Annotated in this window: 59 protein-coding genes and 3 riboswitches (2 of these 62 cut by a window edge); of the genes, 12 read left to right on the forward strand and 47 right to left on the reverse strand. The window is 46.2% G+C overall.

Translation table 11 applies throughout. The annotated features are described in order from the left end of the window. Together D1B31_RS03345 and D1B31_RS03350 are read right to left on the reverse strand one after the other, a co-directional pair. Window positions 1-297: the beginning of a carbohydrate ABC transporter permease gene (locus D1B31_RS03345; protein ID WP_118919336.1), read on the reverse strand. Its footprint begins 585 nt before the window's first position; the window shows 297 of its 882 coding nt (coding positions 1-297); it begins with the start codon at window positions 295-297; its stop codon lies off the left edge, out of view. 155 nt (window positions 298-452) lie between these two features. Further along, on the reverse strand, window positions 453-1,763 hold the full coding sequence (locus D1B31_RS03350) for an ABC transporter substrate-binding protein (protein WP_118919337.1): 1,311 nt from the start codon (window positions 1,761-1,763) through the stop codon (window positions 453-455). Between the two features lie 389 nt (window positions 1,764-2,152). On the opposite strand from D1B31_RS03350, the gene D1B31_RS03355 reads away from it, so the two are divergent. Continuing rightward, window positions 2,153-3,169, forward strand: coding sequence for a LacI family DNA-binding transcriptional regulator (locus D1B31_RS03355; protein WP_118919338.1), 1,017 nt, complete (start codon window positions 2,153-2,155; stop codon window positions 3,167-3,169). Window positions 3,170-3,267: 98 nt separating this feature from the next. Here D1B31_RS03355 and D1B31_RS03360 read toward each other — a convergent pair whose 3' ends face one another. After that, entirely contained in the window at window positions 3,268-3,594 is a 327-nt protein-coding gene (locus tag D1B31_RS03360) for a YuzD family protein (RefSeq protein WP_118919339.1), read from the reverse strand. A gap of 142 nt (window positions 3,595-3,736) precedes the next feature. On the opposite strand from D1B31_RS03360, the gene D1B31_RS03365 reads away from it, so the two are divergent. Beyond that, complete coding sequence (locus D1B31_RS03365) at window positions 3,737-3,973, forward strand: NifU family protein (RefSeq protein WP_118919340.1); 237 nt, start codon at window positions 3,737-3,739, stop codon at window positions 3,971-3,973. 73 nt (window positions 3,974-4,046) lie between these two features. Here D1B31_RS03365 and D1B31_RS03370 read toward each other — a convergent pair whose 3' ends face one another. Together D1B31_RS03370 and yutH are read right to left on the reverse strand one after the other, a co-directional pair. Continuing rightward, a complete protein-coding gene (locus D1B31_RS03370; RefSeq protein ID WP_118919341.1) occupies window positions 4,047-5,027 on the reverse strand; it encodes a 2-hydroxyacid dehydrogenase in 981 nt (326 codons plus the stop codon). 121 nt (window positions 5,028-5,148) lie between these two features. Next, window positions 5,149-6,153, reverse strand: a complete 1,005-nt coding sequence (gene yutH / locus D1B31_RS03375; RefSeq protein WP_118919342.1) for a spore coat putative kinase YutH — start codon at window positions 6,151-6,153, stop codon at window positions 5,149-5,151. A 28-nt stretch (window positions 6,154-6,181) separates the two neighbouring features. Here yutH and D1B31_RS24035 point away from each other — a divergent pair, with 28 nt between their 5' ends. Both D1B31_RS24035 and D1B31_RS03380 read left to right on the forward strand, forming a co-directional pair. Then, the gene (locus tag D1B31_RS24035; protein WP_158587426.1) at window positions 6,182-6,337 is read left to right on the forward strand and encodes a hypothetical protein; all 156 of its coding nucleotides are present in this window, start codon (window positions 6,182-6,184) and stop codon (window positions 6,335-6,337) included. Between the two features lie 118 nt (window positions 6,338-6,455). Then, the gene (locus D1B31_RS03380; RefSeq protein WP_118919343.1) at window positions 6,456-6,953 is read left to right on the forward strand and encodes a phosphatidylglycerophosphatase A family protein; all 498 of its coding nucleotides are present in this window, start codon (window positions 6,456-6,458) and stop codon (window positions 6,951-6,953) included. 145 nt (window positions 6,954-7,098) lie between these two features. On the opposite strand, the gene D1B31_RS03385 is transcribed toward D1B31_RS03380, so the two are convergent. The 3 genes from D1B31_RS03385 to D1B31_RS03395 form a co-directional block, all read right to left on the reverse strand. After that, window positions 7,099-7,863: a TIGR01457 family HAD-type hydrolase gene (locus tag D1B31_RS03385; protein WP_118919569.1), complete on the reverse strand. Its 765-nt coding sequence runs from the start codon at window positions 7,861-7,863 to the stop codon at window positions 7,099-7,101. A gap of 115 nt (window positions 7,864-7,978) precedes the next feature. After that, the gene (locus D1B31_RS03390) at window positions 7,979-8,419 is read right to left on the reverse strand and encodes a DUF86 domain-containing protein (protein WP_118919344.1); all 441 of its coding nucleotides are present in this window, start codon (window positions 8,417-8,419) and stop codon (window positions 7,979-7,981) included. Between the two features lie 64 nt (window positions 8,420-8,483). Continuing rightward, window positions 8,484-9,785, reverse strand: coding sequence for an EAL domain-containing protein (locus tag D1B31_RS03395; protein ID WP_118919345.1), 1,302 nt, complete (start codon window positions 9,783-9,785; stop codon window positions 8,484-8,486). A gap of 211 nt (window positions 9,786-9,996) precedes the next feature. Between D1B31_RS03395 and D1B31_RS03400 the strand changes: the two genes are divergently transcribed. Then, window positions 9,997-10,263 (forward strand): DUF3055 domain-containing protein, encoded by a 267-nt coding sequence (locus tag D1B31_RS03400; protein WP_118919346.1) that lies wholly within the window; start codon window positions 9,997-9,999, stop codon window positions 10,261-10,263. A gap of 97 nt (window positions 10,264-10,360) precedes the next feature. Here the strand turns inward: D1B31_RS03400 and D1B31_RS03405 are convergent, their stop codons facing one another. Continuing rightward, complete coding sequence (locus D1B31_RS03405) at window positions 10,361-10,636, reverse strand: YutD family protein (protein WP_118919347.1); 276 nt, start codon at window positions 10,634-10,636, stop codon at window positions 10,361-10,363. Window positions 10,637-10,749: 113 nt separating this feature from the next. On the opposite strand from D1B31_RS03405, the gene D1B31_RS03410 reads away from it, so the two are divergent. Next, window positions 10,750-11,358: a YhcN/YlaJ family sporulation lipoprotein gene (locus tag D1B31_RS03410; RefSeq protein WP_118919348.1), complete on the forward strand. Its 609-nt coding sequence runs from the start codon at window positions 10,750-10,752 to the stop codon at window positions 11,356-11,358. Window positions 11,359-11,429: 71 nt separating this feature from the next. Here D1B31_RS03410 and lipA read toward each other — a convergent pair whose 3' ends face one another. Then, window positions 11,430-12,341: a lipoyl synthase gene (gene lipA, locus D1B31_RS03415; protein WP_118919349.1), complete on the reverse strand. Its 912-nt coding sequence runs from the start codon at window positions 12,339-12,341 to the stop codon at window positions 11,430-11,432. 297 nt (window positions 12,342-12,638) lie between these two features. On the opposite strand from lipA, the gene D1B31_RS03420 reads away from it, so the two are divergent. After that, window positions 12,639-13,598, forward strand: coding sequence for a M23 family metallopeptidase (locus tag D1B31_RS03420; RefSeq protein ID WP_240035162.1), 960 nt, complete (start codon window positions 12,639-12,641; stop codon window positions 13,596-13,598). A 53-nt stretch (window positions 13,599-13,651) separates the two neighbouring features. Here the strand turns inward: D1B31_RS03420 and D1B31_RS03425 are convergent, their stop codons facing one another. The 23 genes from D1B31_RS03425 to D1B31_RS03535 form a co-directional block, all read right to left on the reverse strand. Next, window positions 13,652-13,753 carry a methionine/alanine import family NSS transporter small subunit gene (locus D1B31_RS03425; protein ID WP_118919351.1) on the reverse strand — a complete coding sequence of 34 codons (102 nt, stop codon included), beginning with the start codon at window positions 13,751-13,753 and terminating at the stop codon, window positions 13,652-13,654. Further along, the gene (locus tag D1B31_RS03430) at window positions 13,754-15,262 is read right to left on the reverse strand and encodes a sodium-dependent transporter (protein WP_118919352.1); all 1,509 of its coding nucleotides are present in this window, start codon (window positions 15,260-15,262) and stop codon (window positions 13,754-13,756) included. It lies immediately after the preceding gene. Window positions 15,263-15,618: 356 nt separating this feature from the next. Next, the gene (locus D1B31_RS03435) at window positions 15,619-15,921 is read right to left on the reverse strand and encodes a YunC family protein (RefSeq protein WP_118919353.1); all 303 of its coding nucleotides are present in this window, start codon (window positions 15,919-15,921) and stop codon (window positions 15,619-15,621) included. A 128-nt stretch (window positions 15,922-16,049) separates the two neighbouring features. Then, the gene (locus D1B31_RS03440) at window positions 16,050-17,399 is read right to left on the reverse strand and encodes a bifunctional metallophosphatase/5'-nucleotidase (protein ID WP_118919354.1); all 1,350 of its coding nucleotides are present in this window, start codon (window positions 17,397-17,399) and stop codon (window positions 16,050-16,052) included. Between the two features lie 59 nt (window positions 17,400-17,458). Beyond that, the gene (locus D1B31_RS03445) at window positions 17,459-18,280 is read right to left on the reverse strand and encodes a sulfite exporter TauE/SafE family protein (RefSeq protein ID WP_118919355.1); all 822 of its coding nucleotides are present in this window, start codon (window positions 18,278-18,280) and stop codon (window positions 17,459-17,461) included. Window positions 18,281-18,378: 98 nt separating this feature from the next. After that, a complete protein-coding gene (locus tag D1B31_RS03450; RefSeq protein ID WP_118919356.1) occupies window positions 18,379-19,224 on the reverse strand; it encodes a DUF72 domain-containing protein in 846 nt (281 codons plus the stop codon). Window positions 19,225-19,549: 325 nt separating this feature from the next. Then, window positions 19,550-20,947 (reverse strand): Fe-S cluster assembly protein SufB, encoded by a 1,398-nt coding sequence (gene sufB / locus D1B31_RS03455; protein WP_118919357.1) that lies wholly within the window; start codon window positions 20,945-20,947, stop codon window positions 19,550-19,552. 129 nt (window positions 20,948-21,076) lie between these two features. Next, window positions 21,077-21,514, reverse strand: coding sequence for a Fe-S cluster assembly sulfur transfer protein SufU (gene sufU / locus D1B31_RS03460; RefSeq protein ID WP_118919358.1), 438 nt, complete (start codon window positions 21,512-21,514; stop codon window positions 21,077-21,079). Next, on the reverse strand, window positions 21,504-22,733 hold the full coding sequence (locus tag D1B31_RS03465) for a cysteine desulfurase (protein WP_118919570.1): 1,230 nt from the start codon (window positions 22,731-22,733) through the stop codon (window positions 21,504-21,506). Before D1B31_RS03465 ends, sufU begins: the two co-directional genes overlap by 11 nt. Then, window positions 22,733-24,037 (reverse strand): Fe-S cluster assembly protein SufD, encoded by a 1,305-nt coding sequence (gene sufD / locus D1B31_RS03470; RefSeq protein WP_118919359.1) that lies wholly within the window; start codon window positions 24,035-24,037, stop codon window positions 22,733-22,735. The genes D1B31_RS03465 and sufD overlap by 1 nt, the downstream gene beginning before the upstream one ends. An 18-nt stretch (window positions 24,038-24,055) precedes the next feature. Beyond that, complete coding sequence (gene sufC, locus D1B31_RS03475; protein WP_118919360.1) at window positions 24,056-24,841, reverse strand: Fe-S cluster assembly ATPase SufC; 786 nt, start codon at window positions 24,839-24,841, stop codon at window positions 24,056-24,058. Between the two features lie 403 nt (window positions 24,842-25,244). Beyond that, entirely contained in the window at window positions 25,245-25,430 is a 186-nt protein-coding gene (locus tag D1B31_RS03480; protein ID WP_118919361.1) for a YuzK family famiily protein, read from the reverse strand. 450 nt (window positions 25,431-25,880) lie between these two features. Next, window positions 25,881-26,252 carry a carboxymuconolactone decarboxylase family protein gene (locus D1B31_RS03485; protein ID WP_118919362.1) on the reverse strand — a complete coding sequence of 124 codons (372 nt, stop codon included), beginning with the start codon at window positions 26,250-26,252 and terminating at the stop codon, window positions 25,881-25,883. 199 nt (window positions 26,253-26,451) lie between these two features. Further along, window positions 26,452-27,285 (reverse strand): MetQ/NlpA family ABC transporter substrate-binding protein, encoded by an 834-nt coding sequence (locus tag D1B31_RS03490; RefSeq protein ID WP_118919363.1) that lies wholly within the window; start codon window positions 27,283-27,285, stop codon window positions 26,452-26,454. Window positions 27,286-27,360: 75 nt separating this feature from the next. After that, on the reverse strand, window positions 27,361-28,029 hold the full coding sequence (locus tag D1B31_RS03495; RefSeq protein ID WP_118919364.1) for a methionine ABC transporter permease: 669 nt from the start codon (window positions 28,027-28,029) through the stop codon (window positions 27,361-27,363). Further along, window positions 28,022-29,047 carry a methionine ABC transporter ATP-binding protein gene (locus D1B31_RS03500; protein WP_118919571.1) on the reverse strand — a complete coding sequence of 342 codons (1,026 nt, stop codon included), beginning with the start codon at window positions 29,045-29,047 and terminating at the stop codon, window positions 28,022-28,024. Before D1B31_RS03500 ends, D1B31_RS03495 begins: the two co-directional genes overlap by 8 nt. Before the next feature lie 141 nt (window positions 29,048-29,188). Next, a riboswitch (SAM riboswitch) is annotated at window positions 29,189-29,304 on the reverse strand. 124 nt (window positions 29,305-29,428) lie between these two features. Next, a riboswitch (SAM riboswitch) is annotated at window positions 29,429-29,530 on the reverse strand. Between the two features lie 91 nt (window positions 29,531-29,621). Then, a complete protein-coding gene (locus tag D1B31_RS03505; protein WP_118919365.1) occupies window positions 29,622-29,957 on the reverse strand; it encodes a hypothetical protein in 336 nt (111 codons plus the stop codon). Window positions 29,958-30,193: 236 nt separating this feature from the next. Then, complete coding sequence (locus tag D1B31_RS03510) at window positions 30,194-30,505, reverse strand: thioredoxin family protein (RefSeq protein WP_118919366.1); 312 nt, start codon at window positions 30,503-30,505, stop codon at window positions 30,194-30,196. Next, window positions 30,502-30,870: a toprim domain-containing protein gene (locus tag D1B31_RS03515; protein WP_118919367.1), complete on the reverse strand. Its 369-nt coding sequence runs from the start codon at window positions 30,868-30,870 to the stop codon at window positions 30,502-30,504. The genes D1B31_RS03510 and D1B31_RS03515 overlap by 4 nt, the downstream gene beginning before the upstream one ends. Before the next feature lie 163 nt (window positions 30,871-31,033). Then, window positions 31,034-31,273: a YusG family protein gene (locus tag D1B31_RS03520; RefSeq protein ID WP_118919368.1), complete on the reverse strand. Its 240-nt coding sequence runs from the start codon at window positions 31,271-31,273 to the stop codon at window positions 31,034-31,036. A 132-nt stretch (window positions 31,274-31,405) separates the two neighbouring features. After that, the gene (gcvH, locus tag D1B31_RS03525; RefSeq protein ID WP_118919369.1) at window positions 31,406-31,786 is read right to left on the reverse strand and encodes a glycine cleavage system protein GcvH; all 381 of its coding nucleotides are present in this window, start codon (window positions 31,784-31,786) and stop codon (window positions 31,406-31,408) included. Window positions 31,787-31,876: 90 nt separating this feature from the next. Beyond that, window positions 31,877-32,233 (reverse strand): arsenate reductase family protein, encoded by a 357-nt coding sequence (locus D1B31_RS03530; protein ID WP_118919370.1) that lies wholly within the window; start codon window positions 32,231-32,233, stop codon window positions 31,877-31,879. Between the two features lie 510 nt (window positions 32,234-32,743). Beyond that, the gene (locus D1B31_RS03535) at window positions 32,744-33,520 is read right to left on the reverse strand and encodes a Cof-type HAD-IIB family hydrolase (protein WP_118919371.1); all 777 of its coding nucleotides are present in this window, start codon (window positions 33,518-33,520) and stop codon (window positions 32,744-32,746) included. A gap of 173 nt (window positions 33,521-33,693) precedes the next feature. Here D1B31_RS03535 and D1B31_RS03540 point away from each other — a divergent pair, with 173 nt between their 5' ends. Then, a complete protein-coding gene (locus tag D1B31_RS03540) occupies window positions 33,694-33,975 on the forward strand; it encodes a transporter suffix domain-containing protein (RefSeq protein ID WP_118919372.1) in 282 nt (93 codons plus the stop codon). 64 nt (window positions 33,976-34,039) lie between these two features. Here D1B31_RS03540 and D1B31_RS03545 read toward each other — a convergent pair whose 3' ends face one another. Beyond that, window positions 34,040-34,471 carry a DUF5946 family protein gene (locus D1B31_RS03545; RefSeq protein WP_118919373.1) on the reverse strand — a complete coding sequence of 144 codons (432 nt, stop codon included), beginning with the start codon at window positions 34,469-34,471 and terminating at the stop codon, window positions 34,040-34,042. 410 nt (window positions 34,472-34,881) lie between these two features. On the opposite strand from D1B31_RS03545, the gene D1B31_RS03550 reads away from it, so the two are divergent. After that, complete coding sequence (locus D1B31_RS03550) at window positions 34,882-35,931, forward strand: polysaccharide deacetylase family protein (protein WP_118919374.1); 1,050 nt, start codon at window positions 34,882-34,884, stop codon at window positions 35,929-35,931. A gap of 199 nt (window positions 35,932-36,130) precedes the next feature. Here the strand turns inward: D1B31_RS03550 and D1B31_RS03555 are convergent, their stop codons facing one another. From D1B31_RS03555 to D1B31_RS03560, 3 genes are all read right to left on the reverse strand, one after another. After that, complete coding sequence (locus tag D1B31_RS03555) at window positions 36,131-36,907, reverse strand: hypothetical protein (protein WP_118919375.1); 777 nt, start codon at window positions 36,905-36,907, stop codon at window positions 36,131-36,133. A 261-nt stretch (window positions 36,908-37,168) separates the two neighbouring features. Continuing rightward, on the reverse strand, window positions 37,169-37,333 hold the full coding sequence (locus tag D1B31_RS24040; protein WP_158587427.1) for a hypothetical protein: 165 nt from the start codon (window positions 37,331-37,333) through the stop codon (window positions 37,169-37,171). 42 nt (window positions 37,334-37,375) lie between these two features. Beyond that, a riboswitch (cyclic di-GMP riboswitch) is annotated at window positions 37,376-37,464 on the reverse strand. Window positions 37,465-37,691: 227 nt separating this feature from the next. Then, window positions 37,692-38,246 carry a competence protein ComK gene (locus D1B31_RS03560; RefSeq protein WP_158587428.1) on the reverse strand — a complete coding sequence of 185 codons (555 nt, stop codon included), beginning with the start codon at window positions 38,244-38,246 and terminating at the stop codon, window positions 37,692-37,694. A 597-nt stretch (window positions 38,247-38,843) separates the two neighbouring features. On the opposite strand from D1B31_RS03560, the gene D1B31_RS03565 reads away from it, so the two are divergent. Beyond that, window positions 38,844-40,067, forward strand: a complete 1,224-nt coding sequence (locus tag D1B31_RS03565; protein WP_118919377.1) for an ROK family transcriptional regulator — start codon at window positions 38,844-38,846, stop codon at window positions 40,065-40,067. A 290-nt stretch (window positions 40,068-40,357) separates the two neighbouring features. Here the strand turns inward: D1B31_RS03565 and D1B31_RS03570 are convergent, their stop codons facing one another. The 4 genes from D1B31_RS03570 to D1B31_RS03585 all read right to left on the reverse strand — a co-directional run bounded on the left by D1B31_RS03570 (window position 40,358) and on the right by D1B31_RS03585 (window position 45,253). Next, window positions 40,358-42,121, reverse strand: a complete 1,764-nt coding sequence (locus D1B31_RS03570; protein WP_118919378.1) for a glycoside hydrolase family 2 protein — start codon at window positions 42,119-42,121, stop codon at window positions 40,358-40,360. A gap of 26 nt (window positions 42,122-42,147) precedes the next feature. Continuing rightward, window positions 42,148-42,978 (reverse strand): carbohydrate ABC transporter permease, encoded by an 831-nt coding sequence (locus D1B31_RS03575; protein ID WP_118919379.1) that lies wholly within the window; start codon window positions 42,976-42,978, stop codon window positions 42,148-42,150. A gap of 4 nt (window positions 42,979-42,982) precedes the next feature. Beyond that, entirely contained in the window at window positions 42,983-43,876 is an 894-nt protein-coding gene (locus D1B31_RS03580) for a carbohydrate ABC transporter permease (RefSeq protein WP_118919380.1), read from the reverse strand. A 102-nt stretch (window positions 43,877-43,978) separates the two neighbouring features. Continuing rightward, on the reverse strand, window positions 43,979-45,253 hold the full coding sequence (locus D1B31_RS03585; protein WP_118919381.1) for an ABC transporter substrate-binding protein: 1,275 nt from the start codon (window positions 45,251-45,253) through the stop codon (window positions 43,979-43,981). A gap of 421 nt (window positions 45,254-45,674) precedes the next feature. Here D1B31_RS03585 and D1B31_RS03590 point away from each other — a divergent pair, with 421 nt between their 5' ends. Further along, the gene (locus D1B31_RS03590; protein ID WP_240035147.1) at window positions 45,675-46,727 is read left to right on the forward strand and encodes a family 43 glycosylhydrolase; all 1,053 of its coding nucleotides are present in this window, start codon (window positions 45,675-45,677) and stop codon (window positions 46,725-46,727) included. An 80-nt stretch (window positions 46,728-46,807) separates the two neighbouring features. Here the strand turns inward: D1B31_RS03590 and galE are convergent, their stop codons facing one another. Genes galE through galT form a run of 3 tightly spaced genes read right to left on the reverse strand, consistent with a single transcriptional unit; the run spans window position 46,808 to window position 50,561 of the window. Beyond that, entirely contained in the window at window positions 46,808-47,794 is a 987-nt protein-coding gene (gene galE, locus D1B31_RS03595; protein ID WP_118919382.1) for a UDP-glucose 4-epimerase GalE, read from the reverse strand. Between the two features lie 14 nt (window positions 47,795-47,808). After that, the gene (locus tag D1B31_RS03600; RefSeq protein ID WP_118919383.1) at window positions 47,809-48,978 is read right to left on the reverse strand and encodes a galactokinase; all 1,170 of its coding nucleotides are present in this window, start codon (window positions 48,976-48,978) and stop codon (window positions 47,809-47,811) included. A gap of 26 nt (window positions 48,979-49,004) precedes the next feature. After that, window positions 49,005-50,561: a UDP-glucose--hexose-1-phosphate uridylyltransferase gene (gene galT, locus D1B31_RS03605; protein ID WP_118919384.1), complete on the reverse strand. Its 1,557-nt coding sequence runs from the start codon at window positions 50,559-50,561 to the stop codon at window positions 49,005-49,007. Between the two features lie 347 nt (window positions 50,562-50,908). Between galT and D1B31_RS03610 the strand changes: the two genes are divergently transcribed. After that, a complete protein-coding gene (locus tag D1B31_RS03610) occupies window positions 50,909-52,219 on the forward strand; it encodes an acetamidase/formamidase family protein (RefSeq protein ID WP_118919573.1) in 1,311 nt (436 codons plus the stop codon). 67 nt (window positions 52,220-52,286) lie between these two features. Here D1B31_RS03610 and D1B31_RS03615 read toward each other — a convergent pair whose 3' ends face one another. The 3 genes in view from D1B31_RS03615 to D1B31_RS03625 are tightly spaced (at most 10 nt apart) and all read right to left on the reverse strand, a layout consistent with a single transcriptional unit that may run on beyond the window. Then, entirely contained in the window at window positions 52,287-52,883 is a 597-nt protein-coding gene (locus D1B31_RS03615; RefSeq protein WP_118919385.1) for a hypothetical protein, read from the reverse strand. A gap of 10 nt (window positions 52,884-52,893) precedes the next feature. After that, window positions 52,894-53,337, reverse strand: coding sequence for a hypothetical protein (locus tag D1B31_RS03620; RefSeq protein WP_118919386.1), 444 nt, complete (start codon window positions 53,335-53,337; stop codon window positions 52,894-52,896). Then, window positions 53,334-56,412 carry the 3' portion of an AAA family ATPase gene (locus D1B31_RS03625; protein WP_118919387.1) on the reverse strand. It continues 533 nt past the right edge of the window, so only the last 3,079 of its 3,612 coding nucleotides appear in the window; its start codon lies off the right edge, out of view; the stop codon is at window positions 53,334-53,336. Before D1B31_RS03625 ends, D1B31_RS03620 begins: the two co-directional genes overlap by 4 nt.

Genomic DNA, 56,412 nt, shown 5'->3' on the forward strand with positions numbered 1-56,412 from the left:
GTTAAAAAAGATAGCCACCCCAAGCCCTACTGCAGTACTCCCCAAAACAGTCAGAAGTGTATATAGGACAGTCAGACCGAGCGATTTGAAAAACTCTGGGTCGGTCAGCGTATCAGTATAATTTTTCAATCCAACAAAGATACTGTCCAGTCGAGGGTTGATCGGCTGATCAAAAAAAGATATTTGGATGTTATAAAGCATTGGGTACGCTACTAAGAGCAAAACTAAAAATACGCTTGGAAAGAGCAGGAGCATCGCCAGTTTTAAATCTGTTTTTTCTCGCTTTATAGACTTCATAGGGCCTCCTTAAAACTTCTTTTGACATTTTTGAAAAAGAAGTGGATAGGAATACCTGACGATCTAGGTATCCCCATGCCACTTCCAATAGATTCAGGACCCTTCACACTGCGGTTATGGTTGCCCTTTCCTCGTGATTGGGAAGGGGGTGATCCTTATTTATCTGTTGCATCCTTTATTGCTTTATCCGCTTGTTTCAACTGAGTTTTTACATCCTTATTTCCTACAGTAATAGCATTGACTAATGTAGGGATTGCTCCGGAGCTCGTCACATTCCCCATCTTCAAGTAGTTTTTGCCATCCACAAGGCCAAATACTTGGATATCTTCAAATGATGCCGCAATTTCGGTTGATAGGTCGCCGAATGCTTTAATGACTTCGTTGTTTCGATAATCAGAGTTATCAGTCACCTTTTTATTTACAGGCTGCGCTCCACCCGGTGACATGAGGACCCAGCTAGTCATATTTTCAGGTTCTGCCATAAATGCTGTGAATTTTTCTGCTGCTTCTTTCTCCTCTTCTTCAAGTCCGGAAGTAATTGTCAAGGCTGAAACTGTACCATACACAGCTTTTGTTTTTTCAGTTGGAATGGCGTAACCAATCTTGTCCGATAGGCCTTCCGCATAGACTGACGGAAGAATATAGGTGGAGTAGATGGCCATTGGTGCGGTTCCGTTCATGAATGCATCTTTTACTTCCGTTGTATCATTTGAACCAGGCATCGTGTAAGCCGAAAGTTTTTTATAGTACTCTAACGCCTCTTCCATCTCTTTGGAATTGAATGCAACTTCTCCCTTTCCGTCAAACACGTTTGCATTATTCGATAAAGCAAATTGTGAGAAAGACTGCTCAGAGAATCCGCCTTCTACAGTCGGAAGAGCAATTCCGAATTTCTTGTTTGCTTTGTCTGTGAAAGCTTCGGCAATTGTCAGAACTTCATCCCAACTTTCTGGTTCATCAAAGCCCTTACTGCTCAAAGCTTCTTTGTTATACCAAATACCTTGAACCCAGCCGCTTACCGGAACACCTGTATAGCTGTTCCCATCCTCCGTATTTAGCAGTCTTAAGGCACCTTCATAAAAGTCATCTTTCCCCGCCTTCTCAAGAACACGGCCAACAGACTCCAAATCGATTAGCTGATCTTTATTCATCACTTTTGCATAATCAGCTCCAACCTCGACCACAGCTGGCAACTTCCCTGAATTAGCTAGTGTAACAATCTTAGTGTTGTAAGAGTCTTCTTCAACAGGTACTTGCTTTACTTTAATAGTTGGATTTTCATTTTCAAATTTTTTAACTAATTTCGTAATCACCGCAAGCCGCTCTTGTTCAACAGAGGAATGCATGAATTCAATTGTAAGCTTTCCGCCATCTTTACTAGAATTCCCAGAACTTCCTGCATTACAGCCTGCCAATAAAGCGCTTACAGCGAGCGCTAAAGCCAAAACAAAGTGTTTAAGTCTCATTCTTTTCCCTCCTGAAAATATTGATTATTAAATCGAATTTTTGATTCTCATGAAAAGACTGGCTTACCTTTATTTATTTCGGGAATCTAGCCTCCTTCAAATAAAATAGACCGCTCTAAGCCGTAAAAATAACATATGTTAATAGCTGGTACCGCTCCCAAATGATTTCAAAAAAATAATCTGATATTTCAATTGATTGGTACCGCTCCCACAACAGTAGAATAGTATAGAAAACCCTTTCTGTCAAGAAAGAGGCGATTTGCTTTTATTTTCAAATTTAATTGGTAATTTTAAAATTTACATCCTATAATAAAGCAAAGGATTGGCCCTCCCACACGAAAAGCTTTCTATAGCAAGGCAGCTGATCTTTTTCATTGGAGGAGAAATCCATGAATTACACGATATATGACATTGCCCGTCTGGCGAATGTCTCTAAGTCAACCGTATCAAGAGTTTTAAACAATCAAAGCAACATTTCGGAAACAGCCCGTGCAAGAGTGTTAAAGGCGATCGAAGAGCTAAATTATCAGCCTAGCAAGCTTGCCAGAGGGCTTTCTGCTGGCTTCGATGCGATCATGGTCCTTTCCAGGGCAGCCAAAACAACGGCTGATAATCCCTTCTTTTCAGAAGCCCTGCATCTTGTGTCCCAGAGGGCGGAAGACGAAAATTTTGATGTCATTCTGCAAACATCAAAAAACAGCAGGGATGAACTAGAGAAGTGTATAAAAAAAATTAATGAAAAAATGGTCAAAGGAATTCTCATGCTCAGCTCCCCGGCCAATGAACAATTTTTCAAGGAGCTTGATCAATATAATGTCCCCATCGTCGTTATTGGCAAGGTAGAGGGAGATTATCAAAACATCTTTTCTGTGGATACGGACAATTATCAAGACAGTTATGATCTATGCAAGCTGTTAATTGACAAAGGGCATACCGATATTGCCTGTCTTCACTCCCCTATTTATTATCACGTCTCTGTCGATCGGCTGAGCGGCTTTCAAAATTGCCTTCGTGATCATAATATAATGCCGGCAACCAAACGGATAATTGATGGCGGCTATACAATTGAGAGCGCTTATAGTGCTTTGAAACAAATTTTCGATGGCGGTCAAAAGCCGACTGCACTTTTTGCTACAGACGACTTAAAAGTACTCGGAGCGTATAAGTTTGCGGCTGAACATGGGATTGAAATTCCCGGGGAGATTTCACTTGTAGGCTATAGCAATTCGAGTTTCACGACCTTTCTTTCCCCTCAACTAACGAGGATTGAAATTCCATTCAAAAGGCTGGGCGAAGAAGCGATGAATCTTTTATTCACAAAAATTAAGGGCTGTGAGTTCAAAAGCAAGCGTGTACTCATACCAACCGAAAAGATATTTGCGAGTTCTGTCAAAGAATTAACGTAAAAATATGAACTCAAGCCAAATAATCGATAAATAAAGAAAACAGGCGATTCAGACGGCAAGCAGCCAATGAATCACCTGTTTTTTCAACTAAATCAATTCTATTCGGCCCGGTATCCCTGGCTTTCCAATTCTGCAAAAATGGTTTTCAGGCGCGGATTCCCTTCTCCAACGACTTTGTCTCCAATCAATACAACTGGATAAAACATGTCCTCTTCAATGACCCTTTCGGCAAAATCACGCTTCGTTTCTTCAGCCGGAGGGTTGTAAATGTCGACATACGTGATATCAAATGGCTGATTAGGAAATTTTCGGCTGACTGCCGCTTCGAGCCATCCATACGTTTCTTTAGACGACGGAAGATTGACGCAGCTTGGACAAAGCTGTTCCGCCCCATAAACAATGATTTCCACCTTCTTTTGAAGCATCCCACTCACCCCTTATCCAAATAGTACAACATTTCGAATAATAATAACAAAATATACTTTTAACTAGAGATTTCCTGTCTTGAAGAATGGATTTTTATCCACTCTCAGATTATAATAGAAAGTATGAAAGGAGTCGATTTTCATGACAGAACAAGAAATGATGGTACAGGTTCAGGAAGTATTAGATAAATTACGCCCGTTTCTTCTCCGAGATGGCGGCGATTGTGAATTAGTCGATATTGAAGATGGCATTGTAAAACTCCGCCTGCTCGGTGCGTGCGGCACCTGCCCTAGCTCGACAATCACTCTGAAAGCCGGAATTGAGCGCGCGCTTCTTGAAGAAGTCCCTGGCGTTATAGAAGTAGAACAGGTATTTTAATAGTGGATAGTAAAGCGATTGCCTTTTTCAGGCAATCGCTTTTTTATTTGGTACACGTCCAAGCTCCTGCTTGCTATGACTTCTTCCAATCTTTATTCACGAGTGTCTTAGGTGCCTGGCCTGATAAAACAAGGTCGATATTCTCTGCGCATAGCTCCATCATGGCCATTCTTGTTTCAACACTCGAACTGCCGATATGCGGAATGGCTGTAACATTGTTCAGCTTCAGGAGCGGATGGCTCGCACTGATTGGTTCCTTGTCGAAAACATCCAAGCCGGCGCCGGCTATATCCCCTTCTGCAAGCGCATCGTACAAAGCTTGTTCATCGACCACAGGGCCGCGCGAGGCATTGACAAAGATCGCCGTCTTCTTCATTTTCCTGAAAACGTCCCGTGTGAACAGGCCTTCCGTCTCGTTCGTCAGCGGCGTCAGACAAATAATAAAGTCTGATTCCGCCACAAGCTCATCGAATGATACATATTGGGCACCGATTGCCTCTTCGACTTCCATCTTGCGGGACCGATTGTGGTAAAGGATGTTCATGTCGAACCCAGTCGCGCGTTTTGCAACGGTCTCACCGATTTTGCCCATGCCGACAATCCCGATTGTCTTGTGATGGATATCCTGGCCGGCCAAAAGAAGCGGGCTCCAGCTCTTCCATTTGTCTTCCTTGATCAATTCAGCTGCCTCAACTAGCCTTCTCGCTGCCGCCATCATAAGCGCGAACGTAAGGTCAGCGGTTGTATCGGTCAAAACATCCGGCGTATTGCAGACCGCGACTCCTTTTTTGCTGGCAGCGGCTACATCGATATTATCGTAGCCGACAGCCAGATTAGCAACGACCTTCAGGCTGCGGCCCGCATTTAAAATGGTTTCATCAATCGGATCGGAAAGCATTGTCAGCAGCGCATCCGCTCTCCTTGCCTCTTCCAGCAGCCTCTCCTTCGATACAGGAATGTCTTCCTTGTCCCACATGGCAACCTCATATTTTTCTTTCAAAACTTCAATCGCTTCTTCGGGCAGCTTTCTTGTAATAAATATGTATGGCTTCACATTTTTCCCTCCTGAAATAATAAAACCCGTCATAACTGTATAGTATCACAATTATGACGAGCTTAGAGGCATTCACGATTGACGCTTGAATTTTCACGAAGGCCGTTTTTGCAAAAAACCCTTAACGGGTGAGCCACTCGGGCTTCGGGAGAGCTGTCTGCAGCGGCGAACCAGCCAATGCAAAAAAGCGGGCGACGAAAGTTTCGAAGTCACCGGTTTGTTTAAGCATGTCGACAAGCCTGTCTTCAAGCATTTTCTGCTCGGATTCCCGTGTGGTGCTGTAATAGGACTCAACTGTTTCGAGGTAATGGAGCGGAAAGAGGAGCCGCGCATAGAGAAGGCGCCACGAAAACGGGGACAGCCTGGTGATTTGGCCATATTCACTGAAAAAGCGGGCGATTTCGGGACCATAGGTGCCCCTGTTCCTAAAATATTTGTAACGCACCCAATCTGCCAAGTCCCTGCTCCGGTGGTCGAAAACCCAGTCCATCGGGTTCTTAATAATATACTGCCTGCCCCAGGCCTGGTCAGTAAACCGCTCATGGCAGACTGTCCCGTTGTCTGTCGCTTCCGGCTCCGCATCAATCTCAGTATCGACGAGGTACTGAATTGCGTTTTCCGCAAGGCCGGCGTAGTACGGAAAGGATTCAACAAACAACCGTTCAAATTCATCCGCGGGCGGCTGGAAAATCCGCTCGGACCAAACCTTTTCCATCTGGTCAAGCCTTGCCTCCCAGAGACTTTTCCATTGGCCGATCCGTGCTGCTTTTTCGACCTTGAACGGAACCATTTTCCCGCGTTCATGAAATTTCGCAAGCTTTCGCCCAAGCTTCAGATTTCCTTGGAGCTCCGGTGTCCGGCATGCCAACAGGCATACTTTCTGGGCCTCCCACTGGCCAATGATGCTGCCGCTTTGGGTCGGAAGGACAGCAGGGACATTCCGGTCACCGTAGGCACTTAAATGGGCGGCAATTTTTTGGAGCTCTGCAGCCTCTTCTTCATCCTTTCCGCCGGGGTTTGCAATGAGGTAATAAAACCCATTCCCTCTGACAGCATCGAACGATTCCAGCCTCAAATATTCTCCACTTTTAATTCCATATACTTTTTCAAGGATTTCGCCAAGCATAAAACCACCTGCTTTCATACAGTTCCTATTGAAGTATATGATTGCGGTTCGAAAACTTGTTGCCGGCATTGAGAATGACGGAGCCATTTTGCAAAAATGCCCGGATGAATTGGGTGAAGTAGCAAAGGATAAGGACAGGATAAATTGTGTAGATTACTTTGTGCGGGAAGGCCTTGTGGCTTAAAAATAGCAGTTTTCCTTACATAGACAGCCCCAAGATTTGTTCCTTTTATGAAGTTCAGGCATAATTTAAAGAAATAGGGTATATAAATAGTGAATATTCCGGGAAAGGTGACAACTATATGTCTGAGAAAAAAATCAGTTTAACCGAACAAACTGCCCGCAGATGGCTGAAGGAGCGGGGCGTTGAGGTGCAGGATATTGCCGACCTCGTTTACTATTTGCAGCAAAAATACCACGAAGATCTGAAAATTGAGGATTGCATTGAGAATGTGGAACGCGTTCTTTCAAAGCGCGAGGTGCAGAATGCAATCATTACCGGTATTCAGCTGGATATGCTTGCCGAAAAAGGGATGCTCGAGGAACCGCTTCAATCGATTATCAAAACCGACGAAAGCTTGTATGGCGTGGACGAAGTGCTGGCTTTTTCGATCGTCAATGTGTATGGTTCGATCGGGTTTACAAACTACGGCTACATCGATAAGCAAAAACCGGGGATTCTCACGCGCCTGAATGATAAATCAACCGGGGAAGTCCATACATTCCTTGATGATATTGTCGGCGCCGTCGCTGCTGCGGCATCGAGCCGCCTGGCCCATCGAGCGGAAAATGTCGAGTAGGGATTTTCATTTGTGCTCGGTTTATAATAATCTTGGCACTTTGTTTAGTCTTGCTTATTAAAGAACCCCCAAGAGTGCCCGAGTAAGAGCATTTATTCGGGCAGCTTGGGGGTTTTTTATCTTTGTCATTTTTGGCAAAAACGACTTATACTTCCCATTCATCCAGCGAATCAATGGCATAGGTCGGTTTTTTCTCATAAGCATCCATCATTGCGTGGGTCGTGACGCCTGTATGGACGAGCAATGTATCTAGACCTGCGTTCATGCCAGCGAGGATATCAGTATCATAATAGTCGCCGACCATGAGTGTCTCTTCCTTTGCGGTGCCGAGCACTTCGAGCGCCTGCTCCATGATGATCGCCTCAGGCTTACCGATGAACATCGGGTTTACCTGGGTTGAAACGGCGATGACCGAAGTAATTGAACCGTTGCCCGGCATAAGCCCCCGCTCGGTTGGGATGGCAATATCGCCGTTGGTCGACAAGAAAATCGCGCCATTACGGACAGCGAGGCATGCGACAGCAAGCTTTTCGTACGTCACATCCCTGTCCAGCCCGACCACGACATAGTCAGCGTCCTTCCCGGCGGGCACGAGCCGTTGTTCTTTCAAGGCATGGGCCAGCCCCTCCTCGCCGATCATATAAACTTTCGCGCCAGCTTTCTGCTCGGCAATATAGCTCGCTGTTGCCTGGCTCGTCGTAAAAACCTGCGAACTGTCAGCGGATATGTCAAAGCTGCGCAGTTTTTCGGCTACCTGTTCAGGGCGTCGCGTGGAATTGTTGGTGACAAATAAATAAGGAATCCCCTTCGACTTAAGCCTGTTCACAAAATCCGAGGCGGCCTCGATCCGCTCGGAGCCCTTATACATCGTACCGTCAAGATCGATTAAATATCCTTTATACTGTTTCATCGCGAAATCACTCCTGGTCTTTTCAAAAATTTCTCCTCGATAGTAAAATTCCCACTCCCGCAACAGTTAAGCCCCCCTTTCCCGCAAAAGAAAAAGCCGCGGATGCGGCCAGATTTCAGTGCGGTTTAAAAGCCGATACGGGGCCAAGCTCGTTCGTCAGGTATGTCCTGACCAACTCAGGAAACTCGGAGATGCCGGCAAGGATGGCGGTTAAATCATCGTAAAGCCGGGCGTGGTCGATTTCCGTATAATCCTGGACGAGCTGCTTACGGTGGGAAACAAGGATTTTAAGGTCTTCCCCCGTTTTGCGGTCGATGACTTTTTCATCAAGGAGAATGTCGATGATGTCCTCGTAACTTCCCGGATCGCGCATGATGAAGCCGTCAATCATCGCATTGCCCACATCGAGAACAGCTTCCGTCAGCATGTGTGCCACCCGCTCCAGTGCGGCTTTCTCAAGTGGCGACTCCCATTGTTCGCGGCTTTTGAACAGCCCTGTCTGCTGTTCAATGTAGCGGAGCTTTTGTTCCATCAGATTACGGTCGACAAAATACATACAAACACTTCCCTATGCAGCATTTTTAAATTTCTGGTGGTGGCCGGCTGAAAAGAGCCACGTCCTATGTAGCGATTTTTTTAGCCAGTATGGCTGGCTTTGCGTAGAAATACCCTTGCGCGAGGTCGACTTTGTTCCTGGTTAGGACGGACGCCTCTTCCGCATTCTCAATGCCTTCCGCGACGACGAGCGAACCCGCTTCCTTCGCGACGAGCAGAAGGCCCTTTAACATCGATTCTTTCACGGTATTTTTATCGATGTTCTGAATAAGTGAACGGTCGATTTTAATAATGTCAGGCATGACTTCGCTGATTGTATTCAGGCTTGCGTAGCCTGATCCGGTATCATCGACCGCGATTTTGATTCCCATCAGGCGCAGGACTTTAATGTTGTATATAAAGTCCCTCATTTCCTCGATTGAATCACGCTCTGTTATTTCAAATGTTATTTGTTTCGGTGAAATATTCTTATATTTGTCCATGAGTTTCTTAAGATCGCGGACGAACTTTGCATTCCCAAGTGTCAGTGGAGTGAAATTAATAAAGATATCCTGCGTGCACTCGCTTGTTTTAATTTGCTCAAGTGCTTTCTCGAGTACAACCATTTCCAGTTCATAAAGCTTTCCTGTCTGCCTTGCAACCGAAAACAGCGTTAGCGGGTTTTCGAGCATCGTGCCGGCCGGTCCGCGCGTCAGCAGTTCCCAGGCACGGATTTCCTTAGTCGCCACATCTATGATTGGCTGGGCAAGCAGGAAGATTTCCCTTTGGGAGATGATTTTGCTCATAATGAATACTAATTCATTGAATTCGGACTCAACCCTTCTTTCCGCCATGGCAACAGCCTGCTGATGGGCTTTTAAGACGGCTTCATGGATGGAGTATGACTTCTTTTCAACAAACATATATCCTGTCTCTAAGATCATCTGAACGTCCGGAAACTCTGAGTGAAGACTCCTTCGGGCTTGTCCGGCAACAATCCTCATGATGCTGTCTATAGCTGATAGGCCGCTCCGACTTTGACCAGCACGGATAAAGAGCGACAAGCCGTCCCCATAATAATCATGGAGAGTAATGATGTCCCCGGCGTCGACGGCCCCTTCAATTGACTGCCTAAACATTTTCTTAAACCTGTCCATGAACTTTAAAAACTGGATTGGCCCGAGAAAATCAGCGAGTTCCTTACTATTTTTCAGGTTAAAGACGATGACCGCTGCCTCATAGCCTTCATTGAAAGCAAACCTGACTCCTTGGGTAACCGGATTCCTCAGGATAAATTGTGGAGGGAAAAATTTAATTGATGACAGGGGAAGCACAATCTTGCCCCATTGCATGAGTTGTGCGGCTTTTATCACATACTGTCGGATCATTCATTTCATTCCTCTCCGGTTAGCCTGTAATAGTATTGTAACACAATTTACCAATATTCGTGTTTTACACAAATGATTTTTGCAAAACTTAGAGAAATGCTAACAGGGCAATGTTTTGGTAAGATGGGGTAGTAGGATAATGAAATTAGTGCCTGGCACTTTATTCAAAGCACTTTTGTTTAATTATAAATTGATTAGAAGGAGTACGATGATGGGAGAACGTTTTTTCTTGTATGATGATACAGAGGAGTCAAAGACGAGGTTTGTCAGTTTTGTTGGGGAGCATAATCGTTTTGATTTGGCGCTTGTGCAGACTGGACGCCATTATGGCAAGACGCTTGTGCTGGATATGCAAGGCAGCCGGTTTGCGATTATCGGTGAGGATGACCTGAAAGAGGATGGTTATCTTGAGTTTGCATTCAAGCTTTCCGATGAGGACGCGGCGGAACTGCGCTCGTTCTTGGAGGAGGTAATTTAGCACTCACGGAGATTTGGCCGGCTTCAGGCAGGAATTCACGCGAGCATAGACGAAGGGGCAGCCGGTTGTGGCTGCCCCTTCTTTTGGCAAAAGTCATTTACTTTTTCACTTTCTTTACGACAAAGTAAGCACAGCCGAAGTTGCAGAATTCATACAAGTATTCGGTCAGTGTGCTGATTTTCGTATCAAAGGTGGCTTTCTGGTTCTGGTCGTCGAAGAATCCTTTTAAGCGAAGCTGTCCGTATCCCCAGTCGCCGACAATGTAATCGTACCTTCCGAGGATTTCGCTGAACCTTTCTTTGAATGCTTCTTCGTTAAAGCCGTCCCGGTAATCCTCTATTACTTCATAAGCCGTGTTGTTGACCACAATCATTGTTATCACCTCATTTGCCGGCAAATCTCTCTTTCCATTATAACCGATTCCCAGTCAATTACTAAGAGAAAAAACATTCGGGTTGGCAATACTCCTGATAGGAGGTGTTTTCCATGCAAATGCGATTATGGGCCTATATATTGTGTGGGTTTCTGCTTGCGGGCTGTGCAGGAGGTGATACTGCGGGAGACAATTATGGCGGTGTTAGCCACCTGCACCCGGATAACCGCCGATCAGAGGTTTATGGAGGCGAGAAAGGGCAGAAGCGGGCGGACAAGTCGCAGCAATTTGGTTTTTTCCGTCATCAGAAGAGTCCAATTATGGGGGATCGATCAGCGAGAAGGCACCCACCAGTCATGGACCGAAAAAAACTTGCCAGGGATATCGGCAGGTTGAGTACGGATCTTCCGAATGTAAATGATGCGGCGGTGCTGGTGACGGATGATGAGGTGCTTGTTGCATATGAATCGGACACAGACAACCGGGAGCTGACGGCGGATCAGGTTAGGAAGACGGCGATATCGGTCGTGCCGAGTTTTTACCATGTTTATGTTTCCGATAATAAAATGCTGATCCGAGATGTGGAGACGTTGTCGAGTCTAAATACGCAGAATGAGAATGCGACGGAAACGATTGATGCTGTTATTCGGGAGATGAGAAAGTCGCCGCAGGGTTTTAGGCCGGGGAAGGGTTCTAAAGGCGGTATGGAAAGCGGGCGGTAAGCGATTGAAAAAGGGCATCCATTATAAAAAACGGATGCCCTCTTGCTTTTAGACGCATGAACGTTACGCTATTATTCTCCGGCGGCTTCCAAAGCGGCGGTTCTTGCCCGTGCCGCTGCGTTTACTTGCTCGTCGGCATGATAAGAGGAACGGACGAGCGGGCCGGATTCACAGTGGCTGAAGCCTTTTGACATGGCAATTAGCCTTAGTTCGTTAAATTCTTCCGGTGTGTAATATTTTACGACTTTGAGATGCTTTTTTGTCGGCTGGAGATATTGGCCAATGGTCATAATTTCGACGTTGTTCGCGCGAAGGTCGTCCATGACTTCGATAATTTCCTCCCATGTTTCGCCGAGGCCAATCATCAGGCTGGATTTTGTTGGAATGTCAGGCTGCATTTCTTTTGCCCGGCGCAGGAATTCAAGGGAACGGTCGTAGGTTGCCCTTGCGCGGACTCTTGGCGTCAATCTTCTGACGGTTTCTATGTTGTGGTTAAGGATATCGGGCCGGGCATTCATCAACGTACGAAGGTTCTCTTCCACCCCACCCATATCGGATGGCAGGACTTCAACGGTTGTAAATGGACTTTTCCGCCTTACAGCCCTGACAGTTTCGGCAAAAACGGCTGCGCCTCCGTCACGCAAATCATCGCGGGCGACAGCGGTGATGACGGCGTGCTTCAGGTTCATTTGGAAAACAGAATCCGCGACGCGCTCCGGCTCCTGCAAATCCAATTCGGTTGGGAGACCAGTTTTAACAGCACAGAAGCGGCAGGCTCTTGTACAGGTGTCTCCGAGGATCATGAAAGTTGCCGTTCTTCTTACCGCCCAGCATTCATGGATATTCGGGCAGCGGGCTTCTTCACATACAGTATGCAGGTTTTTATTGCGCATCATTTTTTTCAGACCGGTGTAGTTTTCATTTGTATTCAGTTTTATTTTTAACCATTCTGGCTTTCTTTGCGGCCTGTTTTCAACTGTCATATGATCAACTCCAATTGATTATGTAAACATTTACTTCTCTTTGAAACTGTACCATACTCCAATTTCCCCTTCAAGGGAATACTCCGTTGATTGGCAATCATTTCTTCTTATGAAGGAATGAGACGGGCGGCAAACTAAAGCATAATGAACACAGCCAATTTCAGTTCGAAAGGAGGGCGCCCTGTGAGGGTCCTGCTTATACTATTTATCTCGCTGGCAGTCGCTGGCGGCGTATTTGCCCGTGTCGATGAACCTGGGTTAACGAGCGAACCGTCTGCTCCGCGGCTTGGACATACTATTGATGAAACAGACTGGACTGCCGGAAAGACTGATTCAAAGGCTAAAGAAAAGTCTGATCTTTTCGGCAAAAGGATGCAGCTCTATCAGAAGGCAGACGCTGAAACAGGCATTCCATGGTACTATCTTGCCGGAGTGGACCAGTATGAGCGAAATGTCAGGCTTGCCCGAAAAGATTTGCCCGACCCCGAGGGGGCGATCTCCATTTTCTATACCCCTGAAGCATGGGCTGGTGCAGCCAACCCAAATCCCGATGATGCGAATCCTGGAACGATTGCCTATTTCGAAGGAGTTGGAGTGGACGGGAATGGAAATGGAAAAGCGAGCAGATTTGAGGATGAAGATGTCCTGCAGGCTTTTGCCAATCATGTCCTTCAGTTCGGCACTGATAATGAAAACATCCGGATTGCTCTATGGGAATATTATCACCGTGATAAAGCGGTCGGCATCATAATGGGTTTTGCGAATATCTTCAATGAATTTGGCCGGATCGACCTTGAAGGCAATGCTTTTCCGGTCCCATACCGAAGTAACCATAGCTATAAAAATACATGGGGTGACGCACGCGGATGGGGCGGCCGTCGCATGCACGAAGGAACCGATATCTTTGCCGGTTATGGAGTCCCTGTTCGCGCAACGAGTTACGGCATCATTGAAATGAAGGGCTGGAACCGATTTGGCGGCTGGCGCATCGGAATCAGGGACCTAAATAATAATTATCATTACTATGCGCACTTGAGCGGGTTTGCCAAAGATATAAAAGTAGGCGATATTGTTGAGCCAGGTAAGCTGATTGGCGGAGTCGGCAGCTCGGGCTACGGTCCGCCCGGAACTTCCGGCAAATTTCCGCCGCACCTTCATTATGGTATGTATAAAGATAATGGGTATACCGAGTGGTCATTTGACCCGTATCCACACCTGAGAAAATGGGAGCGAATGGACAAAAAAGCCAAAAAGTAGCTCGTACAATGTGAAGGCCATTCCGATTCACGGAATGGCCTTATGATGTAAAGTTATTTTTTCGATTTAATAACCGCATTCGTGATGCTCGCTACAAGTCCTCCCCAAATAATGACCATTCCGACCACCATCATTGTTAATGCACTTGTTGACATTTAGGAAACCTCCCTTGTGTCAGGAACTTCCAGCTTGTTCTTTCCCCATTTGAGTGACATAAACACAAAGCCAACAACGACTACGGCAATCGCAACACCCCACCCAGCAAAGAGGAGGAAGGAGGTTGGGTAATCCCCGTAGTTATCTTTCAAGTTCGTGATGAAGTTCTGGACAGTCATATAACCGAGGACAAGTGGCGTAATAACGCCAAGCGCAACCTTCCACCAGCCTCCAATTCTAATATCAGAAATTGCATTTGCATGTGACTGAAGCGTGGATAGTTCTTTTGCAACCCAGGCGACTAGAACAACCTCAGCAAGGCCAGCAATCACGATTCCGAAATGGTTAATGAAATTATCAACGGAATCCAGCAGGTAGAGGCCCCCGTTTGTAGCATACAAAACGGATACTAGAAAAGATGCCCCCCCGCCAATCGCAACAGCCTTTGTCCGTGAAACGTTAAACTTTTCCTGGACACCGGCAACATACGTTTCAACGATTGAAATCAGCGATGTCAGCCCTGCCAGGACGAGACAGAAGAAGAACAGGAAACCGAAAAACTCTGGGAATGCCGGGAACTCGTTAATGATTTGCGGGAACACAACGAATGCGAGCCCGATTCCTGAGTCTACGACTTCTGAAACAGGTACACCTTGCTGTTGGGCCATGAAGCCAAGGACGGCGAATACGCCAATACCTGCCAACAATTCAAAACCCGAATTCGCAAAACCAGTGATGAACGCATTGTTCGTCAAGTCTGTCTTTTTGGGCAGATAGCTTGAATAAGTAAGCATGATGGCAAAACCAACAGATAAACTAAAGAAAATTTGTCCGTATGCCGCGACCCAAACCTTTGGATTTGCAATCTCTTTCCAATCAGGCTTGAAGAACGCATCCAGGCCTACAGCGGCACCGTCCAATGTGATGGCCCGAAGAACAATAATCAGGAACAGGACGATAAGGGTTGGCAGCATGAATTTGTTTGCAGCCTCAATCCCTTTTTTAACGCCTTTGAAAAGGACGCCAAGGGTGACTGCCCAGACGATCAGTAACGGAATGAATACCCCTGGCACTAGGCCTATGAATTCTCCCGGGTTAGGCGCCCTTTTCAAATAATCAACCATTAAGAACTTACCAGGGTCGTTGCCCCATGACAGGTTGACTGAAAACCATGAATAAGATAACGCCCATGCAACGATAATCGGATAGTAGGTAGAAATGACGAATGATATGGCTACCTGCCACCAGCCAAGCCATTCAAACTTCCGGTTTAGCCGAGCGAATGTCAGCGGTGATGAACCTTTGTATTTGTGCCCGAGTGTGAATTCAAGGATAAGGAGCGGAATACCAGCTGTTAAAAGTGCGAATAAATACGGGAAAAAGAATGCTCCTCCTCCATTATCATAAGCGACTGCAGGAAACCTCCAAATATTCCCTAAGCCGACTGCGGAACCGATGGCTGCAAGAACGAATCCTGCCCTGGTCCCCCACTGCGGTCGATTTTCCATAAACGAATACCCCCAAATTACCAAAATAAGTTAATGTCTAAAGTTTTACATTTTTCAGATTACTTGGAATCCAATAAAATCAGTATAGGGATTAAATCCTATCATGTCAATGGAAAAGTTATAATAAATTTACTATTTTAATATATATTTTATCTCCCTTCGATTAAAGCACTTATTTCCCCGTCAACGGAGGAATCTTTTGGAAAAACAGGTGATGTTGCATTCATTTCTAATCGAAAAAGCGTCGCGGCAACCCTTTTTGCCTATTACATTATTATCCATTAATAACAATTTTATTATTTGTTTTTTGCAAAAGAAAAGACATTCATCCATCCGGGATTGAATGTCTTTTATTGTTATATCATTTTCAGCAGGGCGTCCCTGCCTGCCATCCCTCGATGAATGCCGCATTTTTCAGCTTCTAGAGTAACGGATTCGAGTGGCGCTTCAAGCAGCTGTTCAATCGTCCTGACGCCAACCGCCCTGCCTGCTATTATTTTTCTGTCCTTCAGCTTCCGGTTCAATAGGCCAATATCTAGGGCCCCGCACATTATATAGCCGCTGCCTCCTGTTACCGCAAGCAGCGTAGTCTTTGGAAGCTCAACTGTGATGCCAAGAAATGTATTTCCTTCTATTTCTACCGGGGTTACCCGAATCATCTGCCCGCCTCCTCTCCTGTCCCTACTACTCTATGCAGGAAAAAGCGGGGAGTGAATTACTGACGAATGTCGGGTGTTTAATTGGACCTTCAAAAATTCAGTTTGGCCTTTTTAAGCTGCTCTCCGTTTTACATTTTTGCGAGCTTCCATTCCAAGACGTCGCGGAGGAATTCAGGCATATAATAGAATTTCGTTTTTGAACGGACGATTTCAGGAAAAATTTTGCCAAACGTATACATGTCCGGGATAGCCACCTTATACTTCCTTTCAGAGGCTATCTTTTCACCGTTTATTAGAAAATCCCTTTCGTTTTCAACGATCTCAATCCCGTCATAGACGAACTTGCCCATCACCTTTCCGCGGAAACCCATTCCCATAATAGCGAGATGATGCAAGCTTTCATCGACCGTCATCCTCAGAATTTCGCGCAGTTCTGTCCCCTCCAGAGTCACTGTACACGGATTGATTGGATGCGGACACACTGAAAGAAGGTCGAATTTCGTGACCGTGCCTTCAAGCGGGCCAAGTATTAAACCCGCATTTAAAAAGGCGCATTCCGCCCCGCACCACTCGCGGAGCGCCTCGCAGAGCAGCTGCGGCAAGTCGGAGTTCTGGAAATAATCCGCCGTAAGCAGCTCAACTTCTGCTGCTTTTTTTTGCAAAAGTGACTTCCCTTTTTCGAACAGAGATGCAGCTTCTGCTTCTTCCCAAGGCTCGCGGGATAACTCCGCAATCGGATAGAGCAAGGCTTCTTTATGTTTTATCCGGCCATTTTCAGTTTTAATCGCCACATGCCCGGCATAATGGCCATATTTACCTGCAGCGGCCAGAAGGGTTTTATTGATTTCCCTGCCTTCAGGGAGGATATGGTGGGTGTGCCCGCCAAGGATAATATCAATCTCCGGGCACTCAAGCGCAATCCGCTCATCCTCGTAGATGCCTAGATGGGAAAGAAGGACGATGATATCGGCTTTTTCTCTTAAGGCAGGCAAATGCCTTTTCAGCTCTTCAACAGGATCGGTTAGTTTCCAGCCGAGCAGCTTGTAAAAAAGCGAGAAAGGGGCAGTTAGGCCAAGGACGCCAATGTTCGTTCCCGCTTCTGTTTTGTAAATTTTGCAAGGCTGGGCCCATTCAGGGCGGGTTCCGTCTTTTTCATATAAATTGGCTGCGAGGACATCAAAGTCACTTTCATTATATAATGTGCCAAGTCCATCATGCGGCAAGGTTATGCCTTCATTATTGCCGATAGTCACAGCGGTGTAGCCCGCTTCGTTCAGCAGGAGTGTGTTTCCTTTCCCCATCGTCCCCTCGGTATATGGGTGCCAGCGGTCGACATGGTCGCCTATGTCAAAAAGGAACACATCTTCCCCCGCTTTGCGATGCTCCTCAGCTCGCTCACGGAGAAGGCGGCTAATCCTCGGCCAGTGTTCAAAATGGCTGTGCAAATCGTTTGTATGATAAATATGTATTGTTTCCATCCGTTCGCTTCCTTTTCTTTCTGGTTGGGCGTTTGACGTTTGGGTCGGCTTTGCCACCCTCAGCCCGTGAGACCTTCGTAGATGAGGCGGATGCCGATGATAATGAGGATGGCGCGCAAAATCATGACGATTGTTTTACTTTTCAGCCGGCTGTTCAGGTAGACGCCAACTTGTGCGCCAATCCACGCGCCGGGTATGAGCGCGAGTGCGTACATCCAATGAATGTTTCCAAGTGAAATGTGGGCAACTGAGCTGATGATGGATGACAAGAAGATCATGAACATCGAAGTTGCCACAGCGACATGCGGAGGAAAATAGAAAAACAGAATCATCGCAGGTACCATCAATGACCCTCCACCGACGCCAAAGAGACCGGAAATAAAGCCGATTGCGACTGATATCAAGATTCCGACAACCGGATTATAGCCGTATTCAAAAGTCTGTCCCGACATGTCGGTGAATGTTCTTGTGTAGCCGGATTCCTTATTGTAAGGGATCGGCTTGATTTTGTTCCTCAGCACCATCACGACTGAAACAAACAACACGAATAAGCCGAAATAAAGATTAAACGCATGTGCATCCAGGTTCTTAATCATCCAGGCGCCAAAAATTCCGCCGGGTGCACTTCCGGCCAGGAAAATCAAACCGCTTTTATAATCAATCGTTTTATGCTTGATGTACCCGATCGTAGACGACATCCCGGTAAAAATCATCGTAAATAATGATGTTCCGACAATTTCACGCGGGGTAATATCCGGCAAAATGCCGAGAGTTGTGATGTAAAGAAGGGCCGGGACAACGATGATTCCCCCGCCAAGCCCAATCAGTGAACCAAGTGAGCTCGCAGCGAGCCCAATGAAAACAATGAGTATCCATTCCATTTTGCTAAAATTCTCCTCAGTCAGCATGCACCAGCCGGTGGTTTTCCGTGTATTTTCCAGGTGTCAGCCGTGAATTAGTTAAATGATGACTCTATTTATTAAAACAGGTCAAGCTGCCTTGGGGCAAGGCTGTCGTATTCCACTCCGAGAATCTCGATCAATTCCTTTGCATTCCCCGCGGCATCCCCGCCTGAATTATTATTAAACAAAACATACAAGTCTTTGCTTTGTTGCTGCAGCTTTTTGAGCATGAGAGCCCATTCGCCGAGCTCCTGGCGGTTGTACTTATATAAATAGCGCACCTCGCGCCAATTCTTCGCGTTTTTCTTTTGCCAGCCATGGACGTTCCTCCCGTGAAAACGGACAAGCGTCTTTTCTGGATGGGTTGCTTCCAGTACAATCGGAACCGATCCAGAGCCTGCCTGCGGCTCATCACAGACTGTATGAATCCAGCCCTCTTCGGTAAGAAAAGCGAGGGTTTTCTCGCGGAGTTCCGGCATATACCAGGACTGATGCCTGAATTCAATCGCGCATGGCAATGCATCCATTTCCTTTTTGCAAAAACGCACGTAATCGACATTTTCTTTTTTGCAATCGAACCATGGCGGGAACTGGAACAGGACCATTGCAAGCTTATTTTGCTCCAAATAGGGTGTGAGGGATTCCTTAAAGGCGGTAAACATCTCTTCCGCAGTGGCAAAAGGGCTTCCGCCGCGCTGATGTCCGGTCATGCCCTGATAGGCCTTCACAACAAACCGGAAATCTTCCGGAACCTGTTCAACCCAACGCTCGGCATTTTTAATAGGCTGGATGGCATAAAAAGACGCATCTACCTCAACCGTCGGAAAATGCCCTGCATATTCACTCAATTTCTCCCTCGCAGGTATCCCCGGCCCATAAAGACTGTCATGGTCCCCCCACCCTGTCACACCTATGTAAATCATACAATCCCTCCAGTACCCATCATAGCACAATAGTCCTAAAATTCACCAGCTCTCGTCATTTTCCCGAAGAGTTGAAAAATAAACCCCGCCACTTTTGCAAAAGCTACCTCGCAAGGTTATCAATTGGGTGGTTGGCGAACTTATGGTGGAAAAACACTTCGTAAGTTCTCCAATAAAGCGGCTTGGCGACTTTATGCCGAAAAAACACTTCGTAAGGTCGCCAATAGAGGTTCTTGGGTGAAAACCACTGTGAAAAGTCACCACTTCCTACTCAAACCCAAAAAAACCGCCTGCCAGCGGCAGACGGTTTTTGCACATAAGAATATTAACCAATAGAGCCTTCCATTTCGAATTTGATCAGTCTGTTCATTTCGACTGCGTATTCCATTGGAAGTTCTTTCGTAAATGGCTCGATGAAGCCCATGACGATCATTTCAGTTGCTTCCAGTTCGGAAATTCCGCGGCTCATCAAGTAGAAGAGCTGCTCTTCGGAAACCTTTGAAACCTTCGCTTCGTGTTCAAGCGAAATGTTGTCATTCAGGATTTCGTTGTACGGAATCGTATCCGAAGTCGACTGGTTATCCATGATCAGCGTGTCACACTCGATGTTGGCGCGGGCGCCGTCCGCTCTCCGTCCGAAGTGGACGATTCCGCGGTACGTCACCTTACCGCCGTGCTTCGAGATTGATTTTGACACGATTGTTGATGAAGTATTCGGAGCCAGGTGAATCATCTTCGCGCCTGAATCCTGGTGCTGGCCTTTTCCAGCCAAAGCAATAGACAGCGTCATGCCACGGGCACCCTCACCGCGCAAGATGACAGCCGGATACTTCATTGTCAGCTTGGAGCCGATGTTGCCGTCAACCCATTCCATTGTCGCATTCGCATCACAAACCGCGCGCTTCGTTACAAGGTTGTAAACGTTGTTCGCCCAGTTTTGGATGGTTGTGTAGCGGCAGTAGGCATCCTTCTTAATGATGATTTCAACGACCGCGCTGTGAAGCGAGTTTGTCGTGTAAACAGGAGCTGTACAGCCTTCAACATAGTGCACAGACGCACCTTCATCGACTATGATTAGCGTACGCTCGAACTGTCCCATATTCTCGGAGTTGATGCGGAAATATGCCTGAAGCGGAGTTTCCACTTTAATCCCTTTCGGAACATAAATGAACGAACCGCCAGACCAGACCGCAGAGTTCAATGCTGAGAACTTGTTATCAGTCGGAGGGATCACTTTTGCCCAATGCTCACGGAAAAGTTCCTCATTCTCCTTAAGCGCAGAGTCTGTATCTTTAAAGATAATCCCTTGTTTCTCGAGATCTTCCTGCATATTGTGGTAAACAACCTCAGATTCGTACTGGGCGGAAACCCCGGCCAAGTACTTCTGCTCCGCTTCCGGAATCCCGAGCTTGTCAAAGGTAGCCTTGATTTCCTCAGGCACCTCATCCCATGAACGCTCAGTCCTTTCGGAAGGCTTAACATAATAAATGATTTCGTCGAAGTTCAACGAATTCAAATCGCCACCCCACTGTGGCATAGGCATATTGTAGAAATGCTCAAGCGATTTCAAGCGGAAATCGAGCATCCACTGTGGCTCTTCCTTCATCCTGGAAATTTCCTCAACAATCTCACGCGTCAGACCGCGCTTCGACCGGAAAATGGAAACGTCCCTGTCGGCAAAGCCATATTTATAATCACCGATTTCTGGCGCTTTTTTAGCCATTACCGTTTTCCTCCTTCTTAAGGCCTTTTAAGGGCTATTTTGCAAAAGTCTCTTTGCGCCCACGCTCCAGTCCCACCATAAGCAGGAGGTTGCAGATCGCGCAGCATTTTGGCAAATGCCCAAAGCCTATTAGTTAGTTTCGTCCCCGAGGCCTTTTTCCATCGCTTTCCATGCCAGTGTCGCACACTTGATCCGTGCCGGAAACTTCGAAACGCCGGATAGCGCCTCGATATCACCAAGGTCAACATCATCGTCGTAGTCATTTCCCTGCATCATTTCGGAAAAAATCTTCGACAGCTTTAAAGCGTCTTCCACCTTTTTTCCTTTAATCGCCTGCGTCATCATCGAGGCGGAAGACATCGAAATCGAGCAGCCTTCCCCTTCAAATTTCGCATTTGTTACTATCCCGTCTTCAACGTTCATTGTAAGCTGGATCCGGTCTCCGCATGTAGGGTTATTCATATTGACCGTCAGGCTGCCATCCTCGATAACCCCTTTATTACGGGGATTCTTATAGTGGTCCATGATCACCTGGCGGTAAAGCTGATCCAAATTTTTAGAAGACATCGCTGAAATACTCCTTTGTTTTGACAAGGCCTTCAACAAGCTTGTCAATATCTTCTTCTGTGTTGTACAAATACATACTGGCCCTTGCCGTCGCTGAAGCTTTCAGCCATCTCATCAGCACTTGGGCGCAGTGGTGGCCCGCTCTGACGGCAATGCCTTCCGCGTCAAGGACGGTTGCGACATCGTGTGGATGGACATCAGAAATATTGAATGTGACAATTCCGGTCCGCTGGTCAGCATTCTTAGGGCCGTAAATCGTCATTCCTTCTATATGGGACATTTTATCAAGCGCATAGGCACCAAGTCTGCGGTTATGCGCATCGATATTGTCCATGCCCAAATCTTCCAAAAAGTCGATTGCGGCTCCAAGGCCGATGGCGCCGCCGATAATAGGCGTGCCTGCCTCGAATTTCCACGGAAGTTCTTTCCAAGTCGATTCGAAATCATGGACGAAATCAATCATTTCTCCGCCAAATTCAATCGGATCCATGTTCTCTAATAGATGCTTTTTCCCGTATAATACCCCAATCCCAGTCGGTCCGCACATTTTATGGCCGGAAAACGCGAAGAAATCACAATCCAAATCCTGGACATCGACTTTCAGATGTGGTGCGCTTTGAGCGCCATCCACGACGATGATGGCACCCTTTTCATGGGCGATTTCCCCAATTTCCTTGACCGGGTTGACTGTTCCGAGAACGTTGGAAATATGAACGATTGAAACAATTTTCGTGTTTTCCGTAATCGTTTTTCGGGCATCATCTAAAGAAATGGTCCCGTCCTCCTGAAGAGGCATGTATTTCAAGGTGGCGCCGGTACGCTTTGCGACCATTTGCCACGGAATGATATTGCTGTGGTGTTCCATCGGGGTAATGACGATTTCATCACCTTCCCGTAAATTCGCCGTGCCGTAGCTGTGGGCGACTGTATTTAACGCAGTCGTCGTCCCGCGCGTATAGATAATTTCCTGAGTCGATTTGGCATTGATGAACTTTCGCGCCTTTTCCCTCGCCCCTTCAAAGGCATCGGTTGCCTTTGTGCCGAGTGTGTGCACTCCGCGGTGAACGTTGGAATTGTATTCGCGATAGTACTTGTCTAGCGCTTCAATGACCTGAATCGGCTTTTGGGAAGTCGCGCCGCTGTCGAGATAGACGAGCGGCTTTCCATTCACTTCCTGGTTCAATAGTGGAAACAGCTGGCGGATTTCGGCTGAATTGATCATCGAACTTTCCTCTCAATCACTTCGGTCAACTGCTTTTTAACCCCTTCAATTGGCAGCTGGTTTACAACTGGGGCAAGGAAACCGTGAATGACAAGGCGCTCCGCCTCATGTTGCGGAATTCCTCTGCTCATCAGATAGTAGAGCTGAAGAGGATCCACGCGGCCAACAGATGCTGCGTGCCCGGCAGTAACATCGTCTTCATCAATCAGCAGGATCGGGTTCGCATCCCCGCGCGCTTTTTCGCTGAGCATCAGAACGCGTGATTCCTGAACTGCATTTGCTTTAGAGGCGCCGTGCTCAATTTTGCCGATACCGTTAAAGATTGAAGTTGCACTCTCTTTCATGACGCCATGCTTCAGGATGAAACCTTCTGTATTTTTGCCAAAATGGACAATTGAAGTTGTAAAGTTCTGGACTTGTTCCCCGCGCCCGACAACAACAGTTTTCAACTCGCCGTGGGAACCGTCACCAACAAGGTTGGTCACGTTGTCGGAAATTGTATTTCCGTCATTCATCTGGCCAAGCGCCCAGTCAATGCGGGCATCCCGGCCCGTTACACCGCGGCGGTTTACGTAAGTCGTAATCCCTTCTGCAAGCGTGTCTACCGCGCCGTACTGCAGGCGTGCGTTCGTGCCAACAATCGCTTCGCTGACGATGTTGAAGACGCCTTGTCCATCGACAGTCGAAAGATAGTTTTCAACGTATGTTGCTGAACTGTTATCCTCAACTACAACGATGACATGGTTGAATAAATTCGTTTCCGCGTTGTCATGTAAATAAACAGCCTGGATTGGCTCGCTCACTTCAAGATTCTTAGGGATGTAGAGGAACGCGCCCCCGTTCATCATTGCCGCATGAACGGCAGTGAGACGGTGCTCATCAACCTTGACAGCCTCGTTCATGAAGTAACGGCGCAAAAGATCACCATGCTCATTCGCTGCTGTGAAAATATCTGTAAAAATGACCCCTTGATCCTTCAATTCCTGTGAAAGGGAAATATAGGCTGGAGTATGATTGCGCTGAATATATAAGTTTTGCTGGCCTTCCACGTCTACGAGCGCCTTTAATTCCTCAGGGAGGTCATTCAGTGACGCGAACGGCTCGCTTTCAACTGTATGCCGCTCAAATTTCGTGAAATTCCATTTATCAATTTTCGTTTTATCAGGCCTTGGCATCGGCAGAGAGTCAAGGCTGGCAAGAGCCTTCAAGCGAACTTCTTCAAGCCATGCCGGTTCAGCCTTTTCTTTTGAGAAAGAGCTGATGTACTCTTTGTCAAAAGACAGTATGGTTTCAGTAGTCATCAATTATCCCCCTAATGCTTATGCTTCTTGGCCGACAGTTTCATCTTCAATGCCAAGCTCTTGCTTGATCCACTCATATCCTTCCGCTTCAAGGCGCTTTGCAAGTTCCGGTCCGCCAGATTTTACAATGCGCCCCTGCATCATGACGTGAACATAGTCAGGAGTGATGTAGTTCAGCAGGCGCTGATAGTGTGTAATAATCAAGCAGCCGAAGTCGTTTCCGCGCATTTCGTTGATACCATTGGAAACAACTTTAAGCGCATCGATGTCGAGGCCGGAATCGATTTCATCAAGAATGGCGATTTTCGGCTCAAGCATCATAAGCTGAAGGATTTCATTGCGCTTCTTTTCACCGCCGGAAAAGCCTTCATTCAGGTAACGCTGGGCCATGTCCTCGTCCATTTCAAGCAAGCCCATTTTTTCATCCATTTGACGGATGAATTTCATCAAAGAAACTTCGTTGCCTTCACCACGGCGGCTGTTAATTGCCGAACGTAAAAAGTCGGCATTTGTTACACCGTTGATTTCGCTAGGATATTGCATTGCAAGGAAAAGTCCCGCGCGAGCACGTTCATCAACTTCCATATCAAGGACGTCAGCACCATCGAGTGTGACAGTTCCGCTAGTTACTTCATATTTAGGATGACCCATGATGGCAGAAGAAAGAGTTGATTTCCCTGTACCATTAGGCCCCATTATAGCGTGTATTTCCCCGCCTTTTACTTCGAGGTCCACACCCTTTAGAATTTCTTTTCCTTCGATCTCAACGTGGAGATCTTTGATCGTTAAAGTTGATCCACCCATTTCAATACCTCCGCTACTTGAGGAAGTCTGCCCGGCTGAAACGCGGAAACTTCCATTCTCATTTTATTCTCATTACAATCTTATAACAAATCAAATGTGATAGCAACCCTTTAAACTGACTGGCTTGCGGCTTCACCATTTTCACTGGACAGCCCAGGATTGAGAATCAGCATGTACCAAAATCCCCTTTAGCTTCCCCAGCCTAGACAGGTTCGTATTCACCACGCATCTACAATAGCTCAAAATATGGCGAAAAGCCAGTGATAAGTTCCACTGGCTCCCCCGTTTTCTTCCTATTATATAGTGCATCTATAGCGAATGTGCTGCCTGGGAATTGGTCCTTTCCTTCAAAAGACAGTCCTTCCGTTTAACTGATTATAATTAAGTGGCTGGCTTTCTGCCCCTAAAAAATCTTTCGATCGATGTCGGCAATAATGCGCTGGCTTTTTACATAGTCATCTTCGCGCTTTTGCTCGACTTCCATTCTTACATCATGCTTCAGATTATATTCTTCGTACCCGACCCCGTGAGTGTCCTGCATCGCTTTTTCCATTTCCGATGTGTACCTTAGGTTAAGCTTTTCTTCCACAACTAAAACTTCCTTTCCTTTGCACTGACTTGGTGTATTTTGCAAAAATCCTTTCCAAATAAACTTTGGTTGATTTACGCTCCAGGCACTTCGCTTTCCGTGGGGCGTCAGTGGAGCCTCCTCGGCGCTAAAAGCGCCTGTCAGTCTAGCTGCAGCGCCTAGGGGCTCGGGGTCTTAAATCAATCCGTCAAGAAGGCAAACTGCGCCTTCTGTCCGGCTTGTCTTAAGCCTGTCGCCCCTGACCAAGGCGCTTCCGCTTTTCATGGGGTCTCCACCTTGCCGCTTCATCCCGCCGGAGTCTTCGTGCCTTCCGCTTCAATCAATCTGCAAATTAAGTAAAGGAATTTTTTGCACATTAGGAGTTTACCACTAGCCATAGGAAGAAAACGTCAATCGGCTCGGGAAAGGAAGGAATCAGCGGAAGGATATGGTAAATGGTTTTGCAATGAATTATTGCTTCAGCTGGTTCAGATCATCCATTGCTTCCTGGACAAGGGTAACCCCCAGGCTCATGGCCGCACCGCCTCCGAAAGCCGCGGTTACTCCAATCGTTTCAAGGATTTCCTCTTTAGATGCTCCCTGGTCAAGGCATCCTTTTAAATGATAAATGATGCAATACTCATCCTGAGAATATAGGGCAACCCCAAGGGCGATTAACTGTTTATCCTTCTGGGAAAGGACGCCTTCTTTAAAACACTCCTCGGTAAATGCGTTATAATGGCGGGCTATTTCTGGCATTTTTTGCGTATATAGACCAAGCCCAGCCTTATATTCATACAAGGCTGCCTCCGTTGAATTTTTCGGCTCATGAAAATGTTCCATACGTTCCACTCCTTACGTGTAGTATCACCGATTAGTATGCAGAAGTGGAAAGGGAAGTATGCGCTCTCGCTTTCCAAAGGCGGGATAAAACCATCAAGATAAAAAAACGGGCACCCCATTTCAAATGGATGCCCGCATGATGTAATTATTTTTTGCCAAAATGGCTTGTGCTCAGCTTTTTATCAAACTCTGACCAAATTTATTTGGTTACCGGAACAACAGAGCCGCCGTATTCTTTAAGGATGAAGTCCTGAATTTCCTTTGAACGAAGAACTTCAACTAACGCTTTGATTTTATCGCTGTCCTCATCGCCCTTGTTTACAGCGATGATGTTGACGTACGGAGAATCGCTTTCTTCAATTGCGATTGAATCTTCGACTGGGTTCAAGCCCGCATCAAGTGCATAGTTGGAGTTGATCAGAACTGCATCGCCTTCGCCTTTATCATAAATTTGAGTTAGAAGCGCTGCTTCATATTTTGCGTCAAACTTTAGCTTTTTAGGATTATCAACGATGTCTTCTACAGTTGCGGCCGTTTTATCAATGCCTTCTTTCAACTTAATCAAGCCTTTTGCTTCAAGCATTGTCAGGATTCGGCCGTGGTCAGGCACCGAGGAGCTGACGATGATGTGCGCTCCTTCTGGAAGTTCTTCAAGGCTCTTGTATTTCTTTGAATAGACACCGATTGGTTCAATGTGAATTCCGCCAGCGTTGGCAAAATCGTAATTGTTTTCTTTCACTTGAGACTCAAAGTAAGGAATGTGCTGGAAGTAGTTGGCGTCCAGTTCTTTCGCATCCAGCGATTTGTTCGGCAGAATGTAATCAGTGAACGTCTTAATTTCGAGATTATAGCCTTTTTCCTTTAGGATTGGCTTCGCTTCTTCAAGGATGACAGCATGCGGTACGTTAGACGCGCCGACAACAATCTTTTTGTCGTCCTTCTTACCGCTTCCCGCCTTATCGTCGGAACCTCCGCAAGCAGCAAGTACGAGTACAAGTGCAAAAGTTAAAATAACACCTAACCATTTTTTCATGTTTCCCTCTCCTTTGTTTGTTGTATATAAGTAAGTATTAGCCGGTACCGGAGTTTTTTGCCCCGGCCGGGCGAATTAGCGTTTATCGAGCTTCCGGGAAATCGTGTCCCCGATGAACTGGATGATGAAGACGACAATCAGGATGATGATGGTCGCCATCACTGTGACATCATTTCGGCTGCGCTGGAATCCTTCCAGGTATGCAAGGTTTCCGAGACCGCCTGCACCGATTGCACCGGCCATCGCTGTATAGCTGACGAGGGCAATAGCGGTAACGGTGATTCCAGATACGAGCGCCGGCATGGATTCTGGCAATAATACCTTCCAGATGACCGTCCATGTCGATGCGCCCATCGATCTCGCCGCTTCGATGACTCCTTTATCAATCTCACGCAATCCAATTTCAACCATTCTCGCATAGAATGGAGCAGATCCGATAATGAGTGCCGGCAAGGCCGCGTTTTCACCAATCATCGAGCCTACAATAATCATCGTGAATGGAATGAGCAGCACAATCAGAATGATGAACGGGATCGAACGGAAAACGTTAACGAATGCGCTGATACTTTTATTTATAAATGCGTTTTCCCAAAGATTGCCTTTTGCCGTCAGAAAAAGAAGCAGTCCAAGGATAATTCCGAGAATAAATGTGATGGCAACAGAAATCCCAGTCATATAAAGCGTCTCAATTGTCGCCTCCCACATGTTTTCCCACACAACGTTCGGAAAGAATTTCTCAGCCATTTCCAATCACCTCCACCCCGATTTGCTGGGAGCGGATATACTCAAGGGCGTTTTGAACTTCTTGCTCTGGCCCGTCAAGATGGATGAATAAAGATCCGTAAGAACCGCTTTGCGTCTGTGAAATTTTCCCTTGCAGAATATTAGCCGTAATCGCATAGTTCCTGACCAGGTTTGTAATCAGAGGCTGTTCGACTGTTTCACCGACAAATGTCAGTTGGATTACACTGCCTGTTGGATAGCGTTTAATCAGATGCTCAACTGTATCCTTTGTTTCCTCCGGCTCCGTCACTTGCTGGACAAATCGCTTCGTGATTGGCTGCTTAGGATTCCGGAATACATCGAGTACCGGACCGAGCTCGACAATCCCGCCATTTTCCATCACGGCAACCCGGTGGCAGATTTTCCTGATCACATGCATTTCATGCGTAATTAGGACAATCGTCAGCCCGAGCCGCTTATTGATATCAACAAGGAGTTCGAGAATCGAATCGGTCGTTTGCGGGTCTAGGGCGGATGTCGCTTCATCGCACAAAAGTACCTTCGGATTATTCGCAAGCGCCCTGGCAATGCCGACACGCTGCTTCTGCCCGCCGCTCAGCTGTGAAGGATAAGCACTTTCCCTTCCTTCAAGGCCGACCAGCTTTATGAGCTCATCTACCCGCCTTTTTCGCTCGGCACCAGAAACTCCGGCAATTTCTAGCGGAAAGGCAATATTCTCCCGGACAGTCCGTGACCAGAGGAGGTTGAAGTGCTGGAAAATCATTGAGATTTCCTGGCGCGCCTTCCTCAGTTCGGCACCTTTGATTTTTGAAATTTCCCGGCCTGCGATGGTGATTGATCCTTCTGTCGGACTTTCAAGTTTATTCAGCATCCGGATTAAAGTACTCTTCCCCGCGCCGCTGTATCCAATTACGCCGAAGATTTCCCCTTCGTTTATTTCAAGATTGACGTTGTCTACCGCCGTTAGCGTTCCCTGTTTTGTCTGGAAACTCTTTCGGACATTCTTTATAGAAATCACTAGGCTCACCTTCTTTACATCCTTTTTCCCGCATCCGCGGCCAGCAACTAAGATTAGGTTGATAATGATAGTTTACCCTTTGATGAATGAGAAAAGCCTTTCTGCAATCTGGCAGAAAGGCTTAAACGGCAACTATCCTTTCTCCCATCTCCCAAAGCAGTCGCTTTGTGTGAATTGGCACCATTTCACTGGACACAAGGTCCACTGACGGTTGCCGGGCTTCATCGGGCACATCCCTCCACCTCTCTTGATAAGAGTAAACAAATTATTCAATTAATCGTAATTGCTATCGTAACATGGATGAAAAAAGCTGTCAATGAAGACTCATTTACCTATTGTAAGCAAATAAAAAACCCGCTTCATTAAGAAGAGGGGAATCTCTTCTTATCTTTACAAAGCAAACGCCTTGCTGGAATTAGCACCGTGTCTACAACCGGTTGCCGGGCATCATTGGGCCATTCCCTCCGCCACTCTTGATAAGGTTATTGAATTATTCGAATCTTGCGCCAAGATTTAAAAAGAGTTTATCCTATCTTCCCGACTCCGTCAATAGGATTTTTTTTATTTTTCTAATTTATTTTTTTGCCAAAAGAAAAACCGATTCCAGTTTCAGAATCGTCCTGAATGATGCACTTATTTCGACAGCCTCCTGATTGAGCAGATCACGCAATCTTTTTTCCCCTTTAAGCAGTTGGACAATCGCTTCGGCTTCCCCAGTAATACTGGCAGTACCGGAACATTCACTGTCCCGGGCATCCGCGGATCCAGGCGACAGCCTGGCGTTTCCGCCAACGATTTCTATGGGTATACCAGCAATATGAAGAAAAAATGGCCTGCTGCTTTTGAACAGTCCGCTTATATGGGTTTTCTCATTTACTGTTTCCACAAATCGCTCAATCTGCCCAATCATTTGGCATCCCCCCCTATGCCTACCACTTCTTCAAGGACGTTTTAAATTCCTTCTAGAATCGTTCGACAACTTTTGCTTCCTCCGCGGAAAGCGTATGCTCGGAGTGGAAATCTACAACTTAACCGTTATCGAGCCATGTTCCTGTGAAATTTCCGGGGAAATATGTCGTAATTTAGCTTCCTGTCAACATTGAAGAGGCCATCCAACTAAAAAAGCAGATGCTCAGTAGCATCTGCTTAATCGAAAACGGTATTAATTTTATCCAACAGGTAGGGAACAGACCGGAAGGCATATATCGCATCAACAGCGCGCCCTTCTTTCACAAAAGCAAGACAGGGTACACTTTCAATTCCGAAAGTTAAAGCAAACTCGGGTGCGTAGTTAAGATTTATTTTGCCGATTTCCAAATCGGGCTGTAGTGCGTCTATGACTTCAAGCATTCTTCCTGCTACCTGGCACGTTCCGCATAAAGGAGTATAAAAATAAGCCAATCCTGTTTTCCCGCTTGTTAAAAAAGCGGATAATTCTTCGCTTGTCCATTCTTTCATGGGGATGTGCGGCCCATTTCCAAAAATTCAGCATGAACATCGATATTCGCACCCATTAGGACCATTGCGAGGTGATGATAAGGGGCTGTTGCCACCTCTTTATACATCTTATCAATATACAAATGTGCGGCTTCCGGATACTCGCGCTTAAACTGGCGGCGGAGCTTTTCACCTGCTTCATCGGCATCGGCAAGGACGTAAACTTCCTTATCGCCGAACGAATCAATCAGTTCATCAAGGCGTGACAGGGAAATCGTTCCGTTCGTGCAAATCACTTCAACACGGTCTTTGATAATCCCTAGTACTTTTTTCTTATCCGATCTGCCTTCCACAATAATAATTTTATCCGCGTATTCTTCACTCATCGAAATCACCTGCAGGAAAGTAGTTGGTATTAGCTTATTCAGAAGGACTATTTGTGTGTAGTCTCCTGCTCTAGTTCAACTATACCACTATGCCTATTTTGCATACAGGAGTTTGCTCTCGCCGGCAGTAAAATGGCTTGCCTGCAGGCAAAAAAGCGGGCTGTTAGCACCAGCCGCCCTGCTCGCAATCCGTATACTTCGCATTAGGCTGGTCAACCATCGCTACGTTTTGGAAAATTCGCTGCTGGTCGACGTCAAAACGCTGGTCAAGCTCAAACTCGGCTTTCCCGTTCAACAAAATCCGGCCAATCGCCTCTTTCTCCAGATAAAGTTCTATTTCCCCATTTCTCAGTTTTCCAACCACTCTGTCGGTAATATCAAGCTTCTTTTCACTCCATGTCATCCAACATCACCCCTTTTGTTTTTCCTTTATTCTGCCCCTGTCCACGCAAAGGCATAGATGGGAAAGAAAGGGCATTCGGGCAGTATTTTTGCAAAATAAAAGGGCCATTCCCAAAGGAACAGCCCGACATGTTTATTCGTTTGTCATTTCATCATATTGCTCAGCGGTCATGAGGTTGTCCAGCTCGCTTGTATCAGAAAGCTCCACAACAACCATCCATGCCTTTTCGTAAGGAGATTCGTTTACGAATTCAGGGCTGTCAGAAAGGTCTTCGTTCACTTCAACAACCTTACCGCTTACCGGTGAGTACAGCTCGGATACCGTCTTAACAGACTCGACGCTTCCAAATGGCTCGTCCGCAGTAACGTCGTCTCCTACCTCAGGAAGCTCCACAAATACGATGTCGCCAAGCTCAGACTGGGCAAAATGCGTAATGCCAATCCGTACTTTATCCCCTTCAACTTTTACCCATTCATGTTCTTCTGAATAACGCAAATCCTTTGGTGTTGTCAATGTTATCCCTCCACAATGTGTTGTATTATCTATTATCGATTTAAAAGCAATCGATAGACCATGAATGCCGGAATTCCGGCAACAGGTTCCCTATAACCAAACCTTTTTGTACTCATCTTCTTTGAAACCGACTGTCACCTTTTCCCCATCCGTCAAAATTGGCCGTTTCATCAGCATGCCGTCTGACGCCAGAATATCGAGCAACTCGTCTTCTGAAGCCGTTTTCATCTTATCCTTCAAACCAAGCTCACGGTATTTCTGGCCGCTTACATTAAAGAACTTTTTCAATTCAAGGCCGCTTTTTTTGTATAACTGTTCCAGTTCAGCCCTCGTTGGAGGCTGTTCTACAATATGTATTGCTTCATAAGTTATCTCGTTCTCTTCAAGCCATTTCTTCGCATTCCTGCATGTTCCGCATTTCGGATACCAGTAAAACGTCAATGCCATCTGCACCACTCCTTACGATTCCTACCCTGAAATAGTACCATAAATGAAGATAAAAAGCCCTAATTACCTGGTACCCCGAATAAGGTATTCGCCACCTTCATCAAAAATCCTGCCTATTTTAATATCAGCCACAAAATTGACATATATTTTACGAAAGTGAGTAGTTGCCACTCAAGTCCAGGATGCGTGACAACAAACGCTCGAAACCTGGAATACTTGTCACTCAAGGCACGGATGCGTGACAACAAATGCTCGAAACCTGGTTTAGTTGTCACTCAAAACACGGATGCGTGACAACGAATGCTCGAAACCTGGTTTAGTTGTCACTCAAAGCACGGATGCGTGACAACAAACACTCAAAAACCGGAATAGTTGTCACTCAAGGCACGGATGCGTGACAACAACTTCACAAATTAGTTTTTTTGCAAAGCATGCAGTTTAGGTGAGAGAAGCTCTCTATGTCCAACCGTCCACTCAGCATTTTTCACCTGTTATTAAAGCTTAACTTCCCTACAGCAGCCCGACCAGTTTCAGGCCGTGCAGAATCCCTCCATCATTTACGTGAATCGTCTCGTACCGGGCCGCTTCCTTCACTTCCGGGAGCGCATTTCCCATCGCAACGCTGTTTGGGACATACGAAAGCATTTCAATATCGTTCAGCCCGTCGCCGAACGCATAGGCGTTTTCAATATGTAGGCCCATTGCCTCGACAAGTTCTTCAATCCCTTTCGCTTTTGACCCGCCAACAGGCAGAACATCGACAGAGACTGGATGCCAGCGAATAAAGTCGAATTCCTTGAATGCATCTTCATACTTCAATTCGTCATCCTGCTCGCAAAATAATAGAGTCTGAAAAATAGTGCGCCCGCGAAAGTACTCAGGCTCGTGCGTTGGACCCATGGTTAACTTGAGAGTTCCTATGCTTTCTGTGATCCAGTTATGCTCGGGCACGCTCATTTTCATATCCACTTCATCCATATAAATGAGTGGATGATTATTTTCAGCCGCAGCCAAAGTCAAAGCCTCTAAAGCCTTCTCGTTTAATTGATTTGTATAAACAGGCTTCCCCTGCAGAACAACGTACTGTCCGTTAAAGCTCACATATGTATCGATTCCCAGCTCTTTCCGCAAATCTTCAAACATGAACGGAGCCCGGCCGGTTGCAATCGCCACCTCATGCCCCAATTCTTTCAGTTTAAAAACTGCCTCTTTCGCCGAAGCCGGAAGCCGTTTTTCATCGTCAAGCAATGTACCGTCAATATCAAAGAAAATAATGCTTTTCTCCATATCCAACACCTTTCTTTCTGCAAAAAACCTTGATGCTTTCCTTCTTACTTAATTGTACATAACTTCACAGCTTTTATCCATTCGCCTAGACCCGAGCAATAGAGAAGAAGATTTTAATAGGCAATTCGCACGCGTTCCTATATAATTTAAGAAAACAATTTCGGAGGTATACCATGCAAGAAAACGGGGACATAATTGCCTCCCACCAAAAGAAAAAAGCAAGGCTCACCGTGATTGGCGCGGCCTTGATCATCCTGTCCTGCATCCTTTACGGAGCCATCCTGCTCGTGCCGCTCACCTCCTTTTCAACCGGAACAAAAGTCGCGATTACGGCCGGGCTCGTCATTAGCGGTGAGGCCACCTTCTGGATTGGCGGCATCATCCTCGGAAAAGAAGCCGTGACACGCTACCGGAAAAACCTGAACCCTTTGAACTGGTTCAAAGGCAGGAAATAATCAAGACAAATAAAGCCAGAGCGCTAACCAGTGTTGGTTACACGATCTGGCTTATTTTTGGCTTCTAAAGCTGTTTCCTTACAACCTTTGTCCAGGCACGGACTCGATCGGCTGCTCCTTTTTTCTCCCCGACAAGGTAAACTTCGGAAACGGTCATCGCCCAGTCTTTGAAAACCGGCTGGGCTGGCACCTGTCTTACTACCTTTCCTGAACCCTCAGACCAATAAGAAATTTTTTTTCGGACTTTGCTGATAGGCATTTGCCTGTCGTAAGCTTCACAAAAAATCCAAAAAAGTTCTTCCCGTGCTTCATCTGTAAATATGGCGGGGTGCTGGATGTTGTAGCAGGCAACCGTCCAAAAATGAAGGCCTAGCAAGTCAGCGTTTTCAGCTTCCCAGGAGATAATTTCATCTAGTTGTCCCCGGCAATCGAGTCCATTCGCTTCGGGCGCTCCGCATTCAGGACAGCATTCTTGATAGTTGATCGCTCTGTTCATTCCCCACCGCCTCCCGCGCAAAATTGTTTCTAATGAATATATTCTTCATTTATCGCTGCCAATCCTTTATCTGTCTGCATAATTTTCACATGAGTGACAACCTCGACCGGTTTTTCCGGATTGTTGTCACTCATACAGGCTTTGCGTGACAACCTCGACGAATTTCACTGCAAATCGGGACATCTCTGCACCACTTTTTCTAATGTTTGAATGTTAATTCAAGCTTCATTTCAACCTGACTGGAAAAACTTACTTTCACCACTTTGTAATACAAATAGGTCGATTTAACCTACCATTTTCCCTATGAATCTAGTATTTTGTAAAAAAGGGGAAATATTTGTAACATAGACGAAATATTTTCGTTAATATAGGTGTAGAGAAAAATCACGAGAAACCGAGGGGAAAGAAAAATGGGAAATTTGTTTAGAAGTAAAAGGCTGAGGAGTTTTTTAGTATGTATTGCGCTAGTGCCGCTCATTTATGGGGCCATTTTAGGTGTTGGTGCATTAAAGTCTGATGCGAAATCCGAGAAGATTCCGAGTCCGATAGTTTCCGGGTTAAAAAATGAATATGCCGCTGAGTTTCCGAACTACGACCCGAGCCTCCAGCCTTCTAAACCAATAGCCCCTCAAGGCGAATCCGAAGAAGTGAGGAAGCAAGAGCCAGCTGTTGATGAAAAAAAGGAAATCGAACAGGGAAACACGGAAGGTGCAAAGCAGCCTGTGGCAGTGAAACCCGGAGTAAAACCTGCGGTTAAAACGCAAGCTAGCGCCCCAGCCAAGCAGCCACAGACACCAGCACCGCCTGTACCTCCCGTAAAAATGCCAACAGAACCCGCTAAGCCAGTCAACACCGGGAATGGCCGACCAGTTTACCTAACATTCGATGACGGCCCGCACAATGTATCAGGGCAAATCCTTGACGTGCTCGACAAATACAATGCCAAGGCAACCTTTTTCATGTTGGACGGCAATATGAAGCAGCACCCGGCCGCGGTTAAGCGGATGGCTTCATCGGGACACAGCCTTGGTTTGCATGGCGTGACACACAGCAAGACGGAGTTTTATAAATCCGCCCAGTCTGTGATTGGTGAAATGAACCAGGCTAGAGCAACTGTCAAGAATTTAACTGGGATTGATACTGTATTAATCCGTACTCCATTTGGCAGTTCTCCTCATATGACACCCGCTTATAAACAGGCGGTCATTGAAAATGGATATAAAATGTGGGATTGGACGGTTGACAGCAGGGACTGGGCCTTCCGCAACGCCCGCTATGTGGACAGTGTGATCGAACAGCTTGAAAAACAACGCAACAGCACTGGGCCTATCGTCATTCTGCTTCATGAACGTCCGGAAACGCTCGCCCATCTGCCTGCATTAATGGAATACCTGAAGAACCAGAATTATACATTCCAGCCGCTGAACAGCGAAATGACGCCAGTGCAGCTAGGTAGATAAGTAAATAGCAAGTTAAATAGAGAAAAGACATTTTTAGGTCAGGCGGGAATCATTAGATTCCCGCCTCCTTTTATTTTATGGCAGATTTTTCGCAAAATTTAGTTGGTAGCCATTTTAATCACGCTAAAAACCGGAAAGCTTATAGCCTCCCGGTTTAAACACCAACCATCAAAAAAAACAGTTTCGAAACCCGCTCCGCCTACTCTTCCCTAAAGATAACCTTGCCCGTAACTGCGGATATCCCTTTAACCTGAGGATGTTCGACAAGATAGACCTTCATCGGAATATTAACAAATTCCCATGTATCTGAATACATAATTGGCCCATCCATGACCGCTGTTCCTTTATACTTTGCCTCAATGCCATTCGCCTTCAGGTGCTGTTCCGCTTCCTCCCAACTCAACTCGAGCGGCTCACTCTTTGCGGGTACCTGCAGGACATCATCAATCAGCCACATACCATCCACTTTCACGGCAGTCATATAATAATGGATGCCGAACGGCGTATACCCGGCATCCAGGTCATCAGGCAGTTTTACTGTTTTAATTTTAATTTTGCCAGGAGCGTTTTCAATAACCTCCATCCGGACATCCAAATCTGGCGGCGACATCCCTTCCCCGTAAGTATCGTTCATCTCGAGCATTAGCTCGTCAAGCGACTTCAGCCAGTCCCGTGTCACCAGCCCTGAAACCATCGGATAAAAACCTTCCAGGTCGATTTCCTTGTCGGTGAGATTTTCCTTCCAGTAACCTTTTTCCTCCATATACTGGCTGGCAAGGGCGTTTATGGCAAAATACCCCTCCATGAGCTCACGAATGGCAGATAGGTCCAACGTTTCCAGTTCACGCCGATTCGAAGTGCCTCCAGTTTCCTTCGGTGGCTGGGCGCTTTCCGCGTTTCCAGTCCAATTCAGGCTTCCGTATGTTAAACCAGCCAAAAGAATGACTGCCGAAAAAGTTAATCCAATCCATCTCATTTTTCCTGCCCCTTTCTTAAGGACAATTCCATTTTGCAAAAAAATGTGAGAAGGGGATTGTTACCCAACTATGTAGAGGCAGCCATTGCCCACATGCCCTCTCACATTATTAGACGATTTTTTAAAGTTTCGGTGCGGACTTTTTAACTTTTTTGATTGTTCGCATCATTCCCAAGCTTCCCCATTTGTTACTCATCCCATACAACAGACCAAACCGGTTTCAAAATAAAAACTGCCCGGGTTTCCGGGCAGTCAAGTTGTTCATTCAAATTTAGTTGTTAAAAAGGTGGCTTTTTTGCCATGGTAGCAGGCTTTTGCCATCAGCTTCGCTTTCAAGTTTTCACATACTGCGTCATGGGTCAGCCGCTGGTTGTACCGATGTAAAAAAAGATGAAAATAGTACTTTCCTTTTAGTAAGTTCTTCAACACAATTACCCCCTTATTTGCTCCGTATACTGCAGGGCCGTATTCGGAAACTGGCTGGCTTGGCTATATTCATAGCTTTAGCCCCTGTAGTTTTGCGTCTCCACTTTTCAATGGATTTGCCCTTGTCGTACTATATTTGTGCTATAAATAAATTTAACAAATTTTTGTATAACAATCAATCTAGAGCTTATTTCTATATCTATAGTGATTTTCCACATTTATGGCTTAGTAAACCTAAAATATCTTTTTTTTTTGCAAAAACTTTTAAACTGCCTTCTCTACGCAAAAAAAAAAGCCCGTCTTAACATGCCGTCTGCTGCTGCAGCGGAGTTAAACCGGGCTTTTCGTTCCTGCTATGTTAATCCTGGTCCAGCCAATAAACGGTCTCTTCTTCCTCGACGACCCGAATACCTTTTTCCCGTTCCACGTACAGGGTGAGAGGGTTTTTTGTGTGCTTGATGACAATTTCCCGAAGCTCTTCCGCTTTTTTCCGCTTTTGATTGAAAGAGGCTTCCTTCATATTGATTTCGTATGTATGGCCGTAGCTGAGCTGGACGATTGTCTTCTTTAACCCGTTTTTCTTCGTTCCCCTCACATGCATAAGTGAAAACCAGACACAATTTGACTTTCCAAATGATTTTGACGGAAAAAGCCATATTCCCAGACTTGTGTTGACAGTGATTGGGTGCATCCGGATTCCGCTGAGCAGCGCCTTTGAACTGTGGCGCGCTCCGATAAAGCTGGAGCCTAGCCGGACGAGTGATAAATTGATGAGCTGGATTGGAGGCATTTTGACATAAATGATTTTATTTCCTTCCAATACTTTTGAAAAAAGATTCCCGTATTGGTCATACTCGCCAGTAATTAGAACGGTCTTCTCATTAACCAAATAATCTTCTGCTATTTCTATCACATAGACTCCCCCATAAATAAACTTTTCCCTGACTACTTTTGCCTTGTGGCCCTCGTCCTTCCCTTCCCCACGCGTATTGTAAGCATAAAAACCTTCATGGCCTTCTTGTAATTTTTAGCAAAATTAACTCTGGGCTTTACATGCATATTGCTTGTGACGAATCCTGGTGCCAAAAGCAGGCGATTTGAGATAAGATAGTAGAAAAGTTTCTGTAGAAGCCTCTGATTCTCTGTCGTTTTCAGCAAATGTTGTCAAATCAAGTCACTTGCTTCTTCACTTATATTATAATTTCCCATTTAGTGGATGTAAATTCTATTTTTATATATTATTTTCCTATAATTGATAATTGTGACGAATTTGTAAAATCTTAGTAAAATATGCTGGTTTTGCTTCTTCTAAACTTTTATAAAATTAAACTTGATTAATTAATCTCGAAAGAGGAATAAAGATATCCCGCAAATGTAATCTGCAATCAAATAATCCCTTCAAACAGCCTTTTTGCAAGAAAATACCTCTCTTATGTATTATATCTCCTGCAAATAGTTTATAATTAAATTTAATAAAGAAAGTTGTGTGCATTGTTGAAGGAGTGACAAAATGACAAACAAATTTCAAATTGGCAGTTTCCAACTTATGAAATCAATGAACCGGTCTTTAATCCTAAATATCATACGGCGTCACGAGCCTATTTCAAGATCTGAAATTGCGAAATTGACAAAGCTTACTCCTCCAACAGTGAGCAATCTAGTGAAAGAATTGCTGCAGGCTGGGATCGTAATTGAACAAAAGCTTGGCGAATCAAGCGGCGGCCGCAAGCCAACCCTCCTTACTTTGAACGGGGATAACTTCCACGTTGTTGGCTTGGATGTCGGCTCAAGAAGTATAAAAGCCATTATCACAACCATTACCGGAAAGCTTCTTGTAAAAAAGAATTTCCCGCTTCCACCTGAAGTAACAAAAGAGATGTTGTTAAATTTTCTGAAAGAAGCGATTCATACAATAAAACAATCCGGCCATATTAATGTAGATAAAATAATTGGCATCGGGGTTGCCATGCATGGTATTGTCGATATTGAGAAGGGCGAATCGATTTTCGCACCGAACCTTGATCTTCAAAACATTCCGATTAAAGAAGTGCTGGAAAAAGAATTCAAAATGGCTGTTAAAGTGGAAAATGATGCCCGAGCAATGAGCTTGGGCGAATTGTGGTTTGGCCACGGAGGCAGCTATAACAGCTTTGTCTGCGTAAACGCAGGCCGGGGTATCGGGGCAGGAATCGTTATAAATGGAAAGCTGTTCCACGGAAGTAACTGCATAAGTGGGGAGATCGGCCACATGATAATCGATGTAAATGGACCGAAATGTTCGTGCGGAAACTTCGGCTGTCTCCAGGCCTTTGCCTCCGGTCCTGCCATTGCTGAAGCTGTCAAAAAGCGCATCAAGATGGGGTATTCAGGCTTAATTAGCGAGCTTGCAGGCAACGATCCCGATAAAGTGACCGGGGAATTGGTTTATGAGGCTGCCAAAAAGGGGGATCAGCTTTGCACCGCTGCTCTCGAGCAAGCCGGCCATTACCTAGGAATTGGGTTGACAAACTTGATTCATACGCTGAACCCTGACAAAATCATTATTGGCGGCGGCGTTTCAAATGCCCAGGACTTTGTGTTTGATGCAATCAACCGGACAGTTTTGCAAAAAGCAGTCACGAAACCAGCTAAAAACACCGAAATTCTCATTTCAAAATTTGGCGATGATGCAACTGTCATGGGAGCGGTCGCCCTCATCCTAGTCGAACTTTTTTCAACCAGGACAGCTGCATGACCACCCGCTTTACGGTTAGCATTTTTGGAAAAATTAGGGCTAACTAGTACACAAAAACCCTGCACCTCCAATTGGAGGTGCAGGGTTTTTTAGGATAGATTTCACAACTGTGGATAACTTTATTTTCAATCTTGGCTACATCTAGCTTCAGCGCCTACGCGTGCGCAAACTTCAGGTCTCCTCCCTACGATAAGTCATGCACGAATGCGCTAACGCTCTTCGTGATTCCTTTATCTCAGTCAAAGCCCTTCCAGTTTGTACGGCGATGACCAAGGCGCTTGCGCTTTTGGTTATTTCCGTGAATTTATTTCTTTAATTTTGCTTAAATCGCACTTTGGTTCGCGGTCGTACGTGAGCAGGCCGTTGATTTCCTGTTCGACGTCTGTCAGCTGCGTATAGCAGAAACCTTGGACGATTGAGCTGTTAAACAGGACGTCGGTTTGTTTCCGGTACTCTTCAATGAGGCTTTCACCAGATTGAACAGCTGAATAGCCCCAGCCCTCCTGCTCATCGACTTTATAAGCGATACCGCCATACTCTGTAATCATGATTGGCTCACCTTGGTATTCGTACCCTTTCGCATAGATGACCCGGTTTGCAGGAGTCGTTGTGAGGGCGCTTTCCAGTGATTGATAGGCCTTTTCCATTTCCTCGGCACTGCTGTAGTTATGGATTCCGCAAATGTCGGAAACGGTGTGCTCCCAGCCATCATTGGACAGGACGAGCCTTGTCTGATCAATCGACTTTGTCAGCCAGTACATGGAAGTGGCGTGCGCCTGCTGCTGCTTGTCATAGGCGACGCGCGAGAAGCCCCAGCTTTCATTCAGCGGCAGCCAGACGATGATGGATGGATGACTGTAGTCACGCTTGACAACATCGAACCATTCCGTCGCAATCCGGCGCGCTGCTTCTTCACTGTATTCAGAAGCATTCGCCATTTCACCCCAGACGAGGAAGCCGAGTTGATCGGCCCAGTATAAATAACGGGGATCCTCTACCTTTTGGTGTTTCCTTGCCCCGTTGAAGCCCATTTCCTTTGCAAGCTCGATATCCCGTTTTAACGCCTCATCCGTCGGAGCAGTCAGAAGAGCCCCTGGAAAATAGCCTTGGTCAAGGACAAGTTTTTGATAATAAGGCTTGTTGTTCAGCATAAAGATGCCATCTTCAACCGAAACCTTCCTCATGCCAAAATAAGAATCGACGGAATCGAGCACTCTGTCTCCCGCCTTCAGGACGAGCTTCGCATCGAACAAGTTCGGATGCTCTGGCGACCAGTACCAGCCCGGTCCGTGGATATTGCTTCGGTCTGTAAACCGGTTCCGCAAATTGAAGGAACGTTTCGTATACGTTTCAAGGATACCTGCCAGGTCAGAGATGAGTTTTTGCCCATTAAAGGTAATCTCCACTTCAAGGCCCAAACCTTCGATCATATCTCCATCGATTTCAACCTCTAGGTGAATGTCACCGTTATCGATGTCCGGCGTCCAGCGAATGGATCCTAGAGACGTCTTTTCAATAGGCTCCATCCAAACCGTCTGCCAGATCCCTGTTGTCCGAGTATAAAAAATGGACTCCGACTTTTCATGCCAGTACTGCTTTCCCCTTGGGATTGTAGCGTCTTCGGAAGGATCTTCCACCCGTACAGCGATTTCGTCCTCGCTGCCGTCCTTTTTCAAAAGATGTGTCATATCAACAGAAAACGGTGTGTTTCCGCCCTCGTGATAGCATGCGAGATTGCCATTTACATAGACCCAGGACCGGTAATCGACCGCACCGAAATGGAGAATGATTTGCTTATCTTTCCACTCTTCAGGAACCGAGATAGTGCGGTGATACCATACGATGTCATGGAAGGTTGTATCGTGAATGCCGCTCATTTCCGTCTGGAATGCGAACGGAACGGTAATTTCCTTCCCTTTCGGAAAATTGGCATACCATTTTTCGTCAAGCCCTTTATTTTCATCATCAAATGCAAAATTCCATTGCCCGTTTAAATTCTCCCATTCCCTCCTAACGAATTGAGGTCTTGGATAATCATTGCGGGGTATAAACATTCTTTTCAATCCTTCCTGCAAAAATTCTATTTGATTCCAGTTTGGTTAACTCCTTTAATAAACGAACGCTGTCCGATAATAAAGAGCAGAACCGCCGGAATGGTTGCAATCGAGGTCAGCGCCATTAATTTTGCCGGAGAAGAAACGAAGCTTCCTTGCTGCATCACGGCAATACCAGTCGTAATCGTTCGCATTTCAGGAGAGCTTGTCGTAACAAGCGGCCAGAGGAAATCGTTATAAATGCCCATGAATGTGAAAATGGCAAGCGTCCAAATAACCGGGCGCGCTGACGGCAAAACAACTTTCGTAAATACTTGCCACTTGTTTGCCCCATCGAGAAAGGCCGCTTCCTCCAGTTCTTTAGGGAAACCTCTAAAATACTGATAGAGGAGGAAGACTCCGAACGCATTCGCTGAATAAGGCAAAATGAGCACAGCATACGTATTTAACAGCCCAAACGTACGGAATTCCATATATAGCGGCAGGAACGTAATAACCCATGGAATCATCAGGGACCCGATGAACAGGCTGATAAAAAATCTCCGGAACGGAACATCAAGCCTAGCAAGTCCATAGGCTGCCATTGTATCGACAACCAAGACAATCAGTGTCCCAGTAATTCCGACGAATAGGGAGTTCCCCATCCATTTGAGCACCGGCGTTTCCCGGTTGTCAGAAAAAGCATACTGGTAGTTCTCCGCAGTGAACACTTGAGGGAGCCATTTTAATCCTGCTGTAAAAGCCTCCTGGTCAGACTTGAAAGAAGTCAGCAGCATCCAGATGATTGGCAAGATGAATATCAGCCCAATGATCACTGCCAAAGTAACGATAAACACTTTAAAACCTTTGCTTTGCATGCTACTAGTCCTCCTTCCTATTCGTAAGCCTGAATTGGGCAATCGAAATCACAATCATAATTAAGGCCATCAACAAGCTCATAGCGGCTGCATTTCCGAGTTGTCTTTGGTTGAAAGCTTCATCAACAATGTTCATTAATAGAACCTTTGTAGAAGTACCTGGGCCGCCCCTTGTCATCAAATAAGGCTGTCCAAAAATATTAAAAGAAGCAATTGTGGACGTGATGAGGACGAACAGCATGGTTGGCCTGATACTTGGAAGTGTGATGTAAATAAAACGCTGCCAGCGGCTCGTTCCATCAAGTGAGCCTGCTTCATAAAGTTCTTCCGGTACATCATTTAATGCATTAATGAAAATGACCATATTAAAGCCGATTGTCCACCAAAGCGTCGCAATGATAATGGAAACCCATGCCCAAGGCATATCCGTCAGCCAAGGAATAAATGGGAGGCCTATTTTTTGAAGGTACTGGTTGATTAGCCCGCTGTTTGTATCGAGCAGCCAGAGCCAGATAATTGCCACAACGGAAACCGAAACAGCATACGGGATAAAGTAAACCGTCCGGAAAAACCCTTTCAGCCTGTTTGGCAGACTGCTAATAAGCAGCGCAAGCCCCAGCCCGACTGCGACCAATAGCGGTACACTAAAAACCACAAACTGGAGCGTGTTCTTCAGCCCTTCGAAAAAGAGGGTATTCAAATAAGAATCGCTGTTAAAAATTTTCGTGTAATTTTTCAACCCTACGAAATCATGGACTGGATTCAAGAGATCCCAATTATGGAGGCTCATCCACGCACCATAAATGATTGGGATGAACAAAAATACTGTAAATAAAATCAGGTAAGGCAGAACAAACAGACTTGAAGTCAATTTCGATTTCCAGCTTGTCTGGTTCACTTCAACGCCTCCTTTCAAAATGTACAACCATTTCGACTACCAATAAAACAAAACGGGAGGCGAACAGGTGAATGGCTCACCAGGTCCGTCTCCCTGCAAAAATTACTTATTCAAAATTTGTTCCGCTTTTTTCGTTGCATCATCAAGAGCCTTTTGAGGATCTTTTTTGCCTAGCAGGGCAAGGTTTACTTCAGCCCATAACGGATCGGAAATTTGTCCCCAGTTTGCAATGCTTGGAGCGAACTTTGCATATTCGAACTGAGCTGCAACCTTTGGCTGCTGGTTCATCTGTTTGAATTCTTCATTTTGCTCATAGATTGCTTTGGAGGCTGGCGCCTGTCCAGACTTTGCCCACTCCATTGTATTTTCAGCTACATACTTCAGGAAGTCGGCAACCCCCTCAAGCTTTTTGGAGTCTTTTACAGACGCAGGGATGACAAAGTTATGGCCGTTTGCATAGACTGCTTGTTCTTTTGTACCGAGCATTGGGACTTCGGCAACACCGTAGTTGATGCCTGCTTTATCCCACTGTTCCATCATCCATGGCCCATTCAGCTGCATGCCGTTTTTACCTTGGAGGAATAGTGTGACCTCTCCATCCTGCTGAACGTTTTCAGGAGATACTTTTTCCTTATCAATCAGGCTGCGAAGGAAAGCGAGTGCTTCAACGCCTTCAGGACTGTTATAGTTTGGCTTGCCATCCTTCAGTAATTCCCCACCGTTTTGGTAGAACACTGTCGGATAAATGAACTGGTTCGGCCAAAGTGTCGGTACGACAAAGCCGTACTGATTTTTCGAAGTATCTGTCATGGCTTTCGCAGCTGCAACGAACTCTTCACGGTTTGTAGGTGCTTTTTCAGGATCCAGGCCCGCTGCCTCAAACATATCTTTGTTATAGTAAAGAACTAGCGGGTGAATATCTAGTGGAATCGAATATTGTTTCCCATCAATTTCACCGCTCTTCCAAGCAGTTTCGGAATAGTCTTCAGGCTTTACGCCGGTTTTTTCAATAGTGTCAGTTAAATCCTTCAACAAGTTTTTCTCTGTATAGTTCAGGATTTGGTCGGTATGCATAATTAAAACATCAGGTCCATCCTTCTGTCCCGACAGCGAAAGATCCACCGTTTTGTAGTAATCAGTCTGCGGGACAATCTGGAAATCCACATCATATTTGTCTTGTGACTTGTTGTAGTTTTCAACAATTGTTTTCATGCGCGGACCGTCAGCACCGGAGAAAGGTGCCCAATATGTAATCTCAGTGCCGGAACCGCCCTCTCCTGATGACTTGCCGGATTCCTTTTCACTTGTACATCCAGCTAGCGTTCCTAAAGCGAGAACAGACGCTAACGCTAAACCAAGCCATTTTTTCTTCTTCATACGTTTATTGCCCCCTCGAATTAAAAAAGTAAAAACTAGTAAACTTCAATCCTTACACAAAATATAGGTGGGTAAATCTTTACAAAGATAACTTAATTAAATTAATTTACTTTGTATCCTTATCATAATCAACCCCAATAAATTTGTCAACGTTTTCATTTGTCACCGTTTTCATAAGAAACAGAATTTACTTACAGTTAAGATTATAATAACCCATCTGAAATACATCTAAACTGGGAAAATAGATTCAACTCTATTGGTTTATGAGGCACGGGGACGGTTCTATTGCTTCCTTCGGGTGTCGAATGAAGCAATAGAACCGTCCCCCTGCTTCCCCCTGCTTCACCAAATTGATTGTCATGACGGATTATAGTTAGTATTCTTGGTGTATAAGTAAAGTAATTTTATTAAGGGGGTATGGGTGATTAGTAAGAAGTGGATCAGGTCTCTTTTGATTTTGGCTGCTGTGTTTGTTGGTTTGGCGGGATGTAATGAAAAAAATGAAAAACCCGCTGCAAAGAATCTGTCCCCGAAATCAGGGGAATTTCAAAATCCAGTCTTCGAACCGGTTATGGCAGACCCTTCAATTATTGAAGCGGATGATGGCTATTTTTATGTTTACGGCACAGAAGATAACTGGGGAGATGGAATGGGCCCACGTTATGTGCCCGTTGTACGTTCTAAGGATCTCGTAAAATGGGACTATGTTGGAGAAGCGTTCGAAGCGGGTTTAAGTCCAAACTGGAAAGAAGGCGGGATTTGGGCGCCGGATATCCGCTACTACCAAAATAAGTACTATCTTTATTACTCTTTATCCACATGGGGAGATGAAGACCCTGGAATCGGTGTTGCGACAAGCGATGTTCCTGAAGGGCCTTTTACAGATCATGGAAAGTTGCTAAGGAGCCTGGAAATAGGGGTGGATAACTCAATTGATCCGGCCTTTTATGATGATAACGGCACCCCTTATTTATTTTGGGGAAGCTTTCACGGCATTTATGGAATTGAACTGACCAAGGATGGCTTGAAAACGGTCGGGAATCCTTTTCAAGTTGCAGGGAACGCATTCGAAGCACCGTATATCATGAAGAAGAATGGCTATTATTACATGTTTTTGTCACTAGGCTCCTGCTGTGAAGGGGAAAATAGTACATACCACGTAGCTGTTGCGAGGTCTAAGTCCATTAAAGGGCCTTACTTGGACAAGGACGGCAAGGATATTATGACATCAAATGGAACCGTTATTCTAGCTTCAAGCAAAAACTTTGCTGGTCCGGGACACAATGCCATCATTACGGATAAGGAAGGGAAAGACTGGATCGTTTATCACGCAATCCAAAAGGACGAGCCTAAAATGATTAGCGGCATTACGCGTAGGCCGCTTATGCTCGACCCAATCATATGGAAAGATGGTTGGCCGTCAATAAAAAAACAAGAGCCCGGTGAAAAACCGCAAAAGGCGCCAAAGCTTTAAGTGAAAATTACAACCAAATAAAAAAACAGACTCCACGCGCACGCGCCGAGTCTGTTTTTCTTTTGCCTGCAGGAGGGCATTCAGTCGATAAACCCGTTCGGATTTGCCTGATGCCATTTCCATGCTGTTTCAATAATCGTTCGTAAATCATTATATTTCGGCTTCCAGCCAAGAACCTCCTTGGCCCTGTCGGAAGAAGCGATTAAAACCGCGGGATCTCCCGCCCTTCGTTCACTGATTTTTTCTGGAATAGGGTGGTTTGTTACCTTTCGCGCTTCTTCAATGACCTGCTTGACCGAGAAGCCTGTCCCGTTACCAAGATTGAAAACACCGCTCGTGTCATTTTTGCGCAAATACTCTAATGCAAGCCAGTGGGCATTGGCCAAGTCCATGACATGGATATAATCACGGATACATGTCCCGTCCTCTGTCGGATAATCGTCACCGAAAATGCCGATGGCCTCCCTCTGTCCAAGCGCAACCTGAAGGATAATTGGGATAAGATGGCTCTCAGGTGTATGATCTTCGCCAATGAGTCCGTCCGGATGGGCGCCTGCCGCGTTAAAGTAGCGAAGGGAAATCGACTTCAAGCCGTATGGACCATCACACCAGCGAAACATTTTTTCCATAGCCAGCTTTGTCTCTCCGTACGGGCTGGTTGGAGTTGTCGCGATCTCCTCCCTGATCGGAATCTCTTCCGGCTCTCCGTATGTCGCCGCGGTTGAGGAAAAGACAATCTTTTTTACCCCATGATCGATCATGGCTGAAATGAGAGAATGTGACGCAATTAGATTATTATCGTAATAATTCAGTGGCTCTTGAACACTTTCCCCAACAAGGGAGCTGGCGGCAAAATGAATGACCGCCTCAATCTCATGCTTCTTAAAAACTGAGTCGAGAAATGCCCTGTCTTTCAAGTCCCCCTCGTAAAACGCCCCCCCAGTCACAGCACCCTTATGGCCAGTCCTCAGGTTATCGATGACAACAACCTCCTCACCATGGGCAAGCAATTCGACGACTGTATGACTGCCGATATAACCCGCGCCGCCTGTCACTAAAATAGCCATTATCCCGCCTCCTTTTAAATTTCCCTTGCTCCGCCGCCAATTTCGGCTATATAAAAGGATGGCTTGAGGCCTATCCTTTTTTCATACTTTTCGCCAACCTCTTTTATAAATACATCTACGGCTTCTTCTTTAACAAGGCTGATCGAACAGCCGCCAAATCCCGCGCCGGTCATCCGGGTACCTATGCAGCCTTCCTGTTTCGAGGCCTCTTCAAATAAGGCATCGAGTTCGGGACCGGTTACCTCATAATCATCCCGGAGCGACTCATGGGATTCCTTCATTCTTTTGCCAAAAGCAAGCAGGTCGTCTCCTTGGAGGCTGTCCATTGCTTTAAGGACGCGCTCATTTTCGCTAATGACATGTTCGACCCGGCGGCGGATCGTTTCGTCTTCAATATGCTGTTTTATCGTCTGCCATTGTTCATGACTGATATCGCCAAGGGAGTCCGCATTCGGAATATAATTTTGAAGAATGGCCAGCCCTTGTTCGCATTCACTCCTGCGCTCGTTGTATTTGGAATCCGCCAGCCCGCGGCGCTTATTCGTATTGGTTATGATCAGTTTATATCCCGTAATGTCCACAGGGATGTATACATACGACAATGAGTCACATTTCAGGGCGACCGCATGGCCTTCTTTTCCCATTCCAACTGCGAATTGGTCCATTATGCCGCTATTGACGCCAATAAAGTGGTTCTCAACACGCTGGCCGATTTTGACAAGCTCCAAAATAGGGACCTCAAGTCCTGCAAGCCTGCTAAAAGCAAGCCCAGCCGCCAATTCGATTGACGCAGAAGAAGAAAGCCCCGCCCCGTTCGGAATGTTGCCATAAAACAAAATATCCGCACCTGTAAAGGCACCGTCTGGATAATGCTCCTTTAGCTCCTTCAGAACGCCTTTCGGGTAATTCGCCCAGTCATCCTCTTTTTTGTAATGGATGTCATTCGCTGCGGAGCACGAAACCGGCAGCGGAATGTTCTCGGATCTAAAATTGTACTCCCAGTCATCACGAGGAGCTGCAACCGCCCAGGTGCCAAACGTCAATGCAGCTGGGAAAACATGCCCTCCATTATAATCAAGATGCTCGCCAATCAAATTGACACGTCCCGGCGCAAAAAACACCCTGGCGTTCTCCACATAGCCAAACTGTTCCTTAAACAGTAACAACAAATCTTCTTTTTTCATTCCAAACCCTCCCCGGTATTGATCATTTAGTTGTCTTCTCGACGCAATTCCTCTCGGACATGATCCTTGAGTTTTGCGAAAGCCTGCTTCCCTTCTTCAGTCCTCTTAAATACACCGGCATGTTCAAGAACCGTGACAAATTTCTTCCCGACTTCTTCCTTCAGAACGTCCATGACAGTTTTTTCATTTAAGTCTTTCCGTGCTTCAAGAATGTCGTTCGCCCAGCTGTAATGCTTCACAACGTCCTCGTCCCAACTTTCTTTTGGAACAGGCTGAAGCAGATAGCCAGCCACCTTTTTTAGCTCTGTGGCAAGCCGCCCTGGCAAAACGGCTAGGCCCATGACTTCGATTAAGCCGATATTTTCTTTTTTAATATGATGAAGCTCCTGGTGTGGATGGAAAATTCCATCTGGATGTTGTTCGCTCGTCCGGTTGTTTCGCAGGACAATATCCATCTCAAACAGGCCATTCCGCCTTCTGGCGATTGGTGTGACCGTGTTATGCGGTGTCCCATCGGTAAATGGGTGGATTTCGGCACTGGCATCCCCATATTGCTGCCAAATCCGCCAAATTTTATAGCTGGCTTCGACTACTTCATTCTTATTGCCCCGCAGCCTAATGACTGACATCGGCCAATTGACCAAGCCTAATGTAACGGACGGGTATTTTTCCAGAACGAATTCTCCTTCTACATCGGCTCGCTCGATGGCAAATTCATAACGGCCTCCTTGAAAATGGTCGTGTGAAAGGATTGAACCGCCGACAATCGGCAGGTCAGCATTCGAACCGACGAAATAATGAGGGAATTTCTCAGTGAAGTCTAGTAATCTAACAAACGTTTCCTTGGATATTTTCATGGGGACATGTTCACCGCGGAACACGATGGAATGTTCATTGTAATAAACGTATGGTGAATATTGGAAGTACCATCCTTCCCCATTCAGCTCAACCGGGATGACTCTGTGTGTCGCTCTCGCTGGATTCCTAACCGTTCCGCGATACCCCTCATTCTCTCTGCACAAGAGACAAGCCGGATAGGAAGAAACCGGTGCGTTTTTCAAAAGCGCGATTTCCTTCGGATCTTTTTCAGGCTTCGACAAATTGATCGTGATATCAATTTCACCGTATGGAGAGGGGCTTTTCCATTCAATATTCTTTTTAATTCGATCTGTTCGGATATAATTAGATGCCTTTGATAGGTCATAAAAATAATCCGTCGCTTCCTCTGGACTTTTTGCAAAATGATTCGTAAACTCCCTAATGACCTCCGAAGGCCTTGGCATCAGGCAATCCATTATTTCAGTGTCAAGAATATCCCGTTCGGTTATTGTATTAGAATGAAGTTGCCCATTCTCATAAGCCCAGTCAAGGATTGGATCGAGAAGTTCCGCTGCGTTGAAAGCTTCCTCCCCTACAGTCCTAACTGGTGTATGTTCAAATTCTTTAGGCTCTTCCCATGTGTCTAGTTGCAATAAAGCCATTATTCTGTTCCTCGCATAAACGATATCTTCATTTTTGATCAGTTGATTGTCCAGCCCATATTCCAAAAGCCTTTGAATATGGCCGTAAATTGATTGATCCATACTTCCACCTCCAACTACCCACCTTAGTGGGATTAATTCCACAGCCTTGTATGGCTCCTTACTTAATTAAATTAATTAATTATCATTAAGTTAATCATAGTCTTTTAAACGGTCCTTTTCAAGAAGTATATCCCTCTTGCAAAATGAAGAAACCCTATTTCATAGGTTAATTGATTGATTATAGAAATTAAATGAAGCAAGGGGACGGTTCCAGCGCTTCATTCGGGTGTCGAATGAAGCAGCGGAACCGTCCCCTTGCTTCAATCTATTTATTGGTAACCTTACCCAATTTTTAGATATAATGTAAGTGGTTACATATTCCATGAGGAGGGGTTGTTTTGAAGGTAATGAAGAAGGAAGCTCAGCAGACGGTTTTTGTGAATGAGTTTACGAATGGCATCCTTGATCCCGCGGAAAATATGTTAGGACCAGTGAAAAATGGCGGGCACATTATCGCGAATACTGCGCCTGGCTGCTGGGGGCCGATGATCACTCCGTGCCTACGCGGCGGACACGAGGTGACCAAGCCTGTTTATGTTGAAGGAGCAGAAGTCGGCGATGCGATTGCCATCAGGATAAAATCAATCCAGGTGACTTCGTTGGGAACGGCATCAGGAAACGATTCGCCTGTCGAAGGCCGGTTTGTCGGCGATCCGTTCGTTGCGGTGAAATGTCCCGGCTGCGGCACGCTTTATCCGGATACTAAGGTCGTTGGGACGGGCCCGGAATCGGTCCGATGCGTGAAGTGCGACACCGATGTCACCCCATTTATTTTTACACACGGCTATACCATCGCTTTTGATTCGGACCGGAAAGTCGGTGTGACATTGAACAAAGCTGCAGCAGAAGCGGCGGCAGAACAAGGACACAGCTTTATGAACACACCTGAAAATTCGGTCCAAAACCCGATTGTCTCCTTTGCTCCTCATGATATGGCCGGCACGGTTGCAAGGCTGAGGCCTTTCCTTGGCCAGCTCGGTACGACGCCTGCGCAAAGGATGCCGGATTCGCACAATGCCGGTGACTTCGGCCAGTTTTTAGTAGGAGCACCCCATGAATACGGGATGACGGCCGGGGATTTGGAAGACAGGACAGATGGCCACATGGACATAAACCGGGTCCGCGAAGGCGCAGTTCTCATTTGTCCCGTGAAGGTTGAAGGCGGCGGCGTTTATCTCGGCGACATGCACGCCATGCAGGGAGACGGGGAAATTGCCGGACACACCGCCGATGTCGCGGGAATTGTCACCCTCCAGGCGATCGTGATTAAAGACTTGAAGATTGACGGACCGATTCTCCTTCCAGTTCCGGAAGACCTCCCTTACTTGGCAAAACCGATCACGAAAAAAGAAAAGGAGTCGGCCATGGCGCTCGCCAAGCAGTGGGGTGTATCAAAGCTAGAAGAATCGCTTCCAATCTCCTTCATCGGAACGGGAGCCAACCTGAATGATGCTACGACAAATGGACTCGAACGCGCCGCCGAAGCACTCGGCATCACCGTTCCCGAAGTCATGAACCGGGCAACCATCACAGGCTCAATCGAAATTGGCCGCCACCCAGGCGTCGTCACCGTCACCTTCTTAGCACCAACCAACTATCTCGAAAAACTCAACCTCGCCCATCTCATAAAAGACCACTACAGAGACATTCTGGAGTGAAGCAAGGGGACGGTTCCAGCGCTTCATTCGGGTTCCGAATGAAGCAGCGGAACCGTCCCCTGCCTCATTATAATGGTTTTACTGTGTAGGTGTTTGATGTTCCTTTTGTGACGGTGTTGAAGTAGGTTTTTTTGTCGTTTGGGAATTTGGCGGCGTAGGAGATGCCTCCGCCGTTGTCTTTTAGTCCTTTAATTGTGACTGTGCTTGGAACCGGGATGGAGATGGCCGCGGCACGATTGGTCAAGATTAGTTTTTCTTTTACCGGTTGTCCGTTGACGAGGATTTGGACTTCATCGAGGTCCTCGCTGTTGAAGTCCCAGATCAGCATCCTTGCCTCACCATGGTTATCATTGACAGTCACCTCAAAATCCCGCGCGTCGATTCCCGCATTCACTTCCGAGTCAAACAGCGTTTCACCGGCTGATACGGAAGCGCTAACTCGGTTCGCTACAACCTCTTCAGGGTTGGCTGCAGACGAAAAACCGCCGGTAAACAAGCTCAAAACGATCGCGATTGCAATCCCCGCCATGGAGGCGATTATGATCGGTTTTCTGTGGTCTTTTTCATAATGGAACAACTCCTCTTCCTGTTCCATGTCTGCGTCGACATCTAAATCAGGAAGCTTCCTTGCCCGTTGGTATTCTCTTTTTGAAAACTTTCTCATTCCTCAACCCTCACTTCTCTTTCTGGACTTTGAAGCTGATCGGATATTTATAATACCAGTATGATAGGAAAGCCCGCCCTAAAACAACCGTGAGAATCGAAAGAATAATCGCCGCTGTCCGCGGAATCATCCCATGGTCCGCCCAAAGATTGGCAAACTCAACACCAATCTCCAGCACTAGAAACATAATGAAGCACATTTGCAAAAAGGGAAGGAGAACTGGCACTTTTTTGTAGATCCATCTAAGGGGCTCAAACTGCATCGACAAAAACAGGATGAACCCGAAACAGATAATCATTGGGATTGGGAACACAGTCCTCGGCGCTTCGTACTTAAAAACATCAATTAAATCTGTGAAGCTCATTAAAGGGCCAACCACGATAATCAGCACGGTGATCGGAAAAATAAGCACATAAAAAAGAATGGTAAAAATAATTCTAAGCACATTTTTCATTTTTCCACACCTGCCCCCTCAATAAAATCCCCATACTGCAGTAAAGTGAGGTCTTCCCTCGTCGGATTTTCCTGGCCGCTCATTCTTAAGGCATGGCACCGGATCGCAGCCTCGCAAACATTGCGGGCAAAACGGCCATTGCCGGAGTGCGTGTTCCCTTCCTGCTCTCTAAGCAGCTTAATTAGCGCTTCCTCTCCGCCTCTGCTCAATTCATAGCCTTTAGGCTTCAAGATCGCCTTACTGATTTCAAGTAATTCAGGAGTTGAGTAATCCTCAAACGTAATGATGTTCGGAAAGCGCGACCTGAGCCCGGCATTCATATCGAGCAGGATGTCCATATCCTCATCGTAGCCAGCAAGAATCACAATAATATTTTCCCTGTGGTCATCCATGAACTTGACAATCGTATCAATCGCTTCCTGGCCAAAATCATTTCCTTCTCCGGCTAGTGCGTACGCTTCATCGATGAATAGGATTCCACCCAAAGCTTTCTCAAGAACCTGCCTCGTTTTAATCGCTGTCTGGCCAACATAGCCGGCAACGAGGCCGGACCGGTCGGTTTCGACAATCTCGTCAAGCTTGATGACACCGAGTTCCTTGAGTCTTTTTGCCAAGATCCTTGCCATCATCGTCTTGCCTGTACCCGGATTTCCTTTAAAAATCATATGCAGCGATTGGGAACCCATATCAGGTAGCCCCATCCGCTTCCGTCTTTCCGCCACTTCAATTTGCGCGGACAGCGAACGGACAAAGGTTTTTACCTGCTCCAGCCCAATCACAGAGTCAAGTTCATCAAGGGCATTCCTTACTTTCTTGGCGGCAGGGAACGAAAAATCCTCAACTTTCAGGACATTCAATTCTTCAATAGGCAACTCTTCTGTCTCTACAATGCGGACCGCCTGCGTGCGGATCGCTGCCTCAACCGTATTCCTGACAAGGCGCCCATTCCCGCTGTCATTTTTGCCAGGAATTTGTTTCGTCTCGTAGTAGTCGGCAAGAGGGGCATGAACCGCTTTTTCCAAAACAAACCCTTTCCCTTTCACTTGCAGATCAGTGATTTGAACAAGCTGTTCCGGCGTATAATCAGGGAACTCAATTTTCAATGGAAACCGGGAAGACAAACCAGGATTGGACTTCACAAACTGCTCCATTTCCTGTGTATAGCCCGCCAAAATGACAACCAATTCACTGCGGTGGTTTTCAATTAGACCGACAAGCGTATCAATCGCTTCTTTCCCAAAGCCTCCGCCTTCGATTCCTTCCTCGACGAGTGAGTAAGCTTCATCAATAAACAGAACGCCCCCGAGAGCCCTTTGAACAGCTTCGGTTGTTTTGACCGCGGTCTGCCCGACATACTCGGCAACAAGGTCAGACCTGTCCACCTCGACTAGGTGGCCTTTTTTCAAAACACCCATTGTTTTCAGCAATTCAGCCAGCAGCCTCGCCATTGTCGTTTTCCCTGTACCCGGGTTACCCGAAAAGATGATATTCAATGTTTGTGAATGATCAGTGATAATGCCGGCTTCCTTCCTTTTCTGGTTGGCAAGCAGCTGTTTTTCCAGGCTTCGGACGAAGTGCTTGACGGGCTCAAGACCGACAATATTTGCAAAAGCGGTCTCGATATCAAAAGGCTTCCTTTCAGACAAGCCGAAATCCTCCGCCGTCAACAAGGTTAAATCATCCGGTACCAGTTCCTCGCTTAATCGAACCGATTGCCTGCGGATTGCTTCCTCGAGCAGGTTGCGGACAAGGCGGCCATTCCCGCTGTCGTTCCGGCCTGGAATTTGTTTTCGTTCAAACAGCTCCAACAATCCTTCCGTCAGACTAGGTTCAAAGTGAAAACCTCTTGCTGAAGCCATTCCCTTTAGGATTTCAAGCATGTCAGCTGGAGTATAATCAGGGAATTCAATAATAAATGGGAATCGGGATTTCAGCCCCGGATTGGAAGTTAAGAAAGTTTCCATTTCCCGTGTATACCCCGCAATCACTGCGACCAGGTTATCCCTGTGGTCCTCCATCCCCTTCACAATCGTGTCAATTGCCTCAAGCCCAAACGGGTCATTCTTCGAACGGGCAAGCGTATAGGCTTCGTCAATAAACAACACCCCGCCCAGGGCGCTTTCAATCACACTGTTCGTTTTAGGAGCAGTGGAACCAAGGTATTGACCAACGAGATCCTGCCTCGTCACTTCAACGAGCTGGCCCTGTGAAAGAATGCCCATCGCTTTCAAAATCCTGGCGATCAGGCGGGCGACCGTTGTTTTTCCTGTCCCGGGATTACCGGTGAAAATCATATGTACCGCCATTTTGCCGGAAGATCGGAGGCCTGCTTGCTGCCTTGCCTTTTCCATTCTGACGGTCTGAAGGAGTTCTTCAACTGACCGCTTCACAGTTTGAAGGCCTGTCAGGCTATGGAGTTCCTGAAGCAAGTCATCAAGATTTTCTTCTTTGACTAGTTCAATCGCTTTCAGAGGAAATTGCTTCTCCCCTTTCACAGCAATGAGCATGTTATTCTCCATTTTTACAGTGATTCTGTCCCCGGCCGTAATTTTCTCTCTCGCCCGCAAATCAAGGAGTGAAGGGTAAATGTCTTTTTGAATTAGGCGTTCAACTTCTTCCCCGTATTTATTTGTTTCATAAATCTGCTTCGAAAGCCCTTTATAAAAGGAATGGTGGAAGATGGCGGCCACCTGTGCCTGCCTGTCAAATTTTTTCACCATCAATCCAAGCTTTTGCCTGAGGATTTCCTCCAAGTCGTCAAGCCCAAGAGGGGCCGTTAGCGCATAGGATTGAATGCCTTTCAAAAGGCCTGCCGGGATTTTCTTCGCAATTGAAGGCGGAAGCTGTCCCCGTTCTTCTGGTTTCATATCCGCATCGAGATAAAGCAGAAGGAAAAAGTCAGATGCGTCAACCATCACATTGCCTGGGGTCCGAAAAAACCCGTCATTGAACAGCCTGGCAACGTAGCTGATTATTTCCGTATTTGCTTTTTCAAAACCCGAAAAACAGACTGTTCCAATCCCTTGGTTAAAAGCGGCTGAGACATCAGCAATAAAATTCGTATGAACTTCTCCC

This window comes from Neobacillus notoginsengisoli (genome assembly GCF_003515685.1).
GTDB classification, from domain to species: Bacteria; Bacillota; Bacilli; order Bacillales; family Cytobacillaceae; genus Bacillus_D; species Bacillus_D notoginsengisoli.

Coding starts and splice junctions, on each gene's coding strand:
- D1B31_RS03350 (WP_118919337.1), bottom strand. CDS start 1,763: ATGAGACTTAAACACTTTGTTTTGGCTTTAGCGCTCGCTGTAAGCGCT.
- D1B31_RS03355 (WP_118919338.1), top strand. CDS start 2,153: ATGAATTACACGATATATGACATTGCCCGTCTGGCGAATGTCTCTAAG.
- D1B31_RS03360 (WP_118919339.1), bottom strand. CDS start 3,594: ATGCTTCAAAAGAAGGTGGAAATCATTGTTTATGGGGCGGAACAGCTT.
- D1B31_RS03365 (WP_118919340.1), top strand. CDS start 3,737: ATGACAGAACAAGAAATGATGGTACAGGTTCAGGAAGTATTAGATAAA.
- yutH (WP_118919342.1), bottom strand. CDS start 6,153: ATGCTTGGCGAAATCCTTGAAAAAGTATATGGAATTAAAAGTGGAGAA.
- D1B31_RS03380 (WP_118919343.1), top strand. CDS start 6,456: ATGTCTGAGAAAAAAATCAGTTTAACCGAACAAACTGCCCGCAGATGG.
- D1B31_RS03385 (WP_118919569.1), bottom strand. CDS start 7,863: ATGAAACAGTATAAAGGATATTTAATCGATCTTGACGGTACGATGTAT.
- D1B31_RS03390 (WP_118919344.1), bottom strand. CDS start 8,419: ATGTATTTTGTCGACCGTAATCTGATGGAACAAAAGCTCCGCTACATT.
- D1B31_RS03395 (WP_118919345.1), bottom strand. CDS start 9,785: ATGATCCGACAGTATGTGATAAAAGCCGCACAACTCATGCAATGGGGC.
- D1B31_RS03400 (WP_118919346.1), top strand. CDS start 9,997: ATGGGAGAACGTTTTTTCTTGTATGATGATACAGAGGAGTCAAAGACG.
- D1B31_RS03405 (WP_118919347.1), bottom strand. CDS start 10,636: ATGATTGTGGTCAACAACACGGCTTATGAAGTAATAGAGGATTACCGG.
- D1B31_RS03410 (WP_118919348.1), top strand. CDS start 10,750: ATGCAAATGCGATTATGGGCCTATATATTGTGTGGGTTTCTGCTTGCG.
- lipA (WP_118919349.1), bottom strand. CDS start 12,341: ATGACAGTTGAAAACAGGCCGCAAAGAAAGCCAGAATGGTTAAAAATA.
- D1B31_RS03425 (WP_118919351.1), bottom strand. CDS start 13,753: ATGTCAACAAGTGCATTAACAATGATGGTGGTCGGAATGGTCATTATT.
- D1B31_RS03430 (WP_118919352.1), bottom strand. CDS start 15,262: ATGGAAAATCGACCGCAGTGGGGGACCAGGGCAGGATTCGTTCTTGCA.
- D1B31_RS03435 (WP_118919353.1), bottom strand. CDS start 15,921: ATGATTCGGGTAACCCCGGTAGAAATAGAAGGAAATACATTTCTTGGC.
- D1B31_RS03440 (WP_118919354.1), bottom strand. CDS start 17,399: ATGGAAACAATACATATTTATCATACAAACGATTTGCACAGCCATTTT.
- D1B31_RS03445 (WP_118919355.1), bottom strand. CDS start 18,280: ATGGAATGGATACTCATTGTTTTCATTGGGCTCGCTGCGAGCTCACTT.
- D1B31_RS03450 (WP_118919356.1), bottom strand. CDS start 19,224: ATGATTTACATAGGTGTGACAGGGTGGGGGGACCATGACAGTCTTTAT.
- sufB (WP_118919357.1), bottom strand. CDS start 20,947: ATGGCTAAAAAAGCGCCAGAAATCGGTGATTATAAATATGGCTTTGCC.
- sufU (WP_118919358.1), bottom strand. CDS start 21,514: ATGTCTTCTAAAAATTTGGATCAGCTTTACCGCCAGGTGATCATGGAC.
- sufD (WP_118919359.1), bottom strand. CDS start 24,037: ATGACTACTGAAACCATACTGTCTTTTGACAAAGAGTACATCAGCTCT.
- sufC (WP_118919360.1), bottom strand. CDS start 24,841: ATGGGTGGATCAACTTTAACGATCAAAGATCTCCACGTTGAGATCGAA.
- D1B31_RS03485 (WP_118919362.1), bottom strand. CDS start 26,252: ATGGAACATTTTCATGAGCCGAAAAATTCAACGGAGGCAGCCTTGTAT.
- D1B31_RS03490 (WP_118919363.1), bottom strand. CDS start 27,285: ATGAAAAAATGGTTAGGTGTTATTTTAACTTTTGCACTTGTACTCGTA.
- D1B31_RS03495 (WP_118919364.1), bottom strand. CDS start 28,029: ATGGCTGAGAAATTCTTTCCGAACGTTGTGTGGGAAAACATGTGGGAG.
- D1B31_RS03505 (WP_118919365.1), bottom strand. CDS start 29,957: ATGATTGGGCAGATTGAGCGATTTGTGGAAACAGTAAATGAGAAAACC.
- D1B31_RS03510 (WP_118919366.1), bottom strand. CDS start 30,505: ATGAAAGAATGGACAAGCGAAGAATTATCCGCTTTTTTAACAAGCGGG.
- D1B31_RS03515 (WP_118919367.1), bottom strand. CDS start 30,870: ATGAGTGAAGAATACGCGGATAAAATTATTATTGTGGAAGGCAGATCG.
- D1B31_RS03520 (WP_118919368.1), bottom strand. CDS start 31,273: ATGACATGGAGTGAAAAGAAGCTTGATATTACCGACAGAGTGGTTGGA.
- D1B31_RS03530 (WP_118919370.1), bottom strand. CDS start 32,233: ATGGCATTGACGTTTTACTGGTATCCGAAATGCGGAACATGCAGGAAT.
- D1B31_RS03535 (WP_118919371.1), bottom strand. CDS start 33,520: ATGGAGAAAAGCATTATTTTCTTTGATATTGACGGTACATTGCTTGAC.
- D1B31_RS03540 (WP_118919372.1), top strand. CDS start 33,694: ATGCAAGAAAACGGGGACATAATTGCCTCCCACCAAAAGAAAAAAGCA.
- D1B31_RS03545 (WP_118919373.1), bottom strand. CDS start 34,471: ATGAACAGAGCGATCAACTATCAAGAATGCTGTCCTGAATGCGGAGCG.
- D1B31_RS03550 (WP_118919374.1), top strand. CDS start 34,882: ATGGGAAATTTGTTTAGAAGTAAAAGGCTGAGGAGTTTTTTAGTATGT.
- D1B31_RS03555 (WP_118919375.1), bottom strand. CDS start 36,907: ATGAGATGGATTGGATTAACTTTTTCGGCAGTCATTCTTTTGGCTGGT.
- D1B31_RS03565 (WP_118919377.1), top strand. CDS start 38,844: ATGACAAACAAATTTCAAATTGGCAGTTTCCAACTTATGAAATCAATG.
- D1B31_RS03570 (WP_118919378.1), bottom strand. CDS start 42,121: ATGTTTATACCCCGCAATGATTATCCAAGACCTCAATTCGTTAGGAGG.
- D1B31_RS03575 (WP_118919379.1), bottom strand. CDS start 42,978: ATGCAAAGCAAAGGTTTTAAAGTGTTTATCGTTACTTTGGCAGTGATC.
- D1B31_RS03585 (WP_118919381.1), bottom strand. CDS start 45,253: ATGAAGAAGAAAAAATGGCTTGGTTTAGCGTTAGCGTCTGTTCTCGCT.
- galE (WP_118919382.1), bottom strand. CDS start 47,794: ATGGCTATTTTAGTGACAGGCGGCGCGGGTTATATCGGCAGTCATACA.
- D1B31_RS03600 (WP_118919383.1), bottom strand. CDS start 48,978: ATGAAAAAAGAAGATTTGTTGTTACTGTTTAAGGAACAGTTTGGCTAT.
- galT (WP_118919384.1), bottom strand. CDS start 50,561: ATGGATCAATCAATTTACGGCCATATTCAAAGGCTTTTGGAATATGGG.
- D1B31_RS03610 (WP_118919573.1), top strand. CDS start 50,909: ATGAAGAAGGAAGCTCAGCAGACGGTTTTTGTGAATGAGTTTACGAAT.
- D1B31_RS03615 (WP_118919385.1), bottom strand. CDS start 52,883: ATGAGAAAGTTTTCAAAAAGAGAATACCAACGGGCAAGGAAGCTTCCT.
- D1B31_RS03620 (WP_118919386.1), bottom strand. CDS start 53,337: ATGAAAAATGTGCTTAGAATTATTTTTACCATTCTTTTTTATGTGCTT.